Annotated in this window: 59 protein-coding genes and 1 pseudogene (1 of these 60 cut by a window edge); 36 read left to right on the forward strand and 24 right to left on the reverse strand. The window is 70.9% G+C overall.

What is annotated here, in order from left to right; genetic code table 11:
* Window positions 1-309 precede the first annotated feature (309 nt).
* From QSK31_RS15930 to QSK31_RS15955, 6 genes are read left to right on the forward strand one after another with little or no spacing between them, the layout of a single operon-like run.
* On the forward strand, window positions 310-615 hold the full coding sequence (locus QSK31_RS15930; protein ID WP_285684695.1) for a hypothetical protein: 306 nt from the start codon (window positions 310-312) through the stop codon (window positions 613-615).
* A 4-nt stretch (window positions 616-619) separates the two neighbouring features.
* A complete protein-coding gene (locus QSK31_RS15935; RefSeq protein ID WP_285684696.1) occupies window positions 620-2,260 on the forward strand; it encodes an alpha/beta hydrolase in 1,641 nt (546 codons plus the stop codon).
* Window positions 2,260-2,715, forward strand: coding sequence for a hypothetical protein (locus QSK31_RS15940; RefSeq protein ID WP_285684697.1), 456 nt, complete (start codon window positions 2,260-2,262; stop codon window positions 2,713-2,715). Before QSK31_RS15935 ends, QSK31_RS15940 begins: the two co-directional genes overlap by 1 nt.
* Before the next feature lie 25 nt (window positions 2,716-2,740).
* The gene (locus tag QSK31_RS15945; RefSeq protein WP_285684698.1) at window positions 2,741-3,241 is read left to right on the forward strand and encodes a hypothetical protein; all 501 of its coding nucleotides are present in this window, start codon (window positions 2,741-2,743) and stop codon (window positions 3,239-3,241) included.
* 12 nt (window positions 3,242-3,253) lie between these two features.
* Window positions 3,254-4,102 carry an AraC family transcriptional regulator gene (locus QSK31_RS15950; RefSeq protein WP_285684699.1) on the forward strand — a complete coding sequence of 283 codons (849 nt, stop codon included), beginning with the start codon at window positions 3,254-3,256 and terminating at the stop codon, window positions 4,100-4,102.
* On the forward strand, window positions 4,095-4,508 hold the full coding sequence (locus tag QSK31_RS15955) for a VOC family protein (RefSeq protein ID WP_285684701.1): 414 nt from the start codon (window positions 4,095-4,097) through the stop codon (window positions 4,506-4,508). Before QSK31_RS15950 ends, QSK31_RS15955 begins: the two co-directional genes overlap by 8 nt.
* Window positions 4,509-4,589: 81 nt before the next feature.
* On the opposite strand, the gene QSK31_RS15960 is transcribed toward QSK31_RS15955, so the two are convergent.
* The 5 genes from QSK31_RS15960 to QSK31_RS15980 all read right to left on the reverse strand — a co-directional run bounded on the left by QSK31_RS15960 (window position 4,590) and on the right by QSK31_RS15980 (window position 8,981).
* Window positions 4,590-5,216, reverse strand: a complete 627-nt coding sequence (locus tag QSK31_RS15960) for a response regulator (RefSeq protein WP_285684702.1) — start codon at window positions 5,214-5,216, stop codon at window positions 4,590-4,592.
* A complete protein-coding gene (locus QSK31_RS15965) occupies window positions 5,213-6,445 on the reverse strand; it encodes a sensor histidine kinase (RefSeq protein ID WP_285684703.1) in 1,233 nt (410 codons plus the stop codon). Before QSK31_RS15965 ends, QSK31_RS15960 begins: the two co-directional genes overlap by 4 nt.
* 109 nt (window positions 6,446-6,554) lie before the next feature.
* Window positions 6,555-7,769 (reverse strand): glycosyltransferase, encoded by a 1,215-nt coding sequence (locus QSK31_RS15970; RefSeq protein WP_285684704.1) that lies wholly within the window; start codon window positions 7,767-7,769, stop codon window positions 6,555-6,557.
* Window positions 7,770-7,871: 102 nt separating this feature from the next.
* Window positions 7,872-8,729, reverse strand: a complete 858-nt coding sequence (locus QSK31_RS15975; protein WP_285684705.1) for a helix-turn-helix domain-containing protein — start codon at window positions 8,727-8,729, stop codon at window positions 7,872-7,874.
* Window positions 8,730-8,762: 33 nt separating this feature from the next.
* A complete protein-coding gene (locus QSK31_RS15980) occupies window positions 8,763-8,981 on the reverse strand; it encodes a hypothetical protein (RefSeq protein ID WP_285684706.1) in 219 nt (72 codons plus the stop codon).
* Window positions 8,982-9,333: 352 nt separating this feature from the next.
* Here QSK31_RS15980 and QSK31_RS15985 point away from each other — a divergent pair, with 352 nt between their 5' ends.
* Together QSK31_RS15985 and QSK31_RS15990 are read left to right on the forward strand one after the other, a co-directional pair.
* Window positions 9,334-9,558: a hypothetical protein gene (locus tag QSK31_RS15985; RefSeq protein WP_285684707.1), complete on the forward strand. Its 225-nt coding sequence runs from the start codon at window positions 9,334-9,336 to the stop codon at window positions 9,556-9,558.
* Window positions 9,559-9,573: 15 nt separating this feature from the next.
* Window positions 9,574-9,816: a hypothetical protein gene (locus tag QSK31_RS15990; protein WP_285684708.1), complete on the forward strand. Its 243-nt coding sequence runs from the start codon at window positions 9,574-9,576 to the stop codon at window positions 9,814-9,816.
* A gap of 127 nt (window positions 9,817-9,943) precedes the next feature.
* Here the strand turns inward: QSK31_RS15990 and QSK31_RS15995 are convergent, their stop codons facing one another.
* Window positions 9,944-11,554 carry a phytoene desaturase family protein gene (locus QSK31_RS15995; RefSeq protein ID WP_502872971.1) on the reverse strand — a complete coding sequence of 537 codons (1,611 nt, stop codon included), beginning with the start codon at window positions 11,552-11,554 and terminating at the stop codon, window positions 9,944-9,946.
* 58 nt (window positions 11,555-11,612) lie between these two features.
* On the opposite strand from QSK31_RS15995, the gene QSK31_RS16000 reads away from it, so the two are divergent.
* Window positions 11,613-12,077 carry an SRPBCC family protein gene (locus QSK31_RS16000; protein WP_285684710.1) on the forward strand — a complete coding sequence of 155 codons (465 nt, stop codon included), beginning with the start codon at window positions 11,613-11,615 and terminating at the stop codon, window positions 12,075-12,077.
* A 210-nt stretch (window positions 12,078-12,287) separates the two neighbouring features.
* Entirely contained in the window at window positions 12,288-12,539 is a 252-nt protein-coding gene (locus QSK31_RS16005; RefSeq protein WP_285684711.1) for a hypothetical protein, read from the forward strand.
* A gap of 53 nt (window positions 12,540-12,592) precedes the next feature.
* Here QSK31_RS16005 and QSK31_RS16010 read toward each other — a convergent pair whose 3' ends face one another.
* The 4 genes from QSK31_RS16010 to QSK31_RS16025 all read right to left on the reverse strand — a co-directional run bounded on the left by QSK31_RS16010 (window position 12,593) and on the right by QSK31_RS16025 (window position 17,171).
* Window positions 12,593-13,738 carry a S8 family serine peptidase gene (locus QSK31_RS16010; protein WP_285684712.1) on the reverse strand — a complete coding sequence of 382 codons (1,146 nt, stop codon included), beginning with the start codon at window positions 13,736-13,738 and terminating at the stop codon, window positions 12,593-12,595.
* Complete coding sequence (locus tag QSK31_RS16015; protein ID WP_285684713.1) at window positions 13,735-14,937, reverse strand: hypothetical protein; 1,203 nt, start codon at window positions 14,935-14,937, stop codon at window positions 13,735-13,737. Before QSK31_RS16015 ends, QSK31_RS16010 begins: the two co-directional genes overlap by 4 nt.
* Complete coding sequence (locus QSK31_RS16020) at window positions 14,937-15,458, reverse strand: hypothetical protein (RefSeq protein ID WP_285684714.1); 522 nt, start codon at window positions 15,456-15,458, stop codon at window positions 14,937-14,939. The genes QSK31_RS16015 and QSK31_RS16020 overlap by 1 nt, the downstream gene beginning before the upstream one ends.
* Window positions 15,459-15,533: 75 nt before the next feature.
* Entirely contained in the window at window positions 15,534-17,171 is a 1,638-nt protein-coding gene (locus QSK31_RS16025) for a RecQ family ATP-dependent DNA helicase (protein WP_285684715.1), read from the reverse strand.
* Between the two features lie 237 nt (window positions 17,172-17,408).
* Here QSK31_RS16025 and QSK31_RS16030 point away from each other — a divergent pair, with 237 nt between their 5' ends.
* Window positions 17,409-18,968, forward strand: a complete 1,560-nt coding sequence (locus QSK31_RS16030; protein WP_285684716.1) for a glycoside hydrolase family 3 protein — start codon at window positions 17,409-17,411, stop codon at window positions 18,966-18,968.
* Here the strand turns inward: QSK31_RS16030 and QSK31_RS16035 are convergent.
* Window positions 18,965-19,246 (reverse strand): GNAT family N-acetyltransferase, encoded by a 282-nt coding sequence (locus QSK31_RS16035; protein WP_285684717.1) that lies wholly within the window; start codon window positions 19,244-19,246, stop codon window positions 18,965-18,967. The two genes, QSK31_RS16030 and QSK31_RS16035, sit on opposite strands and share 4 nt — an antisense overlap.
* A 42-nt stretch (window positions 19,247-19,288) precedes the next feature.
* Between QSK31_RS16035 and QSK31_RS16040 the strand changes: the two genes are divergently transcribed.
* The 7 genes from QSK31_RS16040 to QSK31_RS16070 all read left to right on the forward strand — a co-directional run bounded on the left by QSK31_RS16040 (window position 19,289) and on the right by QSK31_RS16070 (window position 23,451).
* Complete coding sequence (locus QSK31_RS16040; RefSeq protein ID WP_285684718.1) at window positions 19,289-19,618, forward strand: hypothetical protein; 330 nt, start codon at window positions 19,289-19,291, stop codon at window positions 19,616-19,618.
* A 40-nt stretch (window positions 19,619-19,658) separates the two neighbouring features.
* Window positions 19,659-20,480, forward strand: a complete 822-nt coding sequence (locus QSK31_RS16045) for a DUF1206 domain-containing protein (protein WP_285684719.1) — start codon at window positions 19,659-19,661, stop codon at window positions 20,478-20,480.
* Between the two features lie 94 nt (window positions 20,481-20,574).
* A complete protein-coding gene (locus tag QSK31_RS16050; RefSeq protein ID WP_285684720.1) occupies window positions 20,575-21,759 on the forward strand; it encodes a mechanosensitive ion channel family protein in 1,185 nt (394 codons plus the stop codon).
* Between the two features lie 62 nt (window positions 21,760-21,821).
* Window positions 21,822-22,256, forward strand: a complete 435-nt coding sequence (locus tag QSK31_RS16055) for a phage holin family protein (RefSeq protein ID WP_285684721.1) — start codon at window positions 21,822-21,824, stop codon at window positions 22,254-22,256.
* Window positions 22,253-22,663 (forward strand): DUF3618 domain-containing protein, encoded by a 411-nt coding sequence (locus QSK31_RS16060; protein WP_285684722.1) that lies wholly within the window; start codon window positions 22,253-22,255, stop codon window positions 22,661-22,663. Before QSK31_RS16055 ends, QSK31_RS16060 begins: the two co-directional genes overlap by 4 nt.
* On the forward strand, window positions 22,660-22,932 hold the full coding sequence (locus QSK31_RS16065; protein WP_285684723.1) for a DUF4235 domain-containing protein: 273 nt from the start codon (window positions 22,660-22,662) through the stop codon (window positions 22,930-22,932). The genes QSK31_RS16060 and QSK31_RS16065 overlap by 4 nt, the downstream gene beginning before the upstream one ends.
* Before the next feature lie 315 nt (window positions 22,933-23,247).
* A complete protein-coding gene (locus QSK31_RS16070; RefSeq protein ID WP_285684958.1) occupies window positions 23,248-23,451 on the forward strand; it encodes a cold-shock protein in 204 nt (67 codons plus the stop codon).
* Between the two features lie 130 nt (window positions 23,452-23,581).
* Here the strand turns inward: QSK31_RS16070 and QSK31_RS16075 are convergent, their stop codons facing one another.
* Together QSK31_RS16075 and QSK31_RS16080 are read right to left on the reverse strand one after the other, a co-directional pair.
* Window positions 23,582-23,854, reverse strand: coding sequence for a hypothetical protein (locus QSK31_RS16075; protein ID WP_502872968.1), 273 nt, complete (start codon window positions 23,852-23,854; stop codon window positions 23,582-23,584).
* Window positions 23,848-24,825: an aldo/keto reductase gene (locus tag QSK31_RS16080; protein ID WP_285684724.1), complete on the reverse strand. Its 978-nt coding sequence runs from the start codon at window positions 24,823-24,825 to the stop codon at window positions 23,848-23,850. The genes QSK31_RS16075 and QSK31_RS16080 overlap by 7 nt, the downstream gene beginning before the upstream one ends.
* Before the next feature lie 65 nt (window positions 24,826-24,890).
* On the opposite strand from QSK31_RS16080, the gene QSK31_RS16085 reads away from it, so the two are divergent.
* Both QSK31_RS16085 and QSK31_RS16090 read left to right on the forward strand, forming a co-directional pair.
* Window positions 24,891-25,628 carry a trans-aconitate 2-methyltransferase gene (locus tag QSK31_RS16085; protein ID WP_285684725.1) on the forward strand — a complete coding sequence of 246 codons (738 nt, stop codon included), beginning with the start codon at window positions 24,891-24,893 and terminating at the stop codon, window positions 25,626-25,628.
* 94 nt (window positions 25,629-25,722) lie between these two features.
* The gene (locus tag QSK31_RS16090) at window positions 25,723-26,739 is read left to right on the forward strand and encodes an adenosine deaminase (RefSeq protein WP_285684726.1); all 1,017 of its coding nucleotides are present in this window, start codon (window positions 25,723-25,725) and stop codon (window positions 26,737-26,739) included.
* A 44-nt stretch (window positions 26,740-26,783) separates the two neighbouring features.
* On the opposite strand, the gene QSK31_RS16095 is transcribed toward QSK31_RS16090, so the two are convergent.
* From QSK31_RS16095 to QSK31_RS16115, 5 genes are all read right to left on the reverse strand, one after another.
* Entirely contained in the window at window positions 26,784-26,945 is a 162-nt protein-coding gene (locus QSK31_RS16095; protein ID WP_285684727.1) for a hypothetical protein, read from the reverse strand.
* A gap of 31 nt (window positions 26,946-26,976) precedes the next feature.
* Window positions 26,977-29,073 (reverse strand): RICIN domain-containing protein, encoded by a 2,097-nt coding sequence (locus QSK31_RS16100; protein WP_285684728.1) that lies wholly within the window; start codon window positions 29,071-29,073, stop codon window positions 26,977-26,979.
* 256 nt (window positions 29,074-29,329) lie between these two features.
* Window positions 29,330-30,598, reverse strand: coding sequence for a HAMP domain-containing sensor histidine kinase (locus QSK31_RS16105; RefSeq protein WP_285684729.1), 1,269 nt, complete (start codon window positions 30,596-30,598; stop codon window positions 29,330-29,332).
* A 134-nt stretch (window positions 30,599-30,732) separates the two neighbouring features.
* Window positions 30,733-31,422 carry a response regulator transcription factor gene (locus QSK31_RS16110; protein ID WP_285684730.1) on the reverse strand — a complete coding sequence of 230 codons (690 nt, stop codon included), beginning with the start codon at window positions 31,420-31,422 and terminating at the stop codon, window positions 30,733-30,735.
* 372 nt (window positions 31,423-31,794) lie between these two features.
* Entirely contained in the window at window positions 31,795-33,000 is a 1,206-nt protein-coding gene (locus QSK31_RS16115; protein WP_285684731.1) for an IS110 family RNA-guided transposase, read from the reverse strand.
* Between the two features lie 321 nt (window positions 33,001-33,321).
* Between QSK31_RS16115 and QSK31_RS16120 the strand changes: the two genes are divergently transcribed.
* Entirely contained in the window at window positions 33,322-34,029 is a 708-nt protein-coding gene (locus tag QSK31_RS16120; protein WP_285684733.1) for a DUF4184 family protein, read from the forward strand.
* A gap of 2 nt (window positions 34,030-34,031) precedes the next feature.
* Window positions 34,032-34,937 carry an ADP-ribosylglycohydrolase family protein gene (locus QSK31_RS16125; protein WP_285684734.1) on the forward strand — a complete coding sequence of 302 codons (906 nt, stop codon included), beginning with the start codon at window positions 34,032-34,034 and terminating at the stop codon, window positions 34,935-34,937.
* 185 nt (window positions 34,938-35,122) lie between these two features.
* Here the strand turns inward: QSK31_RS16125 and QSK31_RS48815 are convergent.
* From QSK31_RS48815 to QSK31_RS16140, 3 genes and pseudogenes are all read right to left on the reverse strand, one after another.
* Window positions 35,123-36,883 (reverse strand): annotated as a pseudogene (locus tag QSK31_RS48815) (glycosyl hydrolase); the annotation flags it as partial.
* A complete protein-coding gene (locus tag QSK31_RS16135) occupies window positions 36,880-37,632 on the reverse strand; it encodes an HlyD family efflux transporter periplasmic adaptor subunit (RefSeq protein WP_285684735.1) in 753 nt (250 codons plus the stop codon). The gene QSK31_RS16135 and the pseudogene QSK31_RS48815, both read right to left, overlap by 4 nt.
* Window positions 37,633-37,657: 25 nt before the next feature.
* Window positions 37,658-39,151, reverse strand: a complete 1,494-nt coding sequence (locus QSK31_RS16140) for a glycosyltransferase family 2 protein (protein WP_285684737.1) — start codon at window positions 39,149-39,151, stop codon at window positions 37,658-37,660.
* Window positions 39,152-39,634: 483 nt separating this feature from the next.
* Between QSK31_RS16140 and thrS the strand changes: the two genes are divergently transcribed.
* Entirely contained in the window at window positions 39,635-41,620 is a 1,986-nt protein-coding gene (thrS, locus tag QSK31_RS16145; RefSeq protein ID WP_285684738.1) for a threonine--tRNA ligase, read from the forward strand.
* Complete coding sequence (locus QSK31_RS16150; protein WP_285684739.1) at window positions 41,617-42,123, forward strand: HIT family protein; 507 nt, start codon at window positions 41,617-41,619, stop codon at window positions 42,121-42,123. The genes thrS and QSK31_RS16150 overlap by 4 nt, the downstream gene beginning before the upstream one ends.
* On the opposite strand, the gene QSK31_RS16155 is transcribed toward QSK31_RS16150, so the two are convergent.
* Complete coding sequence (locus QSK31_RS16155; RefSeq protein ID WP_285684740.1) at window positions 42,095-42,667, reverse strand: TetR/AcrR family transcriptional regulator; 573 nt, start codon at window positions 42,665-42,667, stop codon at window positions 42,095-42,097. The genes QSK31_RS16150 and QSK31_RS16155 overlap by 29 nt on opposite strands.
* A gap of 54 nt (window positions 42,668-42,721) precedes the next feature.
* Between QSK31_RS16155 and QSK31_RS16160 the strand changes: the two genes are divergently transcribed.
* Complete coding sequence (locus QSK31_RS16160) at window positions 42,722-44,005, forward strand: FAD-dependent monooxygenase (protein ID WP_285684741.1); 1,284 nt, start codon at window positions 42,722-42,724, stop codon at window positions 44,003-44,005.
* A gap of 99 nt (window positions 44,006-44,104) precedes the next feature.
* On the opposite strand, the gene QSK31_RS16165 is transcribed toward QSK31_RS16160, so the two are convergent.
* A complete protein-coding gene (locus QSK31_RS16165) occupies window positions 44,105-46,264 on the reverse strand; it encodes an elongation factor G-like protein EF-G2 (protein WP_285684743.1) in 2,160 nt (719 codons plus the stop codon).
* Window positions 46,265-46,403: 139 nt separating this feature from the next.
* Here QSK31_RS16165 and pgsA point away from each other — a divergent pair, with 139 nt between their 5' ends.
* From pgsA to QSK31_RS16210, 9 genes are all read left to right on the forward strand, one after another.
* Window positions 46,404-47,024: a phosphatidylinositol phosphate synthase gene (pgsA, locus tag QSK31_RS16170; protein ID WP_285684744.1), complete on the forward strand. Its 621-nt coding sequence runs from the start codon at window positions 46,404-46,406 to the stop codon at window positions 47,022-47,024.
* Window positions 47,021-47,887 (forward strand): phosphatidylinositol mannoside acyltransferase, encoded by an 867-nt coding sequence (locus QSK31_RS16175; RefSeq protein ID WP_285684745.1) that lies wholly within the window; start codon window positions 47,021-47,023, stop codon window positions 47,885-47,887. The genes pgsA and QSK31_RS16175 overlap by 4 nt, the downstream gene beginning before the upstream one ends.
* Window positions 47,888-47,897: 10 nt before the next feature.
* Window positions 47,898-49,052: a glycosyltransferase family 4 protein gene (locus QSK31_RS16180; protein WP_285684746.1), complete on the forward strand. Its 1,155-nt coding sequence runs from the start codon at window positions 47,898-47,900 to the stop codon at window positions 49,050-49,052.
* A 33-nt stretch (window positions 49,053-49,085) separates the two neighbouring features.
* Window positions 49,086-49,610: a hypothetical protein gene (locus QSK31_RS16185; RefSeq protein WP_285684747.1), complete on the forward strand. Its 525-nt coding sequence runs from the start codon at window positions 49,086-49,088 to the stop codon at window positions 49,608-49,610.
* Window positions 49,611-49,709: 99 nt separating this feature from the next.
* Complete coding sequence (gene pdxS / locus QSK31_RS16190) at window positions 49,710-50,624, forward strand: pyridoxal 5'-phosphate synthase lyase subunit PdxS (RefSeq protein ID WP_285684748.1); 915 nt, start codon at window positions 49,710-49,712, stop codon at window positions 50,622-50,624.
* Window positions 50,618-51,214 carry a pyridoxal 5'-phosphate synthase glutaminase subunit PdxT gene (gene pdxT, locus QSK31_RS16195; RefSeq protein WP_285684961.1) on the forward strand — a complete coding sequence of 199 codons (597 nt, stop codon included), beginning with the start codon at window positions 50,618-50,620 and terminating at the stop codon, window positions 51,212-51,214. The genes pdxS and pdxT overlap by 7 nt, the downstream gene beginning before the upstream one ends.
* 29 nt (window positions 51,215-51,243) lie before the next feature.
* A complete protein-coding gene (locus QSK31_RS16200) occupies window positions 51,244-51,996 on the forward strand; it encodes a YebC/PmpR family DNA-binding transcriptional regulator (RefSeq protein ID WP_285684750.1) in 753 nt (250 codons plus the stop codon).
* Window positions 51,997-52,039: 43 nt separating this feature from the next.
* Window positions 52,040-52,579, forward strand: coding sequence for a Uma2 family endonuclease (locus tag QSK31_RS16205; protein WP_285684752.1), 540 nt, complete (start codon window positions 52,040-52,042; stop codon window positions 52,577-52,579).
* Between the two features lie 48 nt (window positions 52,580-52,627).
* Window positions 52,628-54,244 carry a methyl-accepting chemotaxis protein gene (locus QSK31_RS16210; RefSeq protein ID WP_285684754.1) on the forward strand — a complete coding sequence of 539 codons (1,617 nt, stop codon included), beginning with the start codon at window positions 52,628-52,630 and terminating at the stop codon, window positions 54,242-54,244.
* 18 nt (window positions 54,245-54,262) lie between these two features.
* Here the strand turns inward: QSK31_RS16210 and QSK31_RS16215 are convergent, their stop codons facing one another.
* Window positions 54,263-54,769, reverse strand: a complete 507-nt coding sequence (locus tag QSK31_RS16215; RefSeq protein ID WP_285684756.1) for a hypothetical protein — start codon at window positions 54,767-54,769, stop codon at window positions 54,263-54,265.
* Between the two features lie 105 nt (window positions 54,770-54,874).
* Between QSK31_RS16215 and ruvC the strand changes: the two genes are divergently transcribed.
* Window positions 54,875-55,441: a crossover junction endodeoxyribonuclease RuvC gene (gene ruvC, locus QSK31_RS16220; RefSeq protein WP_285684758.1), complete on the forward strand. Its 567-nt coding sequence runs from the start codon at window positions 54,875-54,877 to the stop codon at window positions 55,439-55,441.
* On the forward strand, window positions 55,438-55,625 hold the beginning of the coding sequence (gene ruvA / locus QSK31_RS16225; protein WP_285684759.1) for a Holliday junction branch migration protein RuvA. Its footprint extends 418 nt past the window's final position; only the first 188 of its 606 coding nucleotides appear in the window; the start codon lies at window positions 55,438-55,440; its stop codon lies off the right edge, out of view. The genes ruvC and ruvA overlap by 4 nt, the downstream gene beginning before the upstream one ends.

Here is a 55,625-nt window from a genome sequence, read left to right on the forward strand (position 1 = left end):
GGCGAGTAGGCACCCGGGGGCCTGGCAGCCGGGCCTGACCCCACGCTCGGCGTAAGCGGCGGCAGCGACGGCGAGTAGGCACCCGGGGGCCTGGCAACCGGGCCTGACCCCACGCCCAGCGCAAGCGGCGGCGGCACTGACGGCGAGCAGGCACCCGGGGGCCTGGCAGCCGGGCCCGGCCCACGCCCGGCGCAAGCGGCGGCAGCGAAGGTGAGCGGGCGCGGGTGGCCTGCGGTTTCGCGCAGGAGCGGGATCGACGGAATCGCATGGGAACCGCATACTCGGTCCTGCCGATGAACGGGGGACGGTATGGAAACGCGGGTGGATCCGGCGGTCTTGGATGTCGCCGCTGAGCGGTGTGGCGGGCTGGCCGGGCGGCTGAAGCGGGCCGCCGGTGAGGTCGAGCCGGAGAGCCGGGCAGCGATCGGCGGGCTGGGCGGCGGGTTCCGGCTGCGCGGCTCGCTGGAGCGGGTGCTGGCGTCGCGGCTGGACGAGTTCGGGAAGTTCGAGAAGTACCTGCACGACCTGCAGGGGGCGTTGACCCGGACGGCCGGCGACTACCGGCGTAGTGACTCGGTGAGCGCGGACCGGTTCGCGTTCCTGCGGGAGGGCTGACCGGGTGGTCACGCTGGCCGAGTTGCGGGACGCGCGGTTCGGGGAGCTGGATCTGGCGGCGGACGCCTGGATCGCGTTCGGGAAACAGGCCGCGGATCTGTCGGCGGACACCTCGGCGGATCTGATCGGGCCGCTGCGGGCGTCGCCGTGGGCGGGTCCGGCCGCGGACGCCGCGTTCACCCAGCTGGACAAGGTGGACGACGAGTTCGAGGTGGCGGCGCTTCAGGTGCGTACCGTCGGGTCGCTGCTGGCCGGTGCCACCGATGAGCTGCGCGGGCTGCAGACGCGGTTGCGCGGGCTGCTCGACTCGGCGGCCGCGCAGGGGTTCGCGGTCTCCGACGACGGGTCGGTGACGCCGCCGCGGCTGACTCAGGCGGAGATTCATGACCCGGACGGGCAGTTGATCGCGCGGGAGCGCAACGGTGCGGCGCGGGATCTCGCGCGGCGGATCGGTGACGTGCTGACCACGGCGGCCGAGGCCGACAGCCGTTGCGCGAGGGCGTTGGATCAGCTGGTCACGAACGTCTTCGGGCAGGAGGCGTACGAGTACGACGACGCCACCGCGGATGCCCGGGCCGCCGCCGGCGCGCTGGGTCTGGCCGAGGCGAGCATCCCGGCGGCGGGTACGGATCCGCGGCAGGTGACGGCGTGGTGGCGTTCGCTCACGCCGGAGCAGCAGGGGCTGTTCCTCACGGCGTACCCGAATCGTCTGGGTGGTCTCGACGGCGTGCCGTCGGCGGACCGCGACCTGGCCAACCAGCTGGCCCTGCGGAATTTCGTCGGGGACAACGTGAACCGGCGCCGGGACCGGGACAACCCGGAGCAGGATCGGGCGCTGATGCTGCTGGACAAGCTGGAGCGCTCCGAGCAGGGGCCGGAGAACAAGCAGCTGTTCCTGCTCGGCGTCGACCCGGCGGGGGACGGGCGGGCGGTCGTCTCGTGGGGCAACCCGGACACCGCCGGCCGGACCGCGGTGGTCGTGCCGGGGGTGGGCACCGAGCTCGACGACATCCGCGGCCTGATCAACCGGGCGGGAAACATCCAGGACGCGGCGGCCGTGCTCAAACCGGACGAGCAGGTGGCCGTGGTGGCGTGGCTGGGCTACGACACCCCGGGCATCAACATGGACATCGTCAGCGCGGTCGGCGGCGACAAGTCCCGGGCGGGCGCGGTCGCGCTGGACGGGTTCGTGAACGGGCTGCACGCCACCCACGACGGGCCGGCGCACATCACCGCGATCGGGCACAGCTACGGCAGCACGGTGCTGGGCGAGGCGGCCGGCACGGGCGACGGGCTGGCGGTGGACGACCTGATCGCGCTGGGCAGCCCGGGCATGCGGGTGGATCACGCGTCGGAGTTCAACGTGCCGGAGAGCCACGTGTGGGCCGGCGCGGCGGCCGACGACAACTTCGTGGCCCGGCCGGAGCACACGGCGGCGAAGATCCCGCTGATCGGCGGCTGGATCGGGGAGAAGGCCGGCGACTGGATCCACGGGCCGGGGCCGCACTACGCGGAGTTCGGCGGGAACGTGCTCAAGATCGACACACACGGGCACAGCGGGTACTGGGAGAACGGCTCGATGAGCCTGCGGAGTCAGGCGGCGATCGTGGTGGGCGACTACGGCAACGCACCGGTGGAGCGCTGATGAGAAGGCTCATGGTCCTGCTGGCGGTCCTGCTGGTCGCCGGATGTCAGAAGGAGGGAACGACGGTGGAGGTCAAGAGCCGGGCCGAGGTGGAGACCGTGATCAGGGCCCAGGCCGGCGAGCTGCCGGGGGAGGTCGACGGGCTGCGCCTGAACAGCGCACCGTGCGGGAACGGCGACACGTGGAACCTGACCGGCATCGGCGCGATCCCGTTGGCCGCCGAGAAGCACGTCGCCACCCTGCGGGCGGTCAAGGAACGGTGGCAGGCCGACGGCTGGCAGATCGACGACGACCGGACGCTGCCGGACGGCGTACGCGGATCGCTCTCGGGTGTCACCCCCGACGGCGCCCTCACCGTCTCGCTCACCAGCAGCCAGCCGCCCAGGCAACTGGCCGTGATCATCGCCAGCCGGTGCTACCGCCCGGCACCGGGGGAGGACCCCGCGAATCAATGACGGCCACGTCGGGTAAGAAGACGCCATGACCGACGAACCTTTGTACGCCAAGTGGGGCTTCACCGACTCCGAGTGGGGCCTGCTTGTCGGGCTGCCGCAGGCCGTCCTCACCGCGGCCAGCGCCGCGTCCCAGGACGGCGCCCGCAAGACCCGTGCCGAGAACGAGGCCGGACTGGACAAGATCTCCGAGGCGCGGGCCTCGGCGAGCGGGCTGGTGGTCGAGATCGCGCAGGAGGCGCTGGTCTCGGCCGGCGACCCCGAGCTGGGGGAGGACCCGCCGGTGATCGAGCCGGCCGACCCCATCGGGTACGCCCGGGACGTGCTCGTCCGCGCCAAGGAGGTCAGTGCCGTCCTGGCCGCGAAGGCGACCCCGGCGGACGCGGAGACCTACAAGCACTGGCTGGTGGAGATCGCGGACACCGTGGTCGGCGCCGCCAGCACCGGTGGGGTGCTCGGCATCGGCGGGGAGGCGGTCACCGATCGGGAGCGGAACTTCCGGGACAACCTGGCGCAGGCTCTGACCTGATAAAACGGCGGTATGACGGTTGTTGACGAGCACGTGCAGGCCCGGCCCTCGCCGGGCCTGCGGCCGTTCGTCGCGCTGTACTCCGGGTACCGCCAGCGTGGCCTCGCACCGGCCCTGCACCGCGGGCTGCCGTCGCCGTACCTCACGCTCATCCTCACCCTGGACGAGCCGCTCACCATCCGTGAGCACCCGGACGGGAAGCAGGCGCCGGGCACCTACGACACGCTGCTCGGCGGTCTGCACCTCGCGCCCGCGCTGATCACGCACGACGGCGCCCAGTCCGGCGTGCAGATCGCCGTCCATCCGCTCGGCTGCCGCGCGCTCCTCGGCCTGCCCGCCGGCGAGCTCAGCGGCCTCGACGTCGACCTGCCCGCGGTGCTCGGCGACCGCGCGGCATCGTCCTTGCGCGCCGCCGTGCTGGCCCACGACTCCTGGGCCGGCCGGTTCGCCGCGCTCGACGCCGCGCTCCTGCGACTGTGCCGAGCAGATCAAGATCCACATCCCGATCTCGGGTACGCGTACGAGCGCCTGCTCGCCACCGGAGGCGCCGTGACCGTACGCCAGGTTGCGGCCGAGGTCGGCTGGAGCACCCGCCACCTGACCAGCAGATTCCGCGCCGAGACCGGCCTCGGGATCAAGGAGGCCGCCCGGGTGACTCGCTTCGACCGGGCCCGGCGGCGGCTCCGCCCCGGCGTGAAGCTGGGCGACCTGGCCGCCGCCACCGGCTACTTCGACCAGGCGCATCTGGCCCGCGACTTCCACGCCTTCGCGGGCGTGCCGGCCAGCCGCTGGCTGGCGGACGAGATCGCATTCGTCCAAGCCCGGGGCGTGCCGGACGGCGAGGATGGGTGGCATGACTGACACGACACCGCCGCCCACCGTGTGGCCCTCGTTGCGGGCGAACGACGCCCGGGCCCTGATCCGCTTCCTGGTCGACGTGGTCGGCTTCGAGGAGACCGCCGTGTACGGCGACGACGACACCGTCCAGCACTGCCAGCTGTCGTGGCCGCTCGGCGGCGGCGTCATGCTCGGCTCGGCGGCCGGTCGCGGCGACGACGACAAGTGGGCGCTGCGGCCCGGATCGTTCGGCTGCTACGTGGTCGCCGACGACATCGACGGCATCTACGCCCGGGTCAAGGGCGCCGGCGCGGAGATCACCGAGGAGCCCACCCGCACCGACTACGGCTCGTACGGTTTCGCGATGCTCGACCCGGAGGGCAACCGCTGGAGCTTCGGCACCTACCGGGGCGAGCCCCGCAAGGCCTGAGTCTGGTGGGCCCCGCCTCGCCCTCGGGCGATCCACGAGACAGGACTTGGCCGTCTTTCACCACCCGGCCAGAAGCACGACCTAGTCGCGTCCGAGCAGGCCCCGCTCGAAGGCGGCAGCCACCGCCGCCGCGCGGTCGCGCACGCCCAGCTTCGCGTACAGGTGAAGAAGGTGGGTTTTGACCGTCGCCTCCGAGATGAAGAGGCGCTGGGCGGTCTCCCGGTTGTTGCACCCCTGGGAGATCAGCGTGAGGACCTCGAGCTCGCGCTGGCTGAGCGGCTCGGCGGCGGGCGATCGCAGCCGGCCGATCAGCCGCCCGGCCACCGCGGGGGAGAGCACCGACTCGCCGCGGTGCGCCGCCGACACCGCCCGGAACAGGTCCTCGCGCGGGGTGTCCTTGAGCAGGTAGCCGGTCGCCCCGGCCTCGATCGCGGGCAGCACGTCGCGGTCCGTGTCGTAGGTCGTCAGCACCAGCACCCGGGCCTCCGAGCCGTCCTTGCGCAGCGCGCCGATCGTGGTGACGCCGTCCATGCCGGGCATGCGCAGGTCCATCAGCACCACGTCCGGCCGCACCGACCGGGCCACGGCCAGCGCCTCCCGCCCGTCACCGGCCTCGCCGACCACCTCGAACCGGTCGTCGCCGGCGAACATGCCGCGCAGGCCGTCCCGGACCACCGGATGGTCGTCGACGATGAGCAGCCGGATCACGCGGCGGCCCGCACACAGGCCGAGATGGCGGTGCCGGCGCCCGGCTCGGACTCGACCTCGAGGGTGCCGGCGATCCGGCGCAGCCGTTCCCGCATCGCGGCGAGCCCGTGCCCGCCGGACTCCGACGCCACCCGGGGCGCCGACAGGTCGAAACCGGCGCCGTCGTCACGGACGTCCAGCGAAACCACGTCTTCCATGTAGGACAGTGTGAGGGCCACCCGGGACGCCTCGGCGTGCCGGGCCACGTTGGCGAGCGCCTCCTGCGCCGCGCGCAGCAACGTCGTCTCGACCTCCGGGGTGAGCGGCCGCACCGTGCCGGTGGTGATCAGCTCGGCGGGCACCGCGTTCAGCGCCGACCAGCCGTCCACCACCTCGGTGAGCGCGTCCGGCAGCGCCGCTGCGGCAAGCTGCTGCGGGCGCAGCGCCTGCACCGACCGGCGCGCCTCGGTCAGCCCGTCCCGGGCGAGCCGTTTCGCCTGGTCCAGGTGCCGGCGATGGTCCGCGGGCCGGCCCTCGGCCGCGTCGGCCGCCTCCAGCTGCGTCACGATGCCGGTCAGGCCCTGCGCCAGCACGTCGTGGATCTCCCCGGCGAGCCGCTGCCGCTCGTCCAGCACGCCGGCCTCCCGCGCCTGGGCGAGCAGTTGCGCGTGCAGGCCGGCGTTCTCCCGCAGGGCGGCGGCCAGCTTCGCGTTCGCGTCGCCGAGCTCGACCACCATCTGCCGGCGGCGCTCCGACTCGGCGTCGTTCCGCATCGCCATCCGGGTCATGGACACGCCGATGACGATGTTGAATCCCAGCAGCACGAGGAAGCCCGGCAACACCGCCGGCTCGGCGATCACGGCGAAGCCACCGATCTGGCCGATCGCGCTGAACACCGCCACCCCGGCCGCGCCGACCAGTGCCCGCCGCCCCGACCATGCCGTCCCCACGAACATGTAGCCGGTCCAGATGAACAGCGCGAACAGCGGGCTGGCCAGGATGAGCAGCGGGAAGAAGCAGTACAGGCCGATCAGGAAGACCCGCATCACCGCCGGCCGGTCGATCCACTGCGGATGCAGGGTGATGAACCAGAACAGCCAGAGTGCCGCCGCGCCGGCCAGGCCCAGCCCCACCGCGATCGGCAACACCCGGGCGAAGTCCGTGATCAGCATCAGCACGGTGGAGCCGGCCAGCGCTCCGTACGGCAGCGTGCGGATCGCCCGCCGCCCGAATCCGTGACGCGTGTCCATGCCTTCGAGCCTGGCACGGCACCCATCAGCCGGAATCAACCGGTTGGTGGAGGCCGGGTTCCAGTTTCGCTTCCGGGGCGTCGGCCCCTGCGGCGAATCTGGAACTGGCCTAGACCTGCGCCACGGCCTCTTCCTCGGCGGGCTTACCGCGGCCGGTGACCGTGGCATAGACCGAGCCGATCTGGGACGCGACCCGCTTCCACGAGTACGCCTGGCGGGCCCGGTCCAGCGCGGCCGTGGCGTACGCGAACCGGCGAACCTTGTCGTTGACCAGCCGCCGCAACGCACCACCCAGAGCACGCGGATCGCGGGCCGCGACCAGGTCGCCGGTCAGGCCGTCCACGACGGTCTCGGTGAGGCCACCCACGGCCGTGCCGACGATCGGCAGACCGCACGCCATCGCCTCGAGCGGCGCCAGCTCGAACTGTTCCTGCCAGGGCGCGGCGACCAGCACGTCGGCCGACCGGTACCAGGCCGGCATGTCCTTGGCCGGCACCCCGCCGATCAGGCGCACCCGGTCGGACACCTGGAACTTCTCGGCCAGCGCCCGCAGCCGCCGCGCGGCCGGGTCGGACGCCAGCTGGTCCGGTGGCGGACCGCCGATGACGACGCACTCGGCGCCCGGCACGTACCGCATGGCCTGGATGACGTCGCCCAGGCCCTTGCGTTCGACCAGCCGGCCCACGGACAGGATCCGCGGCCGTTGCGGGTCACGTTCGGCGGACGGGCCCTCCGGCGTGAAATGCTCGCTGTCGACCCCGGCCGGCACGACGGTCAGCCGGGCCCGCGGCACCCCGATGCGCACCAGGCCCTGCACCTCGTCCTGGCTCTGCGCGACCACCCGGTCGACGGCCCGGCCCAGCGCTCGCTCGTACCCGGATCGGGAAGCGCCCCTGCCCTGCGTGGCAGTGGCCAGATCGGCCAGTTCGTGGAACGACTGCACCACCGGCACACCGACCTGACGGGCGGCGGTGACGGCGGCGAGCCCGCTCGTCCAGAAGTGCGCGTGCACGACCTCCGGTCGCCAGTCCGCGGTCCAGGCCTGCCGCAGCCACTTGGCGAAATCGCCCATGTGCTCCAGCAGGAGCTCCGGCGGCAGCGTCTCGGAGGGTCCGGCGGGGACATGCACGACGCGTACGCCGGAAGCCATCGTCACCACGTCGTCGAGGCCGTCACGGTCCCGCCGCGTGTACACCCGCACCTCGTGTCCGAGCTCGCCGAGAGCGGCCGACAGGTCGGCGACATGCCGCCGCTGCGCGCCACCGGTGGCGTCCCCACCGTCCGCGAGCGGACTGGCGTGCTCCGAGATCATCGCGATGCGCAACAGAGCCCTCCTCCAGCGAGTAACGCGGTGCAGATGCCCGAGGCCCAAATCTGTAAACATGAGCTCCGATGCGCCCCACCTTTCCGCAGCGTATCCCGCAGATCAGGCAGGGGACGCCCGGTACCGCCGCGCGTACTCCGCAAGGATCGGCTCCACCTCCGCGGTGGCCGCTTCCCACATCTCGTCGAAGAGCTCGTGATAGAGCCGGATGTCGTCCTTGCCCTGCGACGTCAGCGACGTGTTGAAGAGGTCGATCCCCAGCCAACGGTCGTCGACCAGCTCGAAGCAGTTGACGGCCGGGTTCGGCAGCTGGGCGGAGAACGGGATCACGCGGATGGTGATCCGGTCGTCGGTGGAGACCTTCTGCAGGAACTCGATCTGCTCGAGCATTCCCTCATCGCCGAGCACCCGGTTCGCCAGCGCCGCCTCGGACAGGACCACGAGGACGCGGGTACGCCCGGCGAACATGTTCTCGCGGCGCTGGACCTTGCCCGCCACGGCCTCGAGCAGCGCGGCCTCGGAGGGGGGCCGTCGCTTGCCGGTCATCATGCGGTGCGCGGTCTTCATCACGGTGTAGGCGTACGCCGTCGTCTGCAGCAGGCCGGCGATCGTGGTTGGCTGGAAAACCCGGATCGTTCTGCCTCTGAGCTCGTAGTCCGCCACCTCGCGTTGCTTGCCGGCGAGCTTCGCGCGCTGATCTGTCAGGTCGTTGTAAGCATCCTCCGCCTCGTCCACGAGCTGGGACACCAAGGCGGGCGGCAGCTGAAGCGCCTCGCCGATCCGGCGAACATCGGCCGGGTCGGGTTTGACCGCGCCGGTCTCGATGCGGGAGATCTTCGGCTGGTTCATACCGACGAGGGCGGCCAGTTCCTTCCCCGACAGCCCGGCGAGGCGGCGGTGGCGGGCCAGTTTCGCGCCGACGTGCGGACCGTCGGCTGGGTCGAGCGAACCGGATGACATGGCCCGCCCTCCTCGGTAGGGCTCGGTAATTCCTCAGTTGACCTTATCGACGGCGGCAAGGAGAAGGTCGACGGGGATTTCGACGAGTCTCTCTCCCTCGGGGATCTCCACGCCAGCGTCGGCAGCGTCGATCGAGTATCCCTGTACCACCAGGGTGCCTCGGTCGGTGCGGTAGACGGTGGGACAGGTACCGCTGGTGCACGAGTAGGCGATGCTCTCGAGGGTTAAGGGCGACTTATCCGACTTATCCATTTGAGTCACGCCCGTTGACTATTCCAAGGCGTTGAGGCGTGTGCAACATCATCTAATCTCAAATTGGTCTCATTACCCTATCGGGTATGCGCATAAAGCGCCAGTTCGCAATGCGAGATATTGCAATTAGCTAGATGGCTGATAACTAGGTGTCACCAGCAGGCTGGCTCTCCGCGGTGAATGACCTGGTCAGGCGGACCTCATTCATTTGTTCATCTACACTCTGTGCACATCGTGAATATGCATTGCTATTCACTTCGACCGGCTCCATATTCAGAGTCAGGGATGTTGCGATGCACTCCATGGTGGCGGGTAACGCGGCATCTGTGGCGTCGACGGATGGGGTCTGCTCATGCTCCCGATTCTCCGGCCCATCGAAGCGATCACGCCGAACGCCGGCGCTCTGGTGCTGCTCGTGCTGGCCGGTATCTGTCTCCTCATCGCCTTCCGGCTCGTCCCGCGGGCGGTCTCCGCCCTGGGCGAGCTGCTGGAAGCGGCGGCCGCCGCCGCGCTCGTCGCCGTCAGCGCCTGCGCGGCGCTGTTCTTCCTCACCGTCGCGTTGATCACCCTGCTCTGAGCGGAGGTCCCGGAGATGAACGAGTTCACTGTGCTGTGTGCGGTCGTCGCCCTGATCGCCCTGTTCGTCACGGCGGAGATCGTCTCGGCAGCGCTGCCGCTGATTCTGGTCGTCGCCCTGGTGCCGCCTGAGGAGCGGCCGGCGCTGGCACGGCTGATCGCCGCCGCGGACAGCTCGCGCAGGCTGCGAATCTGGCCCGCTCTGCGCGTGGCTGTCGCCGCCCGCCGCGACGCACGCCACATCGGCTCCCAGCGGTAGCTCGGCGCACGCCACGTCGGCTCCCGGCGGTTGCGCGGCGCGTCGGCTCCCAGCGGTACCGCTGCGCGCCGGCCGTTGGGGTGGGCGGACATAGTCCCGGGCGTCTCTTGAGGCCCGCGCCCTGTCGTCAGCCTCGGCGGTAGATCGCCCCGTTCGCCGCGTTGATCGCGGCCCGATAGGCGGCGCCCGTCAAGGCCCGGTCGCGCGCCAGGGCGGCCCGCGCCGCGTTGGCGCCCGGCACCCCGTGCACGCCGCCGCCCGGGTGCGCGGACGACCCGGCCAGGAACAGCCGGTCCACCGGCGTGTCCGGGCGTCCCAGCCCTGGGATCGGCCGGAAGAACAACTGCTGGAACGCGGCCGCCGTGCCCCCGCCGAGCGCGCCACCCACCAGTGACGGGTTCTCCCGCTCCAGATCCGCCGGGCCGAAGACGTTCCGGCCGACGACTTTGGCCGTGAAGCCCGGGGCCTGCGACTCGATGACCCGCTCCATCCGGGAGACCTGAACCGCGATGTCGTCCGGATGCCACTTCTGACGGAACGGCAGGTGCGTGTACGCCCACAGCGACTCGGTGCCGGCCGGGGAACGCGACGCGTCGGCCGTGGTCATCTGACCCAGCAGCATGAACGGGTCGGTGGGCAACTCGTCGGTCGACAGCTGCGCGGCGTAGCGGGTGAGACCGTTCATGTCGGCGGCCAGGTGCACCACGCCGGAACCGGCGACGGCCGGGTTCGTCCAGGGGACCTTCCCGTCGACCGCCCAGTCGACCTTGAGGGTGGCGCCGTCCCAGCGGAAATGCTCCAGGTCCTCGACCAGGCGCGGCGGCAGGGCGTGCGCGCCGACCAGGTCCAGGTAGAGCGCGGGCGCGGGTACGTCGGCCAGCACCGCCCGCCGCGCCCGGAGGTCGGCGCCGGCCGCCGTGCGTACCCCCATCGCTCTGCCTCTTGCCATCAGCACCCGGGTCACCGGCGCCTGGTAGATGATCCGGCCGCCCCGCTCCCGCAGCCGCTCGACCAGCGCGGACGTGATCTGCTGCGCGCCGCCGACCGGGACCGGCCAGCCGTTCTCCTGCCCGAGCATCGCCAGCAGCCAGCCGGAGATGCCGCCGGCCGCGTCCTCCGGTGACAGGTCGGTGTGCAGCGTGCACCCGGCCAGGGCCAGCTGGGCGCCTTCGCCGCGGAACAGTTCCGTCCCCAGTTGCCGCGCCGACAGCACCAGCTGCCGCGCCAGCCGCATCGTGCCGCCCACGCCGAGCTCCCGGACGACCCCCGCACCGTGCCGCACCGGCGGAAAACCCCCGAACAAGGCCGGGACCAGGTGGTGGGAGATGTCACACCATTGCGCGTACGCCGCGCGCCAGCGCTCACCGTCACCCGGCGCGAACGTTTCCATCGACGCCATGGTCCGGTCGACGTCCCGGCTGACCGTCGCGGCCCGGCCGTCCGGCAGCAGATGCGTCAGTACATCCGGGGCGTGCGTCCAGACGAGGCCGTGCTGGTGCAGGTCGAGGCTCTTCATCACCGGCGAGGCGTACCCGAGGGGGTAGAACGAACTGAAGAGGTCGCTGAGGTAGCCCGAGGCCGTCACGTGGCCTGAGCGGACCGCGCCACCGGGCTGTGGGGTGGCCTCGACGACGAGCACGTCCCAGCCCGCGTCGGCGAGCAGATTGGCCGCGACCAACCCGTTGTGGCCTGCGCCGATGATGATCGCGTCCGCTGTCACACGGTCGACGCTACCGATGATCGGTTTTAACCGCCTCCGCTCGGGCACCAGTTTGTTCGAAGGGGAGTGATTCACCGTGAGTACGGTTACCGAGTACATCGATGTTGACGTCCCGGTGCGGGCGGCTTACAACCAGTGGACTCAGTTCGAGGAGTTCCCGCAGTTCATGAGCGGCGTGACCGAGATCCGTCAGCTGGATCCGACCACGACCCACTGGAAGACGGACATCGACGGCGTGAAGCGCGAGTTCGACGCCAAGATCACCGAGCAGTTGCCCGACGAGCGCGTCGCGTGGAAGGCCACCGAGGGCACGAAGCAGGCCGGCGTGGTCACGTTCCACCGCCTCGCCGAGACCCAGACGAGGGTGACGGTCCAGATGGACTTCGAGCCCGAAGGCGTGGTCGAGCAGGCCGGCGACAAGCTGGGCTTCCTTGACCGCCAGGTGAAGGGCGACCTGAAGAAGTTCAAGTCGTTCATCGAGTCCCGCGGAGGCGCGGAGACCGGCGCCTGGCGCGGCGAGGTAGACCGCCCCGGCGCGTAGATCTCGCGCCGCATACGGAAAGGGCCGCCGGCACACGCCGGCGGTCCTTCCTATGCCCGCGAACGGGCTCGAGCGTCGATCCGCATGCCTGCCTTGCCCGCGGCTCGCCGGTCGTTCCGGCGGCTCTCCGCTTGATCCGGTGGTTCTCCGGGGGTGTTCCCGCGGCTGTTCGGGTGTGTCCTCGTGGCCCTTCCCGGGTAGACGCAGGGTATGACCGATCAACAGCCGGAAAGCGCCTGGCGCAACGAGGACAAGCTGTCGGTGGAGTCCCTGTCCGAGGCCATGGCCACCTGGGACACCGACGGCCAGAACGACCCGACCGACAACGGCGCGGGCGAGGAGCAGGCCTTCGGCCACGAGGCCCACGCCCAAGACGCCCACGCCCAAGACGCGGAGCAGAACGCCACCGACCCGGACCGCGAGTTCCGCCCCAGCACCACGGGCCGCAGCGGCCCCCACTGACCCATCCGTCGTCGCCGCTCCGGACCTGGAGCGGCGACGACGCTGTCAGGGGCCTACGTCCGCCGCTGCCGCCTGATCATGACCACGATGATGACGGCGCCGATCGCCAGCACGAGAAGGGCCGCCAGGACGCCGAGAACGATCGGCACGACCTCTCGGAGCCGCACCGTGTCTGAGGGGTCCGAGTCACCCGGAGGCGCGGCCTGCACGGGCTCGTCCGCCGACCCGGTCGGTGCCGCCGCGCTGTCCGCCGGCGCCGGCCCGACATCGTCGGTGAGCGCCTTCACGAGATTGAGCCGCCCGAAGCCGTAGCTGTCGTCCCGCCCCTCAGGCCCTGCGTCCGTGGCCGTGGCGGTGAGCCGGTGGATCACGTCGGCAGCAGACAGGTCGGGGTACTTGGCGCGAATCAGCGCCGCAGCGCCGCTGACGACCGCCGTCGCTTGGCTCGTTCCTCTCGAAAGGCTGTAGCCCGACTTCGTGATGCCGGTCGACACGATGTCGACGCCGGGGGCGACGATGTCGACGCCCTCGTTGGCGACGGAGAAATCCGCGACGTTCCCGTCACGGCCGATCGCGCCGACGCTCAGCACTTCCGGATACAACGCGGGGTACGCGCCTTTGGCGGCCTCTCCCTTGTTCCCCGAACCGCCGACCAGAACGATGTCGGCCGCCCGCGCGCGGCGGATCGCCTCCTGGAGGCTGGCGCTGGAGGGACGGACAAAGGACATATTTATAACCTTGACGCCGTGTTCCACCGCGTAGTCGATCGCCTTGACGATGCCAGTCCCGTCGGAGAGGCCTTCGGTCGGAGCGCCGATGGACAAGACCTTCGCCGATGGAGCGATGCCGAGCACGCCATTGTCACCGCCATGCCCGCGGCCCGCGATGATGCCCGCCATCTCGGTGCCATGCCCGTCGCGGTCCTCGAGACCGTCGGCGCTGCCGAGGGGGTTGGTGTCGATTCCCGGAAGGAGCGCGGACCGGAGATCTCGGTGCTTGGCATCGACGCCGGAGTCGATCAAACCGACCGTAACCCCGGCACCGGTGCTTATCCGGTGAGCCTCCGCGATGTCGAGCGCTTTCAAATGCCACTGCTTGTCACGGACCGAGTCGGCCGAAGCCGGAGCGGCCGGGACCGCGGTCACGGCAAGTGCGATCGCCGCCGCGGCCAGCAGCCGGTTCGATCGGCTACGAATCACCGGCTACGACCGATGACGCCCGGCCCGGGGTCGTGCCGGACGACGCTGGTGTCCGGCACGATGACCGGCGCGACACCGCTGTCGACCCCCCACATCTGATCGGCTTCGCCGCCCGGCAAGGTCTCGTCCTCGGACTCGCCGTTCGCCCCACGTCCGGTCTGGCCCGGCATCATCTGGCCGCCGACACCGACACCGACGCCGCGGCCGCCCGGCTGACCGCCGATGACGGCTCCGGACGGCATTCCCTGCCGCATCGGGACCGGCTGGCGGCTGATGCCCGCGCCGGGGCGTCCGACCGCCGGGCCCACCATCGGCATGCCGACTCCCGCGCCCATCCCGAGCGCACCCGTGCCGATCACCATGCCCGTCGAACCTCCGCCGCCGCCGAGAGGGGAGACCGGAGGAAGCGCAGGGCTGCCTAGGTTTCCCGGCGGGATCGTCGTCGAGGCCGGCGTAATTACCCCGGCCAGGTCGACACCGCTGTCGGGGGTGGGCCCCGCATCCGTCGGAGGAACAGCCGGACCACCGCCGGCACCGCCGTTCGGACCGTCCGGCATGCCCTGGATCGGCGGCGGGTCGTTCGGCACGGTTACCGGAATGGGTGTAGCCCGAATCGCCGGGCCTGCTGACCCGGACCCGGACCCTGATCCGCTACCCGAGCCGTCGGACGAATCCCCACCCAGATCGGTGCTGTCGTCACCGACGCTTCCGCCCATGACGAAGGGCTCGGGGTACTGGATCTGGTTGAGGTGCTCGCTGATGGCCCTCTCGGCGGCCTCCATCGCGCGCTGCGCCTTCTCGTCGTACTCGTCCTCGGCATGGTCGATCATCCGGGGGACGATGTCGTCGGAGGCATCCGCTCGCTCGGACACGAGCGGACGGATCGTCGCCTGCGCCGTGCCGATCGCCTCGATCACGCCGTGCAGCCCCAGGCGGGTGTTCTCCGCATAGGTGAGGGTCTGGTCCATCGAGTCGGCGAGCTTGGTGAGGTAGCTGAAGAAGTCGTGCGCGGACTTGTTCTTCTCGGGTGACCAGCCGGCGGCGAGCTCGTCGCCTGCCTTCTTCAGCCGTCGGTGCTGTTCACGAACGGCCTGGGCGAGGTTCTGCCAGTCGAGCACGCGGTCGGCGCCGGTGCACTGGTTCTCCTTCTCGACCATGCTCCAGATCGCGGGAAGGTTGAAGCTGCTCCAGTTGCTCATCAGACCGCCCTCCTCGCGCCGTTCTGGGCGCCGGCGATGATCGCGTTGGCCTTCGCGATAGCGGCGTCCATCATCGAGTTCACGCGCAGCGTGGTGTCCGCGGACTCTCGGTCGGAGGTCTTGAACTCGCGTGCGATGTCCTCGGCGACGTCAGCGAAGATCTCGGCGGCCTGCTGGTAGGCGCGCAGGTTGGCCTCGGTGTTCGCCAGCGCGACCGCGTAGCGGCCCTTGGCCTGCTGCACGATGTCGCTCATCGTGATGTTCGCGCCGAACGGCACGCCGTAGGCGTGCAGTCGCGTGCCACGATTTGCGGCCTGGCTGAAGCCCGTGGCCGATTCCGATCGCATTCCCGTAGCGAAATCGCCCACCTGTCCAGTGTCGATCTCCACACCGTCTGCCATGCCGCTGCCTCCCCGTGTTGCCAACCTCGGCGGATACAGCATATCGACCCGCACCGACATTTCTGCGCCCGTCCACAGCCCGGAAGAAACGAACCCATAACGCCTCGGGCCCTCGGTCATGAATACGCGCGCCGCCGCAGAATCGGTTCCGGGTGGCTCAGTGCGGGGGCGGGCACCTCGTCGGGGTGGGTCGGGCTACACCAGGGTGAGCAGCTTGTTCTCGGTCACCACGGGCACCGAGAGGGTCTTGTAGCCGACCTCGTCGAAGAGGACCGTCATCCGGTCGTCCTCGTAGCCCATCACCATCCCGGCGCCCCACTCGTCGTGGCTGACCTTGCTGTGCACGGGGAAGGGGTCCTTGCCGGAACGCCTCGGCGGGGGCTCGACGGTGCCGCTGGCGCAGTTGTCGCAGTGGCCGCAGGGCTTCTTCATCTGCTCGCCGAAGTAGGTCAGCAGGGCTTGCGTACGGCACGCCTGGGTTTCCGCGAACCCGCGCATCATGTCGGTGCGGGACCGCTCGATCGCCTGCAGCCGCTCGTACTCGTCGAGGGCCGCCTGGGCCGCCGCGGCCGGGAGCGGCGCGAAGACCGGGACCGTCCACTTGTTGCGGTCGCCGGCCCTGGCCGCGCCGACCTGTTCGAGCAGGCCGAGCAGCGAGCCGAGCTTGCGGGGGCCGAGCCCGGTCTTGTCCTTCAGGGCGGTCTTGGTCTGCGGCCCGTCACGTAGCGCGGCCGCGAGCTCACGGATCTCCACCAGGTCGGGCGCCCCGCCGGTGAAGAAGCGCTGGATGCCCTCGTCCTCGGCGCGCCAGAGCAGCAGCGCCCGGGAGTCCTGGCTGTCGCGGCCGGCGCGGCCGATCTCCTGGAAGTAGGCGTCCGGCGACCCGGGCAGGGCGACGTGGGCGACCCACCGGATGTTCGGCTTGTCGATGCCCATGCCGAACGCCGACGTGGCGACCATGATGTCGACTTTGTCCGCGGTGAAGTCGGCGTGGCGGGCGGTCCGCTCCGACGCGTTCAATCCACCGTGATAGAAGGTCGCGTTGTATCCGGCAGCGACCAGGCTGTCCGAAAGATCCGATGCGTCCCGCCGGGTGGCCACGTAGATGATGCCGGGCGACGGCGTCGAGTCGAGCAGGGCGTGCAGCTTTCGCGTGCGATAGGACTCGTCGGGGCAGTACGCGACCTCGAGGAACAGGTTGCGCCGGTCCAGGCCGGACACGTGCACCTCGGGCTTGCGTAGCTGGAGCCGCTCGATGATGTCGTCGCGCACCGGCGGCGACGCGGTGGCCGTCAGCGCCAGGACCGGCGGCCGGCCGATGCCCTTGATCAGGTGCCCGATGGAGAGGTAGTCGGGCCGGAAGTCGTGTCCCCAGGCCGAGATGCAGTGCGCCTCGTCCACCGCGACCAGGCCGGGCTTCAGCGCGCGTACCTCGGCCATCCGATCCGGGTCGCTGAGCTGTTCCGGCGTGATGAAGAGGAACTCCGCGCGCCCGGAGCGGATCTCCTCGATCGCCGCGCGCTGCTGTGCGGGCGTCTCGGCCGAGCTGACCCGGACGGCTCGAGTCTCGGGGTGGCCAAGAGCGTTCAGCGCGATGATCTGGTCCTGCTGGAGGGCCAGCAGCGGGGAGATGACCACCGTCGGGCCGGGCAGCAGCACCGCGGGAATCTGGTAGATCGCCGACTTGCCGGCGCCGGTGGGCAGCACGACCAGGGCGTCCTTGCGGCGCAGCACAGCGCGCATCGGCTTGAACTGACCGGGGCGCAGCGAGGGCCAGCCGAAGTACTTGCGGGCGACGCGGCGCAGACGGGGTCCGTAGACGGGAAGTTTCATCGAGCGTGCCGGATACCCGCGCCGGCCGTCACTTGAACATCCGGCGGATCGCCCAGAACAGGATCAGGGCGGCCAGGGCGACGCCGAGGAGCTTCACCGCGTGCACCTGCGACCAGTCGACCACATCGGGAGTCTAACGGTGCCTCTTCGTACACATCTAATAGGAAGGTTTGTTGACTAAATGGACTGAGGGTGTTTCCATGGCTAACGACCACGATCCGGAGGTACGGGGGACACATGCCGCAGTCGAGCGACGAACTCACGCAACTCGCCGCGACGGTGCTCCAGCCGGGATTTCCCGGCACGACGGCGCCCGACTGGGTGCGCCGGATGCTGGCCGACGGGCTGGGCGGGGTCGCGCTGTTCGCGCGCAACGTCGAGTCGCCCGCGCAGGTCGCGGCGCTGACCGCCCAGCTGCGTGCCGAGCGCCCCGAGGTGATCGTGGCGATCGACGAGGAGGCCGGTGACGTCACCCGCTTCGAGTCACGGCAGGGCAGCTCCCGCCCGGGCAATCTGGCGCTGGGCGCGATCGACGACCCGTCGCTCACCGAGGCGGTCGCCCGTGACCTGGGACGCGATCTGGCGCATGCCGGCATCACGCTGGACTACGCCCCGGACGTCGACGTCAACAGCAACCCCGACAACCCGATCATCGGCGTACGCGCGTTCGGCGCCGACCCGGCCCTGGTGGCGAGGCATTCGGCCGCCTTCGTGACCGGTCTCCAGGCGTCCGGCGTGGCGGCCTGCGCCAAGCACTTCCCCGGTCACGGCGACACGGCCGTCGACTCGCACCACGCCGTCCCGCTGATCGACCGCGGCCGGGCCGAGCTGGAGTCCTGCGAGCTGATCCCGTTCCGGGCCGCGGTGGCGGCGGGCGTGCAGTCCGTGATGACCGGCCACCTGCTCGTCCCGGCGTACGACCCGGACCTGCCGGCCACCCTCAGCCCGCGCATCCTCACCGGGCTGCTGCGCGAGGAGCTCGGCTACGACGGCCTGATCGTCACCGACGGCATCGAGATGCAGGGCGTGTCCCGGATGTACGGCCTGGCCGGCGCGACCGTGCGAGCCATCGCGGCCGGCGCCGACGCGATCTGCGTGGGCGGTGACCACGCCGACGAGCACACCGCGATCGCCCTGCGGGACGCGATCGTGGCGGCCGTCCGCAGTGGAGAGCTGCCGGAGGCGCGGCTGCGCGACGCTGCCGGGCGGGTCCGCCGGCTGGCCGCCTGGACGACCGAGACGCAGACCCGGACGGGGTCCCGGGCGGTGGCCGACGCGCTGTCCATCGGCGCGGTCGCCGCGTCGGTGATCGGGCTGGACGCGGCCCGCCGGGCGGTGCGGGTGACCGGCATCGCGGACGAGCTGCTGCCGCTCGCGCGCCCGCCGCACGTGGTCGAGTTCGCGCCGCCGCGCAACATCGCGATCGGCGCCGAGACGCCGTGGGGTCTGGGTGCGCCGCTGCACGAGATGCTGCCCGGCACCACGTCGGTACGGCTGAGCGAGGACGACCTCGGTGGCCTGGCCGAGCCGGAGTCCCGGGTACTGGCCGGGGCCGCCGACCGGCCACTGGTGCTGGTGGTCCGCGACCTGCACCGGCACCGCTGGGTGGCCGGCGCGGTGGCCCGCACGCTGGCGGTGTGCCCGAGCGCGATCGTGGTCGAGATGGGTCTGCCGGAGCAGGTGACCGGCGCCGTGCACCTGGCGACCTACGGCGCCACGCGCGCCTGCGGCCAGGCGGCGGCCGAGATCATCGCCGGGACGAGCATCCCGGCGGCCCCGCAGCCGGTGGCCGTTTAATCCTCGAGGATGTCGTCCCAGTCGTGGTGGGTCGACACGTACCTGGCGAAGAAGGGGCACGCCGGGATGACGCGCGCGCCCGTCGACCTCAAGTGGTCCAGGGTGAGGCGGGCTAGCTGACCGCCGAGGCCCTTGCCCTGGAAGGCCGGGTCGACCTCGCTGTGTGTGATGACGGTTACGCCATCGCGCACCCGGTATGCCGCCAGGCCGGCCTGGGCCCCGTCCACCACGAGCTCGAACCGGTGCTCCAACGGGTTGTCACGCAAGCTCACGTCCATGCTTTCAGCTTAGGTTCGCTTTCGACCCGTACCGTGGGATGGGTGTTGAAGACCACGGCCTCGCGCCGCGCCGCCTTGCTCACGACCGCCATCCTCGCGCTCGCACCCCTCGCCGCCTGCAGCAACGACAACGTCGACTGCGGCCTCAACCAGTGCACCGTCACCATCCCGCGGGAGACCGACGCCTCCGCCAGCGTGCTCGGTGTCGAGGCGAAATTCGTCAGCGCCGACCAGAACACGGTGACGCTGGAGGTGGCCGGCGAGCAGGTCCAGCTGACCAAGGGGCAACAGGCGGTGGACGTCGCGGGACTGCAGGTTTCGCTCGACAGCCTGACCCAGAACGACGTGTCATTCCAGGTGAGCCGCCCGTGACGACGTTTGGCGGAAGTGGCCGCTGGTAATTGAGAGCGGCATGTCAGCCACAGCTTCTGCACGTAGCTCGGCCTCGCGCGCGGCCAACAGCAAACCGCTGGAGATGCTCGCGCGCGGCGGTTTCATCGCCTACGGCGTCATCCACCTGTTGTTCGCGTGGCTGGCGCTCCAGGTCGCGTTCGGCAACTCGTCCGGCGAGACCGACCAGTCCGGCGCCCTGCAGGCCATCGCCCAGGGCCCGGGCGGCAAGTTCCTGCTCGTCCTGATCGCCATCGGCATGGCCGCGATGGCGATCTGGCAGGCCTTCGAGGCCGCCATCGGGGAGAGCGGCCCGCAGGACAAGCAGGCCCTCGCGGAGCGGGTCATCTCCGGCTTCCGGGCCATCCTGTACGGCTACTTCACCGTGCTCACCATCAAGACGATCACGGGCGCGCAGGCGTCGCAGTCGAAGAGCCAGCAGTCGTCCGCGTCCAACCTGATGAGCAGCGGCGGCGGCCGGTTCCTGGTCGGCTTCATCGGCCTCGTGGTGATCGGTGTCGGCGTCGGGCTGGCCGTCTACGGCCTCAAGAAGAAGTTCGAGAAGCACCTCAACACCGGGCAGATGAGCCCGGAGGTGCACCGGACCGTCGGCCGGCTCGGCAAGGCGGGTTACACGAGCAAGGGCGTCGCGTACGCCGTCGCCGGCGTCCTGTTCACCGTCGCGGCGGTCACCTTCGACGCGGAGAAGGCCGGCGGCCTGGACTCGGCGCTGAAGGCTCTGGCCGAGCGCAGCTGGGGCCCGTGGGTGCTGGGCCTGATCGCGCTGGGCATCGCCTGCTTCGGCGTCTACTGCTTCTTCCAGGCCAAGTACCGCAAGGTCTGACCGACTTCTTCCAGGCCAAGTACGCAAGGTCTGACCGACGACGGAAAGGCGGCCGCGTAACGCGACCGCCTTTCGCGTGTGATGTGATGCCGCAGTGAATGGCGTATTGACCGCTCTGCTCGCCGTCGTCGTGGCGGCCGGCGCCGCGCTGGTCGTGGTCGAGGCCATCCATCTGGCCGTCGTGCGGCTCGGCAAGCGCTCGATGCTCTGGGCGGACCTGGCCCGGACGGCCCACGCGCCGTTCCGGGCCCTCGTCGTGGTCTTCGCGGTCCGCCTCGCCGTCACCCACGGGGTGGACGATTTCGGCGGCCGGGCCACCGTACGGCACCTGCTGCTGCTCGCGATCATCGCCGCGTCCGCGTGGCTGATCGGCGCGCTGCTGCTGGTGCTGGAGGACTTCGCGCTCACCCGGTGGCGCACCGACGTCCCGGACAACCTCCGCGCGCGCCGGCTCAAGACCCAGGTCGTGATGCTGCGCCGGGTGACGGTCGCCGGGATCGTGGTGCTCGCCATCGGCGTGATGCTGATGACTTTCCCGGGCGTACGCGCCCTCGGCGCCAGCGTCCTTGCCTCGGCCGGCGTGATCAGCGTGGTGGCCGCCCTGGCCGCGCAGAGCACACTCGGGAACGTCTTCGCCGGGATCCAGCTCGCGTTCAGCGACGCGGTGCGGGTCGACGACGTGGTGGTCGTCGAGGGGGAGTGGGGCCGCATCGAGGAGCTCACCCTCACGTACGTGGCGGTGCAGATCTGGGACGACCGCCGGCTGATCCTGCCCACCTCGTACTTCACCACCAAGCCCTTCCAGAACTGGACCCGGACCTCCTCGGCGGTCCTCGGCACGGCCGAGGTGGACGTCGACTGGTCCGCTCCGGTCGAGGATCTGCGGACCGAGCTGCGGCGGGTGGTCGGGCTGTCCGAGCTGTGGGACGGCCGGGTCTGTGTGCTGCAGGTGACCGACGCGACCGGCGGGATGATCCGGCTGCGCGCGCTGGTGAGCGCCGCCGATGCGGGCACGTTGTGGGATTTGCGGTGCCTGGTCCGCGAGCGTCTGGTGAGCTGGGTGTGGGAGAACGGGCAGGGGGCGTTGCCGCGCTTGCGGGCGGACACCGACCCGGTCCGGCCGGCAGCCGCGTCGCCGGCGGCCTCGGCGGGGCCTGGCTCCACCGGCGCCACCGGCTCCTCCGGCTCCGGCTCCTCCGGCGACGATCAGGTCTTCGCCGGCGGCACGGACGGCGACCGGCGCGGTGCGACATTCAGCGGCGGGGACGAAGAGCGGTGAGCAGGAGGATTGCTTCTTCGCACCGTGGGGCATACACCCGGGAACAGGGAGAGGAGGACAGCATGGCGGATGTCCTGAACGGCAGTGCGGCCCGTAAGGTCGGCGATCAGTCCACGTCAGAGCTGGTGCAACGGGCCAGCGAGCAGATCACCACGCTGGTTCGCGACGAGCTCGCGCTCGCCAAGGCGGAGTTGGCCGAGAAGGGCAAGCACGCCGGGGTCGGCATCGGGCTCTTCGGTGGTGGCGGGGTGCTCGCGCTGTACGGTGTGGGTGCGCTCATCGCCACCGGCATCATCGCGCTCAATCTGGTCCTGGACCTCTGGCTGGCCGCGCTGATCGTGACGGTGGTGCTGTTCGTGGCCGCCGGGATCCTGGCCCTGCTGGGCAAGAAGCAGGTCACCCAGGCGGTGCCGCCCGAGCCGAAGCAAGCGATCGAGAGCGTGAAGGCTGACGTGGACGAAGTGAAGCACGCGGTGCGCGACAGGAGCCGGGCATGAGCGAGAAGAACGGCAAGCCCGGCCAGAACGGCAAGCCGGACGTGGCGGCGTTGCGCGCGGAGATCGCGCAGACCCGCGTGGAGCTCGGCGAGACGGTGCAGGCGCTGGCGGCCAAGGCTGACGTCAAGGCGCGCGCCACCGAGAAGGTCGAGCAGACCAAGCAGAAGGTGAAGGCGCAGGCGAGCGAGGCAGGCCAGCGGGCGCTCGACGCGGCGCACCTGGCGAGCGCCAAGGTGCGGTCGGCGGCGGGACAGGCCGGCGACCGCGCCCGCGAGACGGCGACCCAGGTGCAGGAATCGGACCCGGTCGATCAGGTACGCCGCCGGCCCATCCCGTTCGTGGCGATCGTCGCCGGGGTGGCCGCCGTGGTCGGCGTGATCCTGGTGATCCGCGGGAGGCGGCGGTGAGCAGGAAGGTCAACAAGATCGTGTACAAGCCGGTGGGCCTGCTGCTCGGCATCGCCGCAGGTTCGCTGGCCGGTCTGGTCTTCAAGCAGGTGTGGAAGGTGGCGGCGGGCGACGACGACGCGCCCAACGCGACCGACGAGGACCGCGGCTGGGGCGAGATCCTCGCCGCCGCGGCGATCCAGGGCGTCATCTTCTCGGTGGTGAAGGCGGCCGTCGATCGGGGCGGCGCGGTCGGCGTCCGTCGTTTGACGGGTTCCTGGCCGGACTGATCCTCACTCAACGTCATTGACCGTGGTCAAGGTCTTCCGCAACGCTCTGTCGATGTGGGGGACCTTTTCCGTATCTGCCGTGGGTGCCTCGAATGTCGGCCGGGGGGAGCTTCCACGCCCGATTTTCGGGTACAGTGTGGCCAGTTTTTGCGTACGTGGTGTGCTGCTTCACGCGCCTCCGGGATGCCCTCCAGGCACCCTCGGCGGTCGGGTGGATGGGACGTCCTCTGAAAGGCCGCCTCAATGGCGCCGCTGCTCGAAAACGGACATCGGCTCCTCGCATCACGGGGCTGGCATTTTCAGAAGGAGAACAGCATGGCAACAGGTCAGGTGAAGTGGTTCAACGCAGACAAGGGCTTCGGCTTCATCACCGTCGACGGCGGGGGTGCTGACGTCTTCGTCCACTTCTCGGCCATCCAGACGTCCGGCTACCGGACTCTGGAAGAGAACCAGCGGGTCGAGTTCGAGATCGCCCAGGGCCAGAAGGGCCCCCAGGCGGAGCAGGTTCGCCCGATCTGAGACCACCTGCCGGCGGCGACACCGGCTGTCGGCTTCAGCGCGCGGAAGCCGACCGAGAGACAGAAACCCCGCATCCCACGGATGGGATGCGGGGTTTTTAGCGTGCCGCTCACTCACGCAAGCGCCGCGCTCACGCCTGCGGTGGCTGCTGCTCCTGATGCGCCAGACGGGCGAGCTCGGCCTGCTTGGCCTTGTTGCGGCGCCGAGTGCCGAGCACCAGCAGCACCAGGCCGCCCAGCGCCACGACCGGGCCGATGATCGACCAGATCTGCACGCCGCTCATCACGCTGCCACCGACCAGGTCCAGGCCCTGCAGCGTCCACAGGCCACCGAGGGCGAGCAGCAGCAGTCCCAGGGTCATCGCGGTCCAGCCGACGAGCCTCGGCTTCTCCTCGCCTACCACCGGTCGTGCACCTGCGCCCGGACCAGGTCGTCATAGGTCTCGCGCACCGCGTGCTGCACCTCGGGGGTCAGCGGCGGCAGCCCGGCCACCGCGGCGTTCGCCCGCGCCTGCTCCGGGTTGCGCGCGCCCGGGATGACCACCGTGACGCCCGGCTGGTCGATGACCCACCGCAGCGCGAACTGCGCCATCGTCTCGCCCTCGCGGACCAGCGGCCGCAGCCGGGCCACCGCCTCCAGCCCGGTCGCGTAGTCCACGCCGGAGAAGGTCTCGCCGACGTCGAACGCCTCGCCGTGCCGGTTGTAGTTGCGGTGGTCGTCGGCCGCGAACGTGGTGTCCGCGTCGTAGCGGCCGGAGAGCAGCCCGCTGGCCAGCGGCACGCGCGCGATGATGCCGACGCCCGCCTCCCGGGCCGCGGGCAGCACCCGCTCGAGCGGCTTGCGGCGCAGCGCGTTCAGGATGATCTGCACGCTGGCGGTGTTCGGCCGGGCGATCGCCGCGAGCGCCTCGTCGGCGGTCTCCACGCTGACCCCGTACGCCGAGATCCGCTTCTCCTGAACCATCAGGTCGAGCGCGTCGTAGGTGGCGTCCATCGAGAACACCGGGGTCGGCGGGCAGTGCAGCTGCACCAGGTCGAGGGTGTCCACGCCGAGGTTGGCGCGGGACCGGTCGTTCCAGGCGCGGAAGTTGTCCAGCGAGTAGTTCGCCACCTCCTGCGCCATGCGCCGGCCCATCTTGGTGGCCACGAAGAGCCCCGGACGGTCCTTGATGAACGAGCCGATGATCTGCTCGCTGCGGCCGTCGCCGTACACGTCGGCGGTGTCGATGAAGGTGACCCCGGCGTCGACGGCCGCGGACAGCGTGGCGTGCGCGTCGTCCTCGGTCACCGTGCCCCAGTCGGCGCCCAGCTGCCAGGCGCCGAGCCCGATCACCGAGACATCCCGTCCCATCCTGCTAAAGCTGCGATTTTCCACGGCGCGAGCCTATCTCTCACGGTGCTAAAGTCTTGCAAGACGTACGTACGGTTTGGAGGCGCGCAATGTGGGACCCGGCCATCTATCAGCGGTACGGAGATGAGCGCTCGCGTCCGTTCTTCGACCTGGTGGCGCGCGTGGGGGCGGAGAAGCCACGTGCCGTCGTCGACCTCGGCTGCGGCCCGGGCCAGCTCACGGCCACCCTGGCGCAGCGGTGGCCCGGCGCGCGGGTGACCGGCGTCGACTCGTCGCCGGAGATGGTGGCCCGCGCTCGCGACGTCATCGACGCGTCGCTCGGTGACGTACGGGAGTGGCGCCCGGCCGACGACGTCGACGTGCTGGTGACCAACGCGACGCTGCAGTGGGTGCCCGGCCATCCCGATCTGCTGGTCCGGTGGGCTCACGAGCTGCCCGCCGGCGCGTGGATCGCGATGCAGGTGCCGGGCAACTTCGACGCGCCGTCCCACCGGGCGCTGCGCGAGGTCGGCGCGGGCTACGGCCTGGGCGACGTGCTGCGCGAGGCGCCGGTGCTGGACCCGGCCGGGTACGCGGCCCTGTTCGGCGGCCCGGCCGACGCGTGGGAGACGACCTACCTGCACCTGCTGCCCGAGGACGGGTCCGAGCACCCGGTGCTGCGCTGGATGGAGGGCACCGCGCTGCGGCCTGTCCGCGCGAGGCTGGACGACGCGGCATGGCAGGATTTCCGGGATGCCCTGGCGGCCCGGCTGGCCGACGCCTACCCGGCGCGCGACGGCCTGGTCGCCTTCCCGTTCCGCCGCATCTTCGTGGTGGCCCGCACCTAGCCGGGTCGCGCCGGCACTGGAGGGGAACGAACGTTCGTTCCCCTCCAGCGCCGGATCGACGACGGCGTCGGGCCAAAGACGAGAGGGAGACTCCGTGACCGACCTGACCGCCTTCATCGCCGGTCTGCCCAAGGCCGAGCTGCACGTGCACCACGTCGGCTCGGCCTCGCCGCGGATCGTGGCCGAGCTGGCCGCCCGGCACGAGGGCTCCACGCCGGTCCCGGCCGACCCCGCCGCCCTCGCCGACTACTTCGCGTTCCGCGACTTCGGCCACTTCATCGAGGTCTACCTGAGCGTCGTCGACCTGATCCGCGACGACGAGGACGTCCGGACGCTCACCTACGAGATCGCCCGCGAGCTGGCCCGCGGCCAGGTGCGCTACGCCGAGCTGACCGTCACCCCGTACTCGCACGTACGCCGCGGCATCCCGGCGCCGGCGTTCTGCGCCGCCATCGAGGACGCCCGGCGGGCCGCGGCCGCGGAGTTCGGGGTCGAGCTGCGCTGGTGCTTCGACATCCCGGGCGAGGCGGGACTGGCCGCCGCCGAGGAGACGCTGCGCATCGCGCTGGACGAGCGGCCCGACGGACTGATCAGTTTCGGGCTCGGCGGTCCGGAGGTCGGGGTGCCCCGGCCGCAGTTCAAGCCGTACTTCGACAAGGCGCGCGCGGCCGGTCTGCACAGCGTCCCGCACGCCGGGGAGACCACCGGGCCGGAGACCGTCTGGGACGCGCTACGGGAGCTCGGCGCCGAGCGGATCGGGCACGGCATCGCCGCCGCACAGGACCCGCGGCTGATGGCGTACCTGGCGGACAACGGCATCCCGCTGGAGGTCTGCCCGACGTCGAACGTGCGCACCCGGGCGGTGCCCGACCTCGCCGAGCACCCGTTGCCGGCGCTCGTCGCGGCCGGGGTTCCGGTCACCATCAACTCCGACGACCCGCCGATGTTCGGCACCACGCTCGAACAGGAGTACGCGGTCGCCGCCCGGCTGCTGGAGCTGGACGAGGCCGGCGTCGCCGACCTCGCGCGGGCGGCGGTGGAGGCCTCGTTCCTGCCTCCGGCCGGCCGGGCCGCGCTGGTGAGCGAGATCGACGCCTACACCGCTCAGTGAGCTCCACGCCGGCCGGCAGCGCCACTGGAGTGAGCTCGTGCCGCTCAGTGGCGCAGGGCGTAGAGCGGCTCCTGCAGGATGGCCAGGAAAGCCAGAATGCCGAGGGTCAGCACCACGGCCCAGCGGACGAGGCGGCGCCTGCTGAACCGCGCCGGCTCGTCCCCGTCCTCGTCGAGGATCGGTTCCACCCGTACATCGGTCTTCATCTCCGTCGTCTCCTTCCCGCGGCCGTGCCGGTCAGACCGGCGCGGCTGTCCAGCTCTGGTGACGTGAGTCGTCACCGTTCTGGAGAACCAGCACGCGCTGCGCGCCGAATCGCTGCTCACCCACGCCGAGGACCAGGTCGCCGGCGGTGGTTTTCAGCGTGAAACCGTAAGCCGACGGGCGCAGCGTCCACAGCCCGATCGCCGCACCCGCGCAATCCGACTGCACCAGCGGGGTGCCGGCCACCGGGTTGCCACCCAGCGGCATCGCGCACTTGCCGGTCGCCCGGGACCTCAGCGAGAACCCGCCGTCGCCCGCCGGAACCAGCATCCACTGCTGCTGGGCGTCGCCGTCCGATCCGCCCAGCGTGATCGCCGTGCCGTTGGCGGACCGCGCCGCGTAGAGGTCCGCCGCGTCGCCGGTCAGCGCGTTCTCCAGGACGAACCAGGAGTTCTGCGTCGGCCGCGCGGCGGGGGCTGTCCGTGCCTCGCCCTTGGCCAGGTACTCGTGTCCGGGGCTGCGGATCGTCACCTGGTAGGCGGTGTCCGGCCGCAGCCCGATCAGGCCCGCCCGGGTGGCCCGGGTGGTGGCGATCGGCACGCCGTCCACCGCCACCTCGTACGTGGCGTCGTCCGCGGCGGCGTTCCAGATCAGCCGGACCGCGTTGCTGGCCTGGCCGCGTACCTCCAGGAAAGCCTGCACCGGCGCGGACGCCCGCACCGCCTGCTTGGCCGGCGCGAGCGGCGGCGTGGACGCCACCGACTGTGACGCCCCGGGCGCCGGCGCGTCGCCGCCGCCGTCCGACTCGTCCCCACCGGCCGGAGAGGACGACCCCGTCGACGGCTGGTCCTTCGGCTCCGCATCCGGCGCGTCCGGGACGTCCGGCACCTCGTCGCCGCCGTCGCTGCGCAGCAGGAACTCGCTCTGCGCCACGTTCCAGTTCTTGGCCAGCCAGCCGTTCTTCGGCGGGTTGGTGCTGAAGTAGTCGTCGTGCCCGCAGTCCAGCCGGTTCTCGTGCTTCTTCGGGCAGCGCTCGCGCACCGTGCGCCCGGAGCGGTCCGGGTGACACAGCAGGTCGAAGTCGTCCGTGCAGCTGCCGCCGCCACTGGAGTTCGGCGAGGTCAGCAGCATCGCACCGAGCGAGCGGGTGAGCTGCTGCGCGGCGGCCACCGTGCTCCAGCAGCCGGTGTCCACCCGGGCGTAGGACGGGCCGCCGTTGTTGCGGTTGCCCGCGCCCGGCCGGTTGTCCGCGACGAACGTGCTGATCCCGCAGTACCGGTTGGTGTCGGCGAACAGCAGGTACTTGCGGTCGGTGCGGTTGTAGCCGAGGGTCTGCAGCGCGGTCACCGTCTGCGGGAACGTCCGCAGGCCGTTCGCCGGCAGCTGCACCTCGGCCACGTCGACGCGGCAGGACGGCGTGGTCACGTACCGGACGTGCCGGGAGCCGCCGGTCTCCGCCGCCGAGGCGTCGATGACCGAGTCCACTCCGGCCGACCAGACCCGGATCGATCCCACGAAGTCGGTGTAGCGGCTCGGCGTGCCGAACTCGTGCAGGTAGACGACCTGCACCCGGTTGCCGCCCCGGCCGTCGCCCTCGCACGCCACGTCGTGGTTGCCCATCACGAAGTCGGCGTCGCCGGGCGCGGCGTCCGGCAGGAGTGCCGGCTTACCCGCGGTGAGCAGGCTGCCGCCCTGGTCGCGGACGATCTCGGCATCCGGCGGGACCTGGGCGGACTCACGCTTCGGCGGCTCCGGCTCGGCCACCTTCGCGGTCACCGGCGCCACCGCCCGGTTCACCGCCAGGCCGGTCGGCGCCGGGTCCGGGCCCTGCGTGCAGGTCAGCTCGTCCAGCTCGTACGCGCCGGCGCAGACCGACCCCTCGGGCGCCGGTCGCAGATTCTGGTAGATCAGGCCCTTCCCCGGCTCGTCCGCCGGCATCCCGGCCAGGCGGATCCGCTGGCCCTGCGAGGAACCACCGTCACGCCCGGCCTGGATCATGCTCGGACCGGCGACGGCGGCCGAGCCCAGCACGGCGACGCCCACCGCGATCGGGAAGATGTGCTTGCGCCCCCAGGCCCGCAGCCCCCGCGGAGACGGCCCGCGCAGCGCGTTGCGTCGGTGCGCGGACAAGAGAACATCTCCTCGGTGGGCAGCCGGGCGTTCGGGTGCGCGGTGGGAGGAGGCTATGGGGTTTCCGCCTCCTGCCGCGCGGTGGCTCCGCCGACCCTGATTGTGGGGACGATCTGCAGGTCTCGAGTCGGGAAGCCGGATGGGATCGGTGTGAAGCGTGCCAGCCCGGGAGCGCCAGGGGAACGCCCTTAATACATTTCTAAGCAAGTGAGTAACCGTCCGGAGTAATGCGCCCACTAATTGCTGTGTCAGCCGATCAATGCGAGCGGCGCCGCCGGATCGTCTCGCGTTCCCGGGTCAGTCTTCCTATCAGACCGAAGCGGCTGGCCTGTTTCGGGGGTGCTTCCGCGTCGGCGATCAGCATCACCACGCTGGCGCCGCCCAGCGCCGCCCGGTCCAGGCTGACCGAGCCGCCGGTGGACTGCGCCGCCCGCCGCGCGATGTCCAGGCCCAGGCCGGTCGATCCCTGGTCGCTCTCGCCGCGTTTCATGGCCCGTTCCGGGTCCGGGATACCCGGGCCGGCGTCGTCCACCCGCAGCGCCACCCAGCCGTCCCGGCGGGACAACCCGATCTCGAACGCGGTGCCCTGCGGGGTGTAGCGGAAGACGTTGCCCAGGACCGCGTCCAGCGCCGCGGCCAGCTCCGGGCGGGCGACCGGCACCGGCACCCGGGTGCTGGCGCCGACGATCTGGAACTGCCTGTTCTGGTCGCCGGCCAGCGCGGACCAGAACCCCATGCGCTCGCGGACCACCTCGGCGGCGTCGCACACACCCACCTCGGGCGCGGCGGCCACCTGGGCGGCCACCGCCTTGCGGGTGGTGTTGATCAGCTGGTCGATCTCGCCCTCGAGGGTGGCGATGGCCACCCGGATGCGCCGGATGCCGCGGCGGCGGTCCAGCTCGGCCGCGGAGAACTGGCCGATCTGGGTGTCGTCCGGGTCCAGCGCCTCGGCGTCCAGGCGCAGCGCGGTCAGCGGAGTTCGCAGCCGGTGCGACAGGTCGGCGACCATCTCCCGCTCGCTGGTACGCGACGTGACCAGGCGGTCGGCCATCCGGTTGAACGCGTACCCGGCCTCGGCCAGCTCGCGCGGCCCGGACGGCTGGATGCGCACACCGAGGTCGCCGCCGCCCACCCGGAGCGCCGCCTGGACCAGGTTGCGCGCCGACGACACCGCGCCGCGGGCCAGCCGGTCCACCACGATCACCGAGCCGGCCACCAGCACCAGCGCGATGCCGATCAGCGTCCACAGGTCACGCGCCGTGCCCTCGGACAGCTCACTCTCCGGCACGAAGACCTCGATCACCGACGTACGGTCGCCGACCCGCACCGGGCGCAGGTGCACCAGCCCGTCGTCGGTCTCCACCAGCAGCGGCTCGGGCGCCGACGCGGCCTCGGTCACGTCCCCAGCGGTCGCCTTGGTGCCGGCCGTGGTGTTCGGGGCATGCACGATCAACCGGCCACCGGCCGCCTGCACGGCCGCGGTGATGCCGCCGCGTCCGGCGCCCGCGGTGAGAGCGCCGGCCACCATGGCACTCTGTTTCTCCGCGGTGGCGACGGCTTTGTCCCGATGGTCCGACCGGAGTTCCCAGCCGAGCGGGACGAGGAAGGCAAGGGCGGCGATGCCCGTGGTGGCGGCGCTGACCCAGGCCAGCCGCGCCCTCAGTCCGGCGCCACCAACCGGAATCCGACTCCCCGCACGGTGCGCAGGAAGCGCGGCTTCGCCGCGGATTCGCCCAGTTTCCGACGGAGCCAGTACAGATGCACGTCGATCGTCTGGTCCTCGCCGACTGACGGCTGTCGCCATACCTCCTCCAGCAACTCCCGACGTGACACCACTCGGCCGGGCCGGGCGGCCAGGTACGCCAGCAGGTCGAACTCCTTGCGGGTCAGCGCCAGGGGCGTGTCGCCCAGGCTGGCGCTGCGCTCGCCGACGTCGACGCGCAGCTCGCCCACCTCGTGCACGGCGGGCTGCGCGGTCCGGCTGGCGCGGCCGACCCGGCGCAGCACGGTGGTGATCCGGGCGTCCAGGTGAGCGCCGGTGAACGGCTTCACCATGTAGTCGTCCGCGCCGGAACGCAGCAGCCGCACCACGGTCTGCTCGTCGTCGCGGGCGGTGGCGATGATGATCGGCACGTCGGTGATCCCGCGCAGCATGCGCAGCGCGTCCGAGCCGTCGAGGTCGGGCAGGCCCAGGTCGAGAACGACCAGGTCGGGTGTCTCGGCGGCGACGCGGCGCAGAGCGTCCAGTGCCGTGCCGACGGCGTGCACGGCGTGCCCCCGGTCGGCCAGCGACCGGAGCATCGCACCGCGCACGACGTGATCGTCCTCGACGAGCAACACCGTGGCCATGCGAAGCACCGTAGCGCCCTGGGCAAGCAACGCCTAAACCGTGATGCTTTGGAATCTCTTGATGACTGAGGGTTACTGGTTGAGCTGGGTGATCAACGCTGCTGAGCTGGCTGGTCGTCGCTTCGCTCCTCCGGGCATTTCGCCCCGGGGAGCTGACGACTTGGCCACGAAAAAGCACCTCGGCTGCGCCTTGTGCTTTTTCGCGGCCAAGTCGTCAGCGGGCGAAATGCGGGTGGTCCGGGTCAACCCTGCACCTCGGCTGCACCTCGGCTGCACCTCGGCTGCGCCTTGTGCTTTTTCGTGGCCAAGTCGTCAGCGGGCGAAATGCGGGTGGTCCGGGTCGACCCTGCGGGGGGTGTCCCTATGGTTTCGTCAAGCTGCGAGGCGGGGTTCGTCCTCCGGTTTCGCTTGATACGGGGTGTTGGTTCGGAGCATGGCGTGCAGGACGTCGACGCGGCGGCGGGCGAGGCAGATGAGGGCGGCGTTGTGTTTCTTGCCCTCGGCGCGTTTCCGGTCGTAGTAGACCCTCGATGGCGGATGAGAGAGTGAGGCGAACGCGGCGAGGAAGAACGCCCGCTTGAGTTGTTTGTTGCCGCTCTTGGGCGGGTGCTCACCGCGGATGCTGCTGCCGGAGCGGCGGGTGACCGGGGCGAGTCCGGCGTAGGCGGCGAGGTGCCCGGAGGTGGCGAACGCGGAGGCGTCGCCGACCTCGAGCAGGATCCGGGCGCCGGTCCTGACGCCGATGCCGGGCATCGAGGTCAGGACCCCGGCAAGAGGGTGCGCATCAAGGATCCTCTCGACTTCGGCCGCGACCTGGTCACGCTGTTGCAGGACTTGGCGCAGGCTGTCGGCGAGCCGGGGCAGGACGGTCTCGGCCGCCGCGGTGCCGGGAACGGTGACGGTCTGCTCGTCCAGCGCGGTCAGGACCTGCTCGACGAGCCGGGTGCCCATTCTCGGCGCGCGGGCGGCGACCAGCGCGAGGAGTTTGCGCCGGCCGGCCTTGCGTAGCCCGGTAGGGCCGCCGCACTTCGACAGCAGTTCCTGCACCGCCGGGTGACTGATCTTGGGACCCAGGACGTGTTCCAAGGCGGGATGGATCTGGGTGAGCAGGCCACGGATGCGGTTACTGATCCGGGTGGACTCGGCGGCGAGGTCGTCGTCATAGCCGATCAGGACTTCCAACTCGGCGAAGGCCTCGTCGCCGGCGTCGACACGCCGCAGCGTGTGCGGCAAGGTGCGGGCCGCGTCAGCGATGACGTAGGCGTCGCGGGCGTCAGTCTTCGCGGTGCCGGGATGCAGATCGGCAAGGCGGCGCATCGCCAGGCCGGGCAGGTAAGCCACCTGATGCCCGCACGCGCGGGCCACCGCGACGGCGAGCGCGCCGATCGAGGCGGGCTGGTCGACCACGACCAGGATCCGCCCGTGGCGGGCAAGTTTGTCGAACAACGCCCGCAGTCGCACCTCGGTGTTAGGCAGCGGCGCATCGTGCAGCCGCTTGCCGTCCAGAGCCAGCCCGACCGCGTGATGGTCGCTCTTGCCCACGTCCAAGCCGAGGAACACGCCGTACTCCACGCTCACCGATCACCTTCATCACACCGACTGACCCGGTCGAGGGTCTGGCGTCGAGCTGCCGGCATCCACGTTACGAAGAGACCAACCCAGAACGCGGGCGGCCGGGTCCCTATTCAGCGGTCCGTCGACGCCACCCGGCCCGGCGGCAACACCCCCCGGATCATGCGTACGACAGGGGGCAAGAGCCATACCGGACCAGGCGACCGAGATCCCCAGCTGGGAATGATCAAAAAGGTAACGGGGTAACGGGGGGCCTACACGGGATCTGCACAGGGGTTGCACCGGAGGCGCACTTGTCGGCACCGTTGCGGGCCTAGCGTCGGGATCATGCCGTTGACGATTCCTACGCATCCGGTTGGTGTGGTGCCGTTGAAGATGTGGCGGCCTGCGTGGTTCGACGGGGTTGCCCTGGTGGTCGGGGCGGTTGCTCCGGATCTGTCGTACGCCATGCATGGGGTTGTCTCTCTGCACACCCACAATCTGGTGGCTCTGGTTTGGTGGGGAGTGCCTGTGACGGTGGTCCTGACTTTGCCGGTGCGCTGGGCGGCTCCGGTGATCGCCGCTCATCTGCCGGGGGTGGGGGACTTCGGTGTGCTCGGGACGGTGCGGCATCGGTGGTATGTGACCGTGGGGTCGGCGCTGATCGGGGCGTTCAGCCATCTCGCCTGGGACTGGATCACCCACCCCGGATATGTTCCGTCGCTCAGCCATGAGGTCCTGCCCGGGATGCCGTGGTGGGGACTGCTCTCCGACGCCTCCAACCTCGCGGGCTTCGTCGCCGGCACGATCATGGTGCTGCTCCTGGGGCGCGCCGGCCTCCTGCGGGAGTGGCACGGTCCGCCACCTGCGGTCGTACCCCGGCCTGCGGTCTTCTGGTCTGTCGTCGCCGGCACGGGCGCGTGCGGCGTGGCGGCGGTGCTGCTCAACCCGATCGACTGGTTCGCCGGGCAGGCCGTGCGGCTGATGCTGATCGCCGGGCTCGCGCTGCTGTTCGGGGCTGCCGCCACCCGGACCAAGGAGTTAGTCTCGAACTGATCATGTCTTTCACCCTCTACGCGGACACCCGGCTCCGCCTCGCCCGGGACAGCCTCGCCGGGCTCAGCGTCGGCGACGCGCTCGGCGCGCAGTACTTCGTGCCCGGCAACACCACCGGTGACCTGCTCGACGCGCGCACCCCGCCGCCGCCGTGGCCCTGGACCGACGACACCGAGCAGGCGTGCTGCCTGGTCGCCCGGCTCGGCGACGGGGACTTCGACCGCGACGGGTTCGCCGCGCTGCTGGCCGAGAAACACGACCCCTACCGCGGGTACGGGCCCGGCGCCGTCGTGATGCTCCGGCAGATCCGTGAGGGCGTGCCGTGGCCGATCGCCGCCGCGGCCGCCTTCGACGGGCAGGGCTCCTCCGGGAACGGCGCCGCGATGCGAGCGGCGCCGCTGGGCGCGTGGCACGCCGACTCGCTGGCGCACGCGGCCGTGCAGGGCGCCCGGGCCGCCGAGGTCACCCACGCCCACCCGGACGGCATCGCCGGTGGCGTGGCGGTCACCGTCGCGGCCGCGGTGGCGACGGCGGCCCGCCTGGACGGCCGGCGTCCCGACCTGCTGGGCGCGGTCCTGGCGCACACGCCGCCCGGGCACGTCCACGACGGACTGGTCCGGGCCCGTTCGCTCGACGGGGTGCAGCGGGCCGCCTACGAGCTCGGCTCCGGCGCTCGCGCCATGGCGGCGGACACCGTTCCGTTCGCGCTCTGGGCGGCGGCCCGCTACCTGGACGACTACCCGGCGGCCGTGGCGGCGTGCGTCTCCGCCGGCGGCGACGTGGACACCACCGCGGCCATCGCGGGCGGGGTCGTGGCGGCGTACACCGGGGTCGAGGGCATCCCACCCGGCTGGCTCGCCGCCCGCGAGCCCTTGCCCGCCTGGATGGACAGCCACTCCACCCAGTAGCGGACCATCGCGCGGCTGGTGCTCGGCTCCCGGGTCACTCCCGCGTCGAGGCGCCGGCGGGCGGCCGCCGGGTCGGACAGGGCCAGGTCAGCGGCGAACAGATCACCCCAGACCACCGGCTTGTCGCCGACCGTCCTCAGCCGGTCGGCCGACGGTCCGCGGTAGACCGCGCCGACGGTCAGCGGCAGCAGCTGGATGCCGAGGACGGACTCCGGCTTCGGGTCGAACCACGTCGCGAAGTCCACCTTGGCGTCCCACACGATGCCGGCGACGCTGTGCGCGTATCCCGGTTCGCGGGTCAGCCCGGTGCCCAGCCAGTACATCCGGGCCGTGGCGGCTTCCAGGGCGTAGTGCGTGATGCCGTACGCGGTCATCCCGGTGTTGCCCCGGACCTCGCCCCAGCGGACCACCGCCTCCCACGCCGCGACCGCCTCGCCGGAGGACTCCTGGTTGTTGCCGTCGGCGAAGGGCGCGAAGCCGGAGGCGGCCGAGCTGCCCAGGTAGGCGTTGAAGGCCCGGAACGGCGGCAACCCGCTGGCCGGCCCGATGGCCAGGGAACCGGCGTAGTCGCGGACGATCAGGTCGACCACGTCGCCGTAGTCGCTCGCGAACCCGGGGTCGGCCGCCGCCAGCACCGCCGCGGCGCGGACCAGGTAGCCGTACTGGAAGTGATGGTCGTTGTAGTCCTGGGCGCCGAACTCGGCCGGCACCGCGATCAGGCCGCCCCACGTCTTGTCGTAGCCGAAGTACCGTCCGTCGGCCGGTCCGGAATAGGTCAGCCAGTCGACCAGTTGCGGCCGCAGCCGGGCCAGCGCCGTCGTGTGCTGGGCGTTCGCGCCCGCGGCGGCGGCGACCTCGGCGATGGTGGACAGCCGGCCGAGCTCCTTGAGCCCGAAGTAGCTGCCGCCCGCGCCGGGTGGGTCGGCCAGGTCCCGGTCCAGGTCGGCGAGCACGGCACGCTGGGCGGCCGGGCTCAGAGCGACTTCCGGTACGGCCGTGAGCAGGTCCGGCATCGGCGCCTCGACGGTGATCGCGGAGGCCGTCGTCAACGACATCGTCCCGCGGGAGTCGGGGTACGAGCCGGCCGGCGCGGCCTTTCCCGCCTGCTGATGCGGGAGGAGGGCCCAGACGCCGGGCTTGTCCCGCGTCAATGTCTGGGTGACCTTCCCGTCCCGGTACGCCATTGTGGCCGTGGTCCGGACGACCGGGTCGCCGGTGCTGGCCTTCTCCCAGCTCGCCCGGTCGGACCCGGCGGGCACCCGGGCGACGGCGAGCTGCTCGCCGTCGCCGGCGACCGTCGTTCCGCCGACCTTCAGTCCGGCGCCGAGGACATCCCAGCGCCCGCCCGCGATGTCGAGCCGGGCCCGGGTCGCCGAGCCGCCGACGTCGCGGAAGGCGCCGGTCAGGCTCGGCTTCGCGCCCTGGAAGCGCAGCCACAGCACCGGGCTGCCCTGCACCACGGTGACGTCGACCCGCCCGCCGCCGGCCAGTTCCACGCGCAGGACGACGTGGAAGGCTCCGTAGCCGGCGACGCTGACGGCTCCGGTCGCGCTGCCCACGGTGAGGGCGGGCTGGAACGCCGTGATGATGGCGTTCGCCGAGCCGGTGACCGGCCCGCCGCTGATCTGCAGGCCGGCCGCGTCGGCCTTGACGGCCAGCGGGTGCGCCCAGATCGGCTGGGTGCGCGGCCCGGTCAGCGCCGAGCTCCACCACTGGTTGGTCGGCAGCGCCTGGCCCTTCAGGTCGCCCGCTTGCGCGGGCACCTTGGTCGGCGTGGAGGCGGCCGGGAGGGTTCCGGCGATGCTTCCCTTGCCGGTCACCGCGGGCAGGGCGATGGGTGTCTTCGCGGCGTCCTCCATGCGCGGGCCCGGTGCCGCCTCCTTGGTGGGCGAGGTGCATGCCGTCACTGTCAAGATCGCGATCAACGCCGCTGCGCGGAGCCTCATGCGCTGTTCACCGCGGGCGTACGGCCGACGGCCGTATTGGTGTCGACGACCACGTCGAACCGCAGGCCCGGCACCAAGGTCCGGACGGCCGCGGGATCGGGCTCGAGCACGACCGTGAGCAGGTCCGGCGCAGCGGTCGCCCCTCCGGCGTCCACCTTGGGCTCGACCTGCTGCAGCGTCGTGGCGATCCGGCCGGGCAGACCCGGGCCGGTCACGTAGGCGGTCATCCCGAGCCGCAGCTTGCGGAGCGTCTCGAGCGGCACGTCGACCTGGAACGCCAGGTCGGCCGGGTCGTACAGGGTGACGATCGGCTCGCCGGCGCGGGCGATCTGCCCGGCCGCGACGTTGATCTCGGTGACGACGCCGGCGGCGGGCGCGTGCAGCTCCTGCACCCGCGGCGCGCCACCGTCCGCGGTCAGGGTGACGGTGGCCAGCAGCGCACCGGCGGTCACGCTCTTGCGCTCGGTGGTCAGCACCCGGTCGACGACGGCGGCGTCGGGCGAGCCCACGGTGATCGGTTGCGCGGTGAGCACGGCCGTGCCGGCGTCCACCATGGTGCGATCGGCGAGGCGCTGCCGCACGATGTGGTTGCCGCCCGCCACGGCGGCGGTGACCAGGATCAGAACCACGGCGACGGTACGGGTGACCAGCAGCGCCCGGCGCAGCCGGTGCTTCGGAGGCTGGGCCCGCACGGCGGGGGTCTCGTCGGTCTCGTCGGTCTCGAGGGCAGGGGAGATCGTGGTGTTCATGGGTTTTGCCTTTCTCGGCAGGGGGTCAGACCGCGGCAGCGACAGGCTGCGGCTGTGCGGGCAGGTTCTCCGGCGCTGGAGCGGATGGGGTCACGCTCTTCCGGATGCGGCCGCCGGTGATCGATTCGAGGATCATCCGGCCGAGGATCAGCACGATCATCGCGGCCCAGCCGACGGACAGCCAGGTCGGCGCCGGGTCGGCCATCACCAGCACACCGACCACGATGGCGGTGGCGTTGAGCGTCAGGATGGCGACCAGGGGCATGACCGCCCAGAGCGACCGGCCGCTGTCGCCACCGGCGTTGGTGACCTTCCACTTCGACGGCCGGCCGATCAGCACGCCGCCGAGGGCTCGCAGGTGCACCGGCGCGGCGCCGATGCTGGCCACGATCGCGGACGGCTTGAACCCGCCGGACTGCAGCCAGGTGACCAGCAGCACGGCCGCCTGGAACGGCAGGTAGTGGGTGGCCCAGGTGAAGCCGTCGGCACGGATCGGGCTCAGCGCGAAGAGGAGATAGAGCGCCGGGAAGAGCATGAAGGTCAGCATCGCCAGCGACAGCAGGTAGTGGGTGCCGCAGAACAGGTACTGCAGACGCTGATCGAGGGTGAGGCCGGTGCCGCGTTTGAACAGCCGGCCCTTCAGCAGCACCTCGAAGCCGCCGCTGGCCCAGCGCAACTGCTGTTTGAGGTACGACGGGACGTCCTCCGGGGCCAGCCCGCGGGCCAGCACCTGGGGCACGTAGATCGATTTCCAGCCGCGCTTGTGCAGCTCGATCGACGTCCAGATGTCCTCGGAGTTGCTGCCCGTCCAGATGCCGCCGATGCTGTCCAGCGCCGCCCGCCGGAACATCACGTTGGTGCCGACGCAGAACGCGGCGTTGAAATGGTTCTTGCCGGGGCAGACCAGCTCGTAGAAGATCCGCTGCGCCTCGCCGGATCCGGTGGCGACCAGGTTGACGTTGTTCGTGTACGACTGCGGTGACTGCACGAACGCCACGTCCGGGTCCTGGAAGTGCGGCAGGATGCTGATCAGGAAACCGGGCTCGGGCACGTGGTCGGCGTCGAGGATGACGACGTACTCGCCGCCGGTGCGGGCCAGCCCGGCGTTCACGTTGCCCGCCTTGGCGTGCGCGCCGCCGGGGCGCCGCAGGTAACCGATGCCCACCTCCTCCGCGATCGCGCGCAGCTCGTCGCTGTCGCCGTCGTCGAGCAGGAACGTGCGGTGGGCCAGCTCCATGTCGCGGGCGGCGAGCATGGTGCGCCGGACCAGGGCCGGCTCCTCGCCGTACGCGGTGATCAGCACGTCGATGGACGGGACGTCCGCGCCGGCCCGGAGCCGGTTGCGCCAGACCGTGGCGTCCACGGCCTCGGGGCGGTCGTCGTGGGCCAGGATGGTCCACCACGTGCCGATCAGGTGCAGGGCGGTGAGTCCCTCGGCGACCAGCATGCTGATCCAGAGCCAGCCGGGACCGCGGTATGCCGGGTCGAGCAGGAACAGCTGGTAGAACACGGTTGCCACGAGCGCCGCGATGATTCCGACGCGTGTCGAGCGTTGCAGCGGCCGCCATGCCAGGCGGGCGCCTGCCCGAGCCGGTGGTGCGGACGGTGCCGTCATTAATGCTCCCGGAGAACTTGATATTCAGCGCCGTGAATTCGGTGCCGTCACCCAGAGAACAGGAAGTCGGGCCGATCTGCGAGTGCCTGCGGAACATTTCTTTCCGGTCACGGTCACGGGCCGGTAATGTGGCTTGCGAATAACAATTGATCATGTCCTGACCTGCACCTGAAAGTGTCCTGATCAATTTCTCCAAGAATGTGACGTAGCCGATCAGTGAGCGACGTTACAGTCGTGATTGAGCTCCGAGGCGCGTTCTTTCAATGACTCCGAAATGACGGAGAAACCTGAAGTGATGTGTCGGCGGTAACACCCTTTCGAGATGGCGCCCGGCCCGACCGGTAGCATCGGAGCCGATTACGCGCTTCGCCCAGAAGGAGAAACACCGTGGCTGCACCACTCGTCGTTCCGGCCGGGACCACTGCGGGCGACGCGGTGACGACTGCGGGGCTGCAGGCGTTCGGGCCGAAGGCGGTCGTCGTGGTGCGCGACCCGGGCGGCCGGCTGCGCGACCTGGACTGGGCGCCGGAACTCGACACCGAGGTCACCCCGGTGGCGCTGGACGAGCCCGACGGTCTGAACGTGCTGCGCCACTCGGCCGCGCACGTGCTCGCGCAGGCCGTGCAGGACACCTTCCCGGAGGCGAAACTCGGCATCGGGCCGCCGATCGAGAACGGGTTCTACTACGACTTCGACGTGGCCAAGCCGTTCGTACCCGAAGATCTTGCGAAGCTCGAGAAGCGGATGCAGGAGATCGTCAAGGCCGGGCAGAAATTCAAGCGCCGGGTGTACGGGTCGCTGGACGAGGCCAAGGTCGAGCTGGCGAACGAGCCCTACAAGCTGGAACTGGTCGACATCAAAGGTGAGATCGGCTCAGCCGACCTTGAAGCCGAGGTGATGGAGGTCGGCGCGGGGGAGCTGACCGCCTACGACAACCTCGACGCCAAGGACGGCCACCGCATCTGGGGCGACCTGTGCCGCGGCCCGCACCTGCCGTCGACCCGGCTGATCCCGGCGTTCAAGCTGATGCGCAGCGCCGCAGCCTACTGGCGCGGCAGTGAGAAGAACCCGCAGCTCCAGCGGGTCTACGGCACCGCGTGGCCGACCCGCGACGCGCAGAAGGACTACCTGCGCATGCTGGAGGAGGCGGCCCGCCGCGACCACCGCAAGCTGGGCGCCGACCTCGACCTGTTCTCCTTCCCCGACGAGATCGGCTCCGGCCTCGCGGTGTTCCACCCCAAGGGCGGGATCATCCGGCGGGAGATGGAGAACTACTCGCGCATCAAGCACGAGCAGGCCGGCTACTCGTTCGTCAACACCCCGCACATCACCAAGGCGGACCTGTTCGAGACGTCCGGCCACCTCGGCTGGTACGCGGACGGCATGTTCCCGCCCATGGAGATGGAAGGCGCGACCTACTACCTCAAGCCGATGAACTGCCCGTTCCACGACCTGATCTTCCGGTCGCGCGGGCGCTCCTACCGTGAGCTGCCGCTGCGGATGTTCGAGTTCGGCACGGTCTACCGCTACGAGAAGTCCGGCGTGGTGCACGGCCTCACCCGGGTGCGCGGCATGACGCAGGACGACGCGCACATCTTCTGCACCGAGGAGCAGATGGCGGACGAGCTGAAGTCGCTGCTCCAGTTCGTGCTGGACCTGCTCCGTGACTACGGCCTCGACGACTTCTACCTCGAGCTGTCCACGCGCAACCCGGCGAAGTCGGTCGGCACCGACGAGAACTGGGAGAAGGCCACCGAGGCGCTGCGGTCCGCGGCGAGCGAGTCCGGGCTCGACCTGGTGCCCGACCCGGAGGGCGCGGCGTTCTACGGCCCGAAGATCAGCGTGCAGGCCAAGGACGCGATCGGCCGGACCTGGCAGATGTCGACCATCCAGGTGGACTTCAACCTGCCGGAGCGGTTCAACCTGGAGTACTCCGCGGCCAGCGGCGGCCGGGAGCGCCCGGTGATGATCCACCGTGCGCTGTTCGGGTCGATCGAGCGGTTCTTCGGCGTGCTGACCGAGCACTACGCGGGCGCGTTCCCGGCCTGGCTGGCGCCGGTGCAGGTGGTCGGCATCCCGATCCGCGACGACCACGACGCCTACCTGCAGTCCTTCGTGGACACACTGCGGCGCGAGGGCTTCCGGGCCGAGGTGGACCGCTCCGACGACCGGATGCAGAAGAAGATCCGCACCGCCCAGCAGCAGAAGGTCCCGTTCATGGTGATCGCCGGCGACGACGACGTGGCCGCCGGGACGGTGTCGTTCCGCTACCGCGACGGGTCGCAGCGCAACGGGGTGCCGCTGGACGAGGCGGTCGCCCACGTCGCCGACGTCGTACGCAGCCGGGTGAACACCGGTCCGTCGGCGTCATGAGCGAGCCGGACGGCCTCGAGCGGCTGTGGACACCGCACCGGATGGCTTACGTCACCGGCTCGGATCAGCCGCCGGGTTGTCCGTTCTGCGACGCGCCGCAGCACTCCGACGAGGAGAAGCTGATCGTCGCGCGCGGCACATCGGTGTACGCGATCCTGAACCTGTATCCGTACAACCCCGGCCACCTGCTGATCTGCCCGTACCGGCACGTCGCCGACTACACCGAGCTCACCGACCAGGAGGTGGCCGAGGTGGCCGCCTTCACCCGCAAGGCGATGGTGACGATCCGCCGGGCGAGCAGCCCGCACGGCTTCAACCTGGGCATGAACCAGGGCTCGGTGGCCGGGGCGGGCATCGCCGCGCACCTGCACCAGCACGTGGTGCCTCGGTGGGGCGGCGACGCCAACTTCATGCCGGTGATCGGCCGCACCAAGACGATGCCGATGCTGCTCGCCGACACCCGCGACCTGCTGGCTAAGGCCTGGTCGTCGCCAGCGCCCTGATCCCGGCGACCACCTGCTCGGCGGACGGGGCGTTCTCCGGGTCGGTCATGTGCTGGATGAGCACGCCGGACATCAGCGCCATCTGTACCGAGCCCAGCGTCTGCACGGTTTCCCCGTCGATGGACTCCTCGGGCCGACCGGTGATCAGCGCCGCCATGCCCGAGCGGCCCTGCCGGATCCCGTCCGCCATCTGTTCCCGCAGCTCCGGCGCGTGCTCGGCCTGAACCATCGCCTCGACCGTGGCCATGAAGAGCTGCCGGTCCTGCCGGGCCGTGGTGATGATCCGGCGCCACAGCCGGACCAGCGGCTCGTCGTCCTTGTCGCTCTCGTCGTCGACCAGCGCGGCCGTGATCGTCTGACCCCAGTCGTCCACCGCGCTGAGCATGGCGGCGTTCATCAGGGCCTTGGTCGAGCCGTAGTGGTAGCCGATCGAACCCAGGTTGGTGCCCGACACGGCCACGATGTCGCGCGCGGTGGTTTGCGCGTAGCCCTTGTCGTACAGGCACCGGCGTGCGCCGGCCAGCAGGTCTTCACGGTGGCCCATGCCCGTCATCCTAAGTTCTATACAAACGTATAAGACGTTTGTATAGTAGCTCTCATGAGGAACCGAGAGGTGCTGATCTCGGGGGCCGGCGTGGCAGGTCCCCTCCTGGCGTACTGGCTGGGCCGCTACGGTCTGCGGCCGACAGTCGTCGAGCGGGCGCCCGCCCTGCGCGACGGCGGCTACAAGGTGGACGTGCGCGGCAAGGCGATCGAGGTGCTCAAGCGGACCGGCGTCTACGAGACGGCCCACGCGAAGGACACCGGCATGCGGCAGGTCACCTACGTGACCGCGACCGGCGGGAAGGTCGCCGCCCTGGACGCCGACCTGCTGATGGGCCGCCGCGGCGACGACATCGAGGTGATGCGCGGCGACCTCGTCCGGATCCTGCACGACGCGGCGGCGCCGGCCACCGAGTTCATCTACGGCGACGCGATCGCCTCGATCTCACCCGACGGGGACGTGGTCTTCGAGAGCGGCCGGTCGCGGCGGTTCGACGTGATCGTGGGGGCGGACGGTCTGCACTCGGCGACCCGGCGGATGGCCGGGCTGGACGCGCCGCTGCGGCACCTGGGGGCGTACCTCTCGATCTGCACCGTGCCCAACGATCTGCGCCTGGACCACGAGGAGGTCTTCTGGGCCGCGCCCGGGCGCATGGTCTTCCTCTACAGCACCGGGCCGGACGACCCGGCCAAGGCGGGGATGATCTTCGCGTCGCCGGAGCTGCCGCGGGCGTCGGTCACGCGCGAGCTGGTGGCGTCGCGGTTCGCCGGCGACGGCTGGCAGGTGCCGCGGCTGCTCGAAACGATCCTGGGCGACGCGGCCCCAAAGTCGATCTTGAACGACGGCGCGGCCACCGCCGCCGCCCCCACCCCTCTGGGTGGGCGGCAACGTAGCACGGGCGAGGCAAGCGGCGACGACTTCTTTGTGGACAGCCTGAGTCAGGTGGATATCCCGCGGTGGTCGGCCGGGCGTGTGGTACTGCTCGGCGACGCGGCCTTCTGCCCCTCGCCGGCCTCCGGGCAGGGGACCAGCACGGCGCTGTGCGGCGCCTACGTCCTGGCCCGGGCGCTGGCCCGGCACGAGACCCCGGCGCGGGCCTTCGCCGAGTACGAGGACACGATGCGGCCCTACACCGACCGCAACATCGCCCTGGGCAGGAAGATGGCCGGGCAGATGGTGCCGGGCGGGCGGGTGAGCATCGCGATGCGCAACTATGCGATGCGGACCCTGCGCCTCAACCCGTGGCACCGGCAGATCATCGCGTCGGTCAACAAGCCGATCTTCGAGGCCGCCAACGCGATCGAGCTGCCCGCGGAAGCGACGCCCGTCGCCGCCTGACCCGGTGCGGCCCCGCGGTGCGGCCCCGCGGTGCGGCCCCGCGGTGCGGCCCCGCGGTGCGGCCCCGCGGGTGCAGGGCCGCGCGTGCGGGGCCTGTTGCTAGCGGGCGGCGTGCTCCTTGCGGATCGCGTCGGCGAGGTGGGCGGGCATCGCCTCGTGGCGGGCGTACGTGCGGCTGAACGTCCCCGCCCCGGAGGACAGGGCGCGCAGCTCCACCGCGTACCGGATCAGCTCGGTCGCCGGAACCTCGGCCCGCACCAGGCTGAACTCGCCGCTCTCGTCCGCCTCCGACCCGAGCGGGCGGCCCCGCCGGCCGGAAAGGTCGCTCATCACGGCGCCGACGTACTCGTCGGGCACCTTCACCACGACCTCGTCGACCGGCTCCAGCAGGACCACCTCGGCGGCCGCCGCTGCCTCCTTCAGAGCCAGCGCCCCGGCGGTCTGGAACGCGGCGTCGGACGAGTCGACGCTGTGCGCCTTGCCGTCGTAGAGCGTCACCTTGAGGTCGACGACCGGGTATCCGGCGACGATGCCCTTCGCCAGCTGGGCGCGGACACCCTTCTCCACCGACGGGATGTAGTTGTGCGGCACGGCGCCGCCCACCACCTTGTCGGCGAACTCGAAGCCGGACCCTCGGGGGAGCGGCTCGACCCGGATGTCGCATACCGCGTACTGGCCGTGGCCGCCGCTCTGCTTGACGTGCCGGCCGTGGCCGTTCGCCTCGCTGCCGAACGTCTCGCGCAGGGAGACCTTGACCGGCTCGGTGTCCAGCTCGACGCCGCCCGCGCGGAGCCGGTCGAGCACCACCTCGGCGTGCGACTCGCCCATGCACCACAGGACGAGCTGATGGGTGTCGGCGTTGCGTTCCAGCCGCAGGGTCGGGTCGCCGGCCACCAGGCGGGCCAGGTTCTTGGCGAGGGCGTCCTCGTCGGAGCGGGACTTGGCGACCACCGCGATCGGGAGCAGCGGCTCGGGCATCCGCCACGGCTCCATCAGCATCGGGTCGTCCTTGCCGGAGAGCGTGTCGCCGGTCTCGGCGCTGCCCGACTTGGTGATCGCGCAGATGTCGCCGGCGATGCACGAGCCCACCTCGCGCAGCTGCGCGCCCAGCGGGGCGTAGATGTGCGCCACCCGCTCGTCGGCGTCGTGGTCGGGGTGGCCGCGCTCGGCCAGGCCGTGCCCGGACACGTGCACCACCGACTCGGGCGTGAGCGTGCCGGAGAAGACCCGGACCAGCGAGACCCGGCCGACGTGCCGGTCGATCGTGGTCTTCACGACCTCGGCGACCAGCGGGCCGTCCGGATCGCAGGTGAGCGGCTGCTTGGGCGAGCCGTCGACGCCGGTGACCATGGGCAGGTCGTGTTCCAGGGGCGAGGGCGCGCCGGAGACCAGGCCGTCGAGCAGGGCGTCCAGGCCGACGCCGGTGGCCGCGCAGACCGGGATGACCGGGTAGAAGTGGCCGCGGGCCACGGCTTTCTCCAGGTCGGGGACCAGCACCTCGGGGCCGACCTGTTCGCCCTCGAGGTACCGGTCCATCAGGGACTCGTCCTCGCTCTCCGCGATGATCCCCTCGATCAGCTGGTTGCGGTCCTCCTCGACCGGGGTCAGGTGGCCCTGCTCGGCCCGGCCGACCTCCGGCGGGTAGCCCGCCGAGTAGTCCAGCACCCGCAGCGTGACCAGTCCGAGCAGCCCGGCGATGGAGCTGCCGTCGTCGCCCAGCATCGGGCGGTAGATCGGCAGCACGTTCTCGCCGAAGGCGTCCTGGCAGTCGGCCACGGTCTCGTCGAAGTCGGCGCGCGGGTGGTCCAGCCGGGTGATCGCGACCGCGCGGGGCATCCCGACGGCGGCGCACTCGGCCCACAGCGCGGTGGTGGCCGCGTCCACGCCGTCGACCGCGGACACCACGAAGAGGGCGGCGTCCGCGGCCCGCAGGCCGGCGCGCAGCTCCCCGACGAAGTCGGCATACCCGGGGGTGTCCAGGAGATTGATCTTCACCCCGTCGTGGACGAGCGGGGCGCAGGACAGGGCGACGGATCGTTGTTGCCGTACGGCCGCCGGATCGTGGTCGGTCACCGTGGTGCCGTCGGCGACCGAGCCCGCCCGGGGGATCGTCGACGTGGCGGCGAGCAGCGCCTCGACCAGCGTCGTCTTCCCGGAACCGGAATGGCCCACCAGCACCACGTTGCGTACCCTGCCGGGCTCGGTCACCACCGGCGCGGCGGCGCCGGTGACCCCCTTGTCCGAAGTCCTCTGCGCCATGCGAGCGCACCTCCGTTTCCCGGGTGTTACGACACTATTGTGAGATCCCACACCCCCGGTGTCCGCGCCGCAACCCCCCGTAGTCATACGACCCTGGGCGGATGACGCCGAATCGGCACGCCGATACAGTGGGACCGCCATGGCAAAGATCTTCAGCGTTCCGGCCCGCCTCGTCCTCGCGCATGTCGTCGACCCGACCGCCCGATTCCTGCTCCGCCGGGGGGTCACGCCGAACGCCGTCACCGTAGCGGGGACGGCCGGCGTGGTGATCGGGGCTCTCGCGCTGGGCGCCCGCGGCCATCTGGTAGCGGGCGCGCTGGTCGTCACGTTCTTCGCGCTCACCGACATGCTCGACGGCACGATGGCCCGGATGCGCGGTCCGGCGGGCAACTTCGGCGCGCTGCTCGACTCGTCGATGGACCGGCTCGCCGACGCGGCCGTGTTCGGCGCGGTCATCTTCTACCTCTACGGGCAGGACAACCCCTACAACGGCATCGTCGCCGGCCTCATCTGCCTCTCGGCCGGCCAGGTGGTCTCTTATGTGAAGGCCCGCGCGCAGAGCCTCGGCCTGAACGCCGACGTCGGCCTCGCCGAGCGCGCCGAACGCCTGATCCTGGTCGGCGTCGGCGGCCTGCTCACCGGCTTCGGGCTGGACTGGGGGCTGCCCGCGGCGCTCTGGTTGCTGGCCGTCCTGAGCCTGGTCACGGTGTTCCAGCGCCTGATCGCCGCGGCCCGCAGCGACAAGGTGCCCACCGAGTGAAGGACAGGCTGACCGAGCTGGGCTACGCGGCGGGCTGGCGGCTGGTCCGCGCGCTGCCCCAGCCGGTCGCGACGCGGCTCTTCACCACCGCCGCCGACCGCGCGTGGAAGAAGAACGGCCCGGGGACCCAACGGCTGCGTCGCAACCTTCAGCAGGTCACGGGTCCGGCTTTCGAGGAGACTCTGGTACGCGATGGGCTGCGGTCGTACGCGCGGTACTGGATGGAGGCCTTCCGCCTGCCGTCCCTGACCAAGGCGCAGCACCTCGACGGATTCCACCTGGTGCAGGCGGACGAGTTCCACAAGGTGCTGGCCGAGGGGAACGGCATCATCCTGGCGTTGCCGCACATGGGCAACTGGGACGCCGCCGCCGCGTGGGTGTCGGCCAGCGGGCACCGGCTCGTCACGGTCGCCGAGCGGCTCAAGCCGGAAAAGGTGTACAAGCAGTTCATGGCCTACCGCGAGGCGCTCGGCATGGAGGTCCTCCCACTGACCGGCGCGGCCCGGCCGCCGATCGACGTGCTCGCCGAGCGGGCCGACCAGGGCTTCGCGATCGCGCTGCTCAGCGATCGCGACCTCTCCTCGCGCGGCGTGGAGGTCGAGTTCTTCGGCGGGCGGACCCGGATGCCGGCCGGCCCGGCGCTGCTCGCGCTGCGTACCCGGGCGCCTCTCTACGCCGTCGACATTCATTACACGCCCGAGCGGGCTGTCGCCGAGATCCGGCGCGTCGAGGTGCCCGACGAGTCCGCGGGCACGATGGCCGAACGCGTCAAGCTGGTCACCCAGCGGCTGGCCGACGCCTACGCGGTGGGCATCGCCGCGCACCCGCAGGACTGGCACATGCTCCAGAAGCTGTGGTTGTGAGGGCTGGGACGTGCGGATCGGGATCGTCTCGCCGTACTCGTTCGACGTGCCCGGCGGCGTGCAGAACCACATCGTCGACCTCGCCGAGGCGCTGATCGGGCTGGGCCACGAGGTGTCCGTGCTGGCCCCGGCCGACGAGGACGCCGACCTCCCGCCGTACGTCGTCCCGGCCGGGCGAGCGGTGCGCTTCCCGTACAACGGGTCGGTGGCCCGGATCTCGTTCGGGCCGGTGTCGTCCGCGCGGGTCCGGCGCTGGCTGTCCCGCGGCGAGTTCGACGTGCTGCACGTGCACGAGCCGTTCGTGCTCAGCCTGTCGATCCTGGCCGTGCTGTCGTCCCGTGGACCGGTGGTCGCCACCTTCCACACCGCGATGACCCGCTCCCGGGCGCTCGCCGCCGCGCAGGGGATGTTGCAGGTGGTGATGGAGAAGATCACCGCGCGCATCGCGGTCAGCGAGCCGGCCCGCAAGGTGCAGGTCGAGCACCTGGGCGGCGGCGCGGTGGAGATCCCGAACGGGGTGGCGGTGGCCAAGTTCGCCCACGCGGAGCCGCTGCCCGGCTGGCCCGGCAAGGGCGGCACGCTGGGCTTCCTGGGCCGCTTCACGGAGTCGCGCAAGGGCTTTCCGATCTTGCGTACGGCGTTCGTCACGCTGGCCCGGCAGCGTCCGGAGCTGCGGCTGCTGGTGGCGGGCCCGGGCGACCGGGACGACCTCTACGAACTGTTCCCGGCCGACGTCCGCGACCGGGTCGAGTTCCTGGGGCTGGTCAGTGAGACGGACAAGGCCCGGATGTTACGCAGCGTCGACATCTACGTGGCACCGAACACGGGCGGTGAGTCCTTCGGGATGATCCTGACCGAGGCCATGTCGGCCGGCACCACGGTCGCCGCGAGCGACCTGGACGCCTTCCGCCGGGTGCTGGACGGCGGCCGGGCCGGGGCGATCTTCCCGAACGGCGACGCGCCCGCTCTGACCGCGCTGCTGGCGGAACTTCTCGACGATCCGGCGCGGCGGAGAGAGCTCGCGGCGGCCGCGTCCGTCGCCGTCAAGGCGTTTGACTGGCCGAGCGTAGCCAGTCGTGTACTCGAGGTGTATGCCGCGGCGATAGAGGCGACAGACGGCCGGGTGATGGACGAGGAGTGGTCCGAACCACGGCCGGGCACGTAACTCTTCGAAACCAAACGGCACTACCATTCCGGCATGCGTGTCGTGCTGGGCGTCGTGGTGGTGATCGCCTTGCTGTCCGCGTACCTGTGGTGGACCGCTCATCGGGTGCAGCGGGTGCACACCCGTGCCGCCTCCGCGGGCCGGGCCCTCGACCAGCATCTGCTGCGCCGTGCGGCGGCCGCCGCCGTGGTGGCCGAGCGCACCGAGACGGTCGAGCTGTACGCGGCCGCCCGCCTGGCCCTGGACGCGGTGCCGGGCGAACGTGAGGCGGCCGAGAACGACCTGACCCGCCAGCTGGCCTCGGTGCCGCTCACGGCCACCGATGAGGCCACCCGCACGTTGGTGGCCACCAGCCGGCGCGTGGTCCTCGCCAGGCAGGTGCACACCGACACGGTCCGTGACGCCCTACGCGCCCGCCGCCGCCCGGTGGTACGCGTGTTCGGGCTGGCCAGGAGCTATCCGCGACCGGAGTACTTCGACATCGTCGAGCCCGTGCTGACGGACCTGAACGTGGTCGTCGCCCCGCGAGCCCCTGCCGCCGCCGTCGAGGCGGCCTGACCGCAGCAGGCCACTTGGCCCTCGATTGGCCCTCGTTGGACCCCTGCGCCCGCTTTTAGAATTCCCCACGCATACCCACCAGCGTGAGGAGCGTCATCAGTGTCCGAGAGCGCAGCAACCACGACGCAGCAGCCGGCGGTCGGCACCGCCCGGGTCAAGCGCGGCATGGCCGAGATGCTCAAGGGCGGTGTGATCATGGACGTGGTCACCCCGGAGCAGGCGAAGATCGCCGAGGACGCCGGCGCGGTCGCGGTGATGGCGCTCGAGCGGGTCCCCGCCGACATCCGCGCGCAGGGCGGGGTCTCGCGCATGAGCGACCCCGACATGATCGACGGCATCATCGCCGCGGTGTCCATCCCGGTGATGGCCAAGGCCCGGATCGGCCACTTCGTCGAGGCGCGGGTGCTCCAGGCGCTCGGCGTCGACTACGTGGACGAGTCCGAGGTGCTGACCCCGGCCGACTACGCCAACCACATCGACAAGTGGCAGTTCACCGTGCCGTTCGTGTGCGGGGCGACCAACCTGGGCGAGGCGCTGCGGCGGATCACCGAGGGCGCGGCCATGATCCGCTCCAAGGGCGAGGCCGGCACCGGCGACGTCTCCAACGCCACCACGCACATGCGGCAGATCCGGCAGGAGATCCGCCGGCTGCAGAACCTGCCCGAGGACGAGCTCTACGTGGCCGCCAAGGAGCTCCAGGCGCCGTACGAGCTGGTCAAGGAGGTCGCCGAGGCGGGCAAGCTGCCGGTCGTGCTGTTCACCGCTGGCGGCATCGCCACCCCGGCGGACGCGGCGATGATGATGCAGCTCGGCGCCGAGGGCGTCTTCGTCGGCTCCGGCATCTTCAAGGCAGGCAACCCGGCCCAGCGCGCCGCCGCGATCGTCAAGGCCACCACCTTCCACGACGACCCGGAGATGATCGCCAAGGTCTCCCGCGGTCTCGGCGAGGCCATGGTCGGCATCAACGTGGAGGACGTCCCGCAGCCGCACCGTCTTGCCGAGCGCGGCTGGTGATCGGTGTCCTGGCGCTCCAGGGTTCCTTCCGGGAGCACGCCCGGGCACTGACGTCCTGTGGCGCCGACGCCGTCCCGGTCCGGCGCCCGGAAGAGCTGGACGCGGTGGACGCGCTGGTGATCCCGGGTGGCGAATCGACCGTGATGAGCAAGCTGGCGATCACGTTCGAGCTGCTGGAGCCCCTGCGCAAGAAGATCGCTTCCGGCCTGCCCGTCTACGGGTCGTGCGCCGGCATGATCATGCTGGCCTCGACGGTGCTGGACGGGCGGCCCGACCAGGAGACCTTCGGCGGCATCGAGATGACCGTGCGGCGCAACGCCTTCGGGCGGCAGGTCGAGTCGTTCGAGGGCCCGGTCGACATTTCCGACATCGCGGGCGGGCCGTTCGACGCGGTCTTCATCCGGGCGCCCTGGGTGGAGCAGGTGGGTCCAGAGGTGCAGGTGATGGGGCGCGTCACAGCCGGCCCGGCCGCCGGTAGGATTGTGGCCGTCCGGCAGGGCAACCTGCTCGCCACGGCTTTCCACCCGGAGCTCACCGGCGACCTTCGCGTGCACCGGTACTTCGTCGAGATGGTCCGCCGGGCCGCCTGACGAACGACGGATTCACACGGAGGTAACGCATGTCCGGCCACTCCAAGTGGGCGACGACCAAGCACAAGAAGGCCGTCATCGACGCCAAGCGCGGCAAGATGTTCGCCAAGCTGATCAAGAACGTCGAGGTCGCGGCCCGGGTCGGCGGTGGTGATCCGTCCGGTAACCCCACGCTCTACGACGCGATCCAGAAGGCGAAGAAGAGCTCGGTCCCCAACGACAACATCGCCAACGCGGTCAAGCGCGGCTCCGGCCTCGAGGCCGGCGGCGCCGACTGGCAGACGATCATGTACGAGGGTTACGGCCCCAACGGCGTCGCCCTGCTGATCGAGTGCCTCACCGACAACCGCAACCGCGCGGCCACCGAGGTCCGCACCGCGCTGACCCGCAACGGCGGCACGTTCGCCGACGCCGGCAGCGTGTCCTACCTGTTCAACCGCAAGGGCGTGATCATCGTCCCCAAGGGTGAGCTGACCGAGGACGACGTGATGATGGCGGTGCTCGAGGCGGGCGCCGAGGAGATCAACGACCTGGGCGACTCGTTCGAGGTGGTCAGCGAGCCGACCGACCTGGTGGCGGTGCGCACGGCGCTGCAGGACGCGGGCATCGACTACGACTCGGCCGAGTCCTCCCTGGTGCCGACCATGACGGTCGAGGTCGACGAGGAAGCGGCCCGCAAGGTGCTCAAGCTCATCGACGTCCTCGAGGACTCCGACGACGTCCAGAACATCTACGCCAACTTCGACGTTCCCGACGACGTCATGGCTAAGATTGACGTGTGACAAGTGTTCATGTGACTAGTAGGGTGAGGGGGTGCTCGCCGTTATGACGAACTTCAATCTGCCCCCGATCGAGGACATCGACGTCGATGATCTTGGCTCCCTGCCGGCGGGTTACCGTTATGAGCTCCATGACGGAAACCTCGTCATCATGACGCCATCCACCTACTGGCATAAGGTGATGGCTCGTCGGCTCATGCTCATGCTGTACGCGGCCGGACTCGAGGTCCTCCAGGACCCTGGAATCCGTGGGGATCGGCCGCGCGACAGTCGCCTTCCTGACCTCGGTGTGGTGAAGGCTCTACCGCGCGAGCTGCCTGAATACTCGAACCTTCCTGGCTCGGCCTTTCAGATGGTCATCGAGATCGTCTCCGAGAGCTCTCCCAACGGGGAATACGCCGAGAAGGCGCATTGGTATGCGGAGCGCGCCATCCCGGAGTACTGGATCGTCGACCGCACTCCCGACCGCTCGTACGACGACGCTCAGGTTCACCTGAACCGGCTGGCGCTCTCCGGAGACGTGCCTACTTACGTGCGGGAGCGGTCGGTGCGGCTCTCGGACCTGGAGTCCGAATACCAGAGCTAGTGCGCTGATTCGGGCGCGGCTGCACCCGGGACAAGCGATAGTGGCGACGTGGGTGTGACTACTGAGGGTGGGCGGCAGCGAAGCCGGTTCGCGGACCTGGGGGTCAACGCGAAGATCCTGCTGGCGATCGCCGCAGCCGTGGCCGTGGCGGTCGTGGTGGGCGTGGTCGGGCTGGCGAAGCTGCGGGACGCCAGCAACTCGGCTCAGGTGATCTACCGCAACAACGTCGCCGGGCTGGAGGGCGTGGCCCGGCTGCGGTCCGCGATCGTGCTGACCCGGCTCGCGGCGGCCAACCAGGCGATCTCGCAGAACGACGACGACGTCACGACCTACACCAACGGCTTCGACACCCACGTCAAGGAGTACGAGGCCGCGCTGGCGACGTACGAGGGCAGCCACCCGGCGGGTAACCCGGCCACCGTCGCCAAGCTGGGGGATGCCTTCAAGTCGTACGTCACGCTCGCGCGGACCGACCTCCTCCCGGCCGGCGCCCGCGACGATCTGGAAACCTGGTCCAAGACCCGGGATCAGCAGGTGGCGCCGCTGATGAAGCAGGTCGACGCCTATCTGGAGGAGCTGGACGCGGCGGAGCGGGGGGACGCGGCGAAGAACGCGGCCGCGGCCGAGAACGGCTACGACACCGGGCGCCTCACGTCGATCCTGGTCATGGTGCTGGGCTCGCTGATGGCGCTGGTGCTCGGTGTGGTGGTGGCGCGGCGGATCGTCGGGTCGCTGGTCAAGGTGCAGGGGGTGTGCGAGGCGCTGGCCGTCGGTGACCTCACGCGGACCAGCGGCGTGACGTCACGGGACGAACCCGGCCGGATGGCGCATGCGCTCGACACGGCGATCCAGAACCTGCGGGGCACCGTACGCACGATGGACGGCTCGGCCACCTCCCTGGCCGGCGCCGCCGAGGAGATGACCAGCACCGCCGAGCAGATCGCGGGGTCCGCGCAGCGGGCCTCCGACCAGGCGCAGATGGTCTCCACCGCGGCCGGGGAAGTGTCCCGCAGCGTCGACACGGTGTCCGCCGGCGGCGAGGAGATGGGCGCCTCCATCCGGGAGATCTCGCAGAACGCGGCGGAGGCCGCGCGCGTCGCGGCCGAAGCGGTCAGCGTCACCATCGCGACCTCCTCGACGATGAACAAGCTCGGCGAGTCGTCCGCCGAGATCGGCAACGTGATCAAGGTGATCACCTCGATCGCCGCGCAGACCAACCTGCTGGCCCTCAACGCCACCATCGAGGCGGCCCGCGCCGGTGACGCCGGCAAGGGCTTCGCGGTGGTGGCCTCCGAGGTCAAGGACCTGGCGCAGGAGACCGCCCGCGCCACCGAGGACATCTCCCGCCGGATCGAGGCGATCCAGGCCGACACCTCCGGCGCGGTCAGCGCGATCGAGGAGATCTCGTCGGTGATCGCGCGGATCAGCGACTTCCAGACCACGATCGCCTCGGCGGTCGAGGAGCAGACCGCCACCACCAGCGAGATGAACCGCAGCGTGAGCGAGGCGGCCAGAGGCACCAACGAGATCGCGCAGAACATCACGATCGTCGCCGACGCGGCTCAGCAGACCAGCCAGGGCGTCGCCGAGACCCGGAAGGCGACCGGCGAGCTCGCCCGGATGTCCAGCGAGCTCAACTCGCTGGTGGCCGGCTTCAAGTACTAGCAGTCATCAGTCCGGCGGTCAGTAGTCCGGTGTCGACGGGATCAGGCTGAGGAAGAACGCGATCGCCGCGATGACGATGACCGTGGTCCGGACCACCCTGTGGATGAAGGCCCGGTGGCGGGCGTCCGACCAGGCGATCGCCGCCTCGGCCAGCGGCGCGGTCGCCGTCCGGACGGTCGACGCCAGCACCTCGGCCTTGCGCGCGGCGTAACTCGCCGGGAAGTGGGCGGCCTGGTAGGCCTGTCTCCGCATGACCCGCACCTCGACCTGGTAGATCTGGTCCTCCCGCCACTGCTTGGTGCGCATCGTCAGGCGTCTGCCGGCGAAGGCGCGGGCCTCGTCGGCGTGGGTCACCCGCGTCCGCAGGGTCAGCCGGCGCCAGTGCAGGGCCACGTCGCTGAGCACCAGGGCGGCGAAGCCGGCGGACTGCTCGGCGCCGTCGGTGAGACGGTCGGCCTCCGCGTTCAGCCAGGGGAGCCGGTCCGCGACGAAGTCGACGAACTCACGAGGTGGTTCGTCGGCCATCGGCGGGACGAGATACACGTCTCAGCTTGGAGGTGTGTCGAGGCTGCCGCAAGATGTCGCATCCACTACTGTTCATCGAACACACGTACAAGGAGGTCGCCGCAAGTGCGCGTGCTCGGCATCGACCCGGGGCTCACCCGCTGCGGCGTCGGCGTCGTCGAGGGCGTGCCGGGGCGGCCGTGCAAGCTGGTGGCCTACTACGTCGTGTACACCGAACCGACCGACGACATCGCCCTCCGGCTGCTGCATCTGGACTCCTCGCTGGCCGACCTGGTGGCCGAGCACAAGCCCGACAGCGTCGCCGTCGAGCGCGTGTTCTCCCAGCACAACGTGCGGACCGTGATGGGCACGGCGCAGGCCAGCGCGGTCGCGATCCTGTCCGGCTCGCGTGCCGGGCTGCCGGTGCAGACGTACACGCCGAGCGAGGTCAAGGCCGCGGTCACCGGCTCCGGCACGGCCGGCAAGGCGCAGATCACCGCGATGGTCACCCGGCTGCTCAGCCTGGACGAGCCGCCCCGCCCGGCCGACGCCGCCGACGCGCTGGCGCTCGCCATCTGCCACATCTGGCGCGGCGGCACCCGCGCCCGCATCGAGGCCGCGGCCGCCCGGGCGAACAAGATCGCCGCGGCGCAGCGCACGGCCCAGCGACGGCTCAAGGGAGAGGTTCGATGATCGCCAGCGTGCGTGGCGTGGTCGCCGCGATCGCACCGGACAGCGCCGTGATCGAGGTCGGCGGCGTCGGGCTTCAGGTGCAGTGCGCGCCCGGCACGCTGGCCGGGCTCAAGCTGGGCGGCGAGGCCCGGCTGGCCACCAGCATGGTGGTCCGGGAGGACTCGCTCACCCTCTACGGGTTCGC

Origin of the sequence: Actinoplanes sp. NBRC 103695 (assembly GCF_030269485.1) — a bacterium.
In the GTDB taxonomy this organism is placed as follows: domain Bacteria; phylum Actinomycetota; class Actinomycetes; order Mycobacteriales; family Micromonosporaceae; genus Actinoplanes.

Coding starts and splice junctions, on each gene's coding strand:
- QSK31_RS15945 (WP_285684698.1), top strand. CDS start 2,741: ATGACCGACGAACCTTTGTACGCCAAGTGGGGCTTCACCGACTCCGAG.
- QSK31_RS16155 (WP_285684740.1), bottom strand. CDS start 42,667: ATGGGCCACCGTGAAGACCTGCTGGCCGGCGCACGCCGGTGCCTGTAC.
- QSK31_RS16200 (WP_285684750.1), top strand. CDS start 51,244: ATGTCCGGCCACTCCAAGTGGGCGACGACCAAGCACAAGAAGGCCGTC.
- QSK31_RS16215 (WP_285684756.1), bottom strand. CDS start 54,769: ATGGCCGACGAACCACCTCGTGAGTTCGTCGACTTCGTCGCGGACCGG.
- QSK31_RS15990 (WP_285684708.1), top strand. CDS start 9,574: ATGAACGAGTTCACTGTGCTGTGTGCGGTCGTCGCCCTGATCGCCCTG.
- QSK31_RS16205 (WP_285684752.1), top strand. CDS start 52,040: ATGACGAACTTCAATCTGCCCCCGATCGAGGACATCGACGTCGATGAT.
- QSK31_RS16035 (WP_285684717.1), bottom strand. CDS start 19,246: ATGGACGTGAGCTTGCGTGACAACCCGTTGGAGCACCGGTTCGAGCTC.
- QSK31_RS16165 (WP_285684743.1), bottom strand. CDS start 46,264: ATGGCGCAGAGGACTTCGGACAAGGGGGTCACCGGCGCCGCCGCGCCG.
- QSK31_RS16110 (WP_285684730.1), bottom strand. CDS start 31,422: ATGGCCACGGTGTTGCTCGTCGAGGACGATCACGTCGTGCGCGGTGCG.
- QSK31_RS16070 (WP_285684958.1), top strand. CDS start 23,248: ATGGCAACAGGTCAGGTGAAGTGGTTCAACGCAGACAAGGGCTTCGGC.
- QSK31_RS16045 (WP_285684719.1), top strand. CDS start 19,659: ATGTCAGCCACAGCTTCTGCACGTAGCTCGGCCTCGCGCGCGGCCAAC.
- QSK31_RS16015 (WP_285684713.1), bottom strand. CDS start 14,937: ATGAGCAACTGGAGCAGCTTCAACCTTCCCGCGATCTGGAGCATGGTC.
- QSK31_RS16160 (WP_285684741.1), top strand. CDS start 42,722: ATGAGGAACCGAGAGGTGCTGATCTCGGGGGCCGGCGTGGCAGGTCCC.
- QSK31_RS15965 (WP_285684703.1), bottom strand. CDS start 6,445: ATGGACACGCGTCACGGATTCGGGCGGCGGGCGATCCGCACGCTGCCG.
- QSK31_RS16005 (WP_285684711.1), top strand. CDS start 12,288: ATGACCGATCAACAGCCGGAAAGCGCCTGGCGCAACGAGGACAAGCTG.
- QSK31_RS16095 (WP_285684727.1), bottom strand. CDS start 26,945: ATGAAGACCGATGTACGGGTGGAACCGATCCTCGACGAGGACGGGGAC.
- pgsA (WP_285684744.1), top strand. CDS start 46,404: ATGGCAAAGATCTTCAGCGTTCCGGCCCGCCTCGTCCTCGCGCATGTC.
- QSK31_RS15930 (WP_285684695.1), top strand. CDS start 310: ATGGAAACGCGGGTGGATCCGGCGGTCTTGGATGTCGCCGCTGAGCGG.
- QSK31_RS15940 (WP_285684697.1), top strand. CDS start 2,260: ATGAGAAGGCTCATGGTCCTGCTGGCGGTCCTGCTGGTCGCCGGATGT.
- QSK31_RS16120 (WP_285684733.1), top strand. CDS start 33,322: ATGCCGTTGACGATTCCTACGCATCCGGTTGGTGTGGTGCCGTTGAAG.
- QSK31_RS15975 (WP_285684705.1), bottom strand. CDS start 8,729: ATGTCATCCGGTTCGCTCGACCCAGCCGACGGTCCGCACGTCGGCGCG.
- QSK31_RS16125 (WP_285684734.1), top strand. CDS start 34,032: ATGTCTTTCACCCTCTACGCGGACACCCGGCTCCGCCTCGCCCGGGAC.
- QSK31_RS16135 (WP_285684735.1), bottom strand. CDS start 37,632: ATGAACACCACGATCTCCCCTGCCCTCGAGACCGACGAGACCGACGAG.
- QSK31_RS15950 (WP_285684699.1), top strand. CDS start 3,254: ATGACGGTTGTTGACGAGCACGTGCAGGCCCGGCCCTCGCCGGGCCTG.
- QSK31_RS16185 (WP_285684747.1), top strand. CDS start 49,086: ATGCGTGTCGTGCTGGGCGTCGTGGTGGTGATCGCCTTGCTGTCCGCG.
- QSK31_RS16020 (WP_285684714.1), bottom strand. CDS start 15,458: ATGACCGAGGGCCCGAGGCGTTATGGGTTCGTTTCTTCCGGGCTGTGG.
- QSK31_RS16030 (WP_285684716.1), top strand. CDS start 17,409: ATGCCGCAGTCGAGCGACGAACTCACGCAACTCGCCGCGACGGTGCTC.
- QSK31_RS16025 (WP_285684715.1), bottom strand. CDS start 17,171: ATGAAACTTCCCGTCTACGGACCCCGTCTGCGCCGCGTCGCCCGCAAG.
- QSK31_RS16150 (WP_285684739.1), top strand. CDS start 41,617: ATGAGCGAGCCGGACGGCCTCGAGCGGCTGTGGACACCGCACCGGATG.
- QSK31_RS15955 (WP_285684701.1), top strand. CDS start 4,095: ATGACTGACACGACACCGCCGCCCACCGTGTGGCCCTCGTTGCGGGCG.
- QSK31_RS16060 (WP_285684722.1), top strand. CDS start 22,253: ATGAGCGAGAAGAACGGCAAGCCCGGCCAGAACGGCAAGCCGGACGTG.
- QSK31_RS16055 (WP_285684721.1), top strand. CDS start 21,822: ATGGCGGATGTCCTGAACGGCAGTGCGGCCCGTAAGGTCGGCGATCAG.
- QSK31_RS16085 (WP_285684725.1), top strand. CDS start 24,891: ATGTGGGACCCGGCCATCTATCAGCGGTACGGAGATGAGCGCTCGCGT.
- QSK31_RS15985 (WP_285684707.1), top strand. CDS start 9,334: ATGCTCCCGATTCTCCGGCCCATCGAAGCGATCACGCCGAACGCCGGC.
- QSK31_RS15980 (WP_285684706.1), bottom strand. CDS start 8,981: ATGGATAAGTCGGATAAGTCGCCCTTAACCCTCGAGAGCATCGCCTAC.